Raw genomic sequence first — 56,086 nt, 5'->3', positions numbered from 1 at the left:
GAGGTGATCAGCACTTTACCGTTCTCCTTGGCCACGCCGAGCGCCGGGTCCCATACGTAGGTGGCGTCGATATCACCGCGTTTCCACGCAGCAATGATCGCTGGCGGGGTGAGGTTGAGCACGGTGACTTTCGATGGGTCGATGTTCCAGTGTTTCAGCGCGGCCAGCAGGCTGTAGTGGCCGGTGGAAACGAACGGTACGGCGATTTTCTTGCCGATCAGGTCTTGCGCAGTCTTGATCCCGGAACCGTCGCGAGCGACCAGCGCTTCGGCGGCGCCGATCTGGGTGGCGATGAGGAAGGTTTCTACCGGGACTTTGCGAGTGATTGCCGCCGTCAGGGGGCTGGAACCGAGGTAGCCGATTTGCACATCGCCGGAAGCGATGGCGGCAATGATGTCGGCGCCGTTGTCGAATTTGCGCCAGTCGATGTTGGCTTTGGTGGCTTTTTCGTAGGTGCCGTCGGCTTGGGCGACTTTGGCCGGGTCAACGGTGGTCTGGTAGGCGACGGTCACATCTGCCGCCTGAGCCAAGAAACTGGCCGAAGCCAGAAACGCGGCGGCCAGAAGGCGAAGAGGGGAAGTCAGTTTCATCGGGAAGCTCCTTGTCAGGCGACCGAGAGTCGGCGTAAAAAGGAGACTAAATGATATAAGAATCCGAAAATAAATAACTTTTTCGAATTACCTTATGAGCGGAAAATTCTAAGAGAGCGTAGTTGTATATCGCTTTTGTGGCGAGGGAGCTTGCTCCCGCTGGAGGCCGAAGGACTCCCAAAAACAGCGAAGGTGTGTCTGATTGAACACGGTCGCAGATTTTACGGCTGCTGCGCAGCCGAGCGGGAGCAAGCTCCCTCGCCACAGAGGTTTGCGATCTAATTACTGATCGCCAGAATACTCGCCTGGTACGACCCGACAAACACATCGAAATCGCCGACTTCGTTCTGTTCCAGCTCCACCTGCTGAGCCAGCGACGAGCGCGCCAGTTCTTCAAATTTAGCCTGATCTTCGTCTGAAAGCGGCTCGCTACGGAAAAATTCCGCATGCACCTGACTCTGACGCAAGGAGAACTCAGCAAAGCTTTCCTTGTGCTCGGCCATCGCCGCCAACACCTGCGCCGATGGCGTCAGGGACGAGTCCTGGACCTTGGCCAGTTGTGCGTCCAGTGCCTTGCTGTGGGCATCGCCGCCATGGCTTTGATCCAGTAACGCCGCCAATGGCGCAATCTTTTCCAGCAATTCGCTGGCCCATTCCTTCAGGTCTACCGGCTGCCCGTCGCGTTGCAATTGCAGGCCCGGACGACGACCTTCCTTGACCACGCTGAGGAAGTTCGACGTCGCGTTGCCGCAGCTGGTACTGGTCAGCAGCGGGCTGTCGTTCAGCGCGCAGTACAGCAGGAACGCATCAAGGAACCGCGACTCGGTGAGGTCGATGCCCATCGGCAAGAAGGGGTTGATGTCCAGGCAGCGCGCTTCGACGTATTGAATGCCACGGGCCACCAGCGCCTGGATCGGCCGCTCACCGGTGTAGGTCACGCGTTTCGGACGGATGTTGGAGTAGTACTCGTTTTCGATCTGCAGGATGTTGGTGTTGAGCTGAACCCACTCACCGTCCTGGTGCGTACCGACCTCGACGTACGGCGGGTAAGGCGTGGCCACCGCTTTGCGCAGGCTGTCGGTGTAGCTGGTCAGATCGTTGTAGCACGGCGTCAGACCGGCCTGGGCGTTGCTCTGGTAACCCAGATCGCTCATGCGCAGGCTGGTGGCGTACGGCAGGTACAAGGTGTCCGGGTCCAGCTGTTCCAACTGATGCGAACGACCGCGCAGGAAACCGGCATCCAGCGCAGGCGAAGCACCGAACAGGTACATCAGCAGCCAGCTGTAGCGGCGGAAGTTGCGAATCAGCGCGATGTAGGCCGACGACTGATAATCGCGATCGGTGCCGACAAAGCCTTCGGCCTCTTTAAGCAGCGGCCAGAGCTTTTCCGGCAGGGAAAAGTTGTAGTGGATTCCGGCGATGCACTGCATGGTCTTGCCGTAACGCAGAGCCAGGCCCTTGCGATAGACGTACTTGAGCTGACCGATGTTGGAGGTGCCGTAATAAGCGATCGGGATGTCTTCCTCGGCCGGCAACGGGCACGGCATCGATGGACTCCACAGGTACTCATTGCCGAGCTTGCTGTAGGCAAACCGATGAATTTTGTCCAGGCTCGCCAGCGTATCCGCCGGGTCTGGCAGGGCTGGCGTGATGAATTCCAGCAGCGACTCAGAGTAGTCGGTGGTGATTTGTTCATTGGTCAGCGCGGAACCCAATGCTTCGGGGTGCGGCGTTTGCGCCAGGCGCCCTTCGCCTGTCACGCGCAGGCATTCACGTTCGATGCCGTGAAGGCACTGTTCGAGCAGAGAGAGGTTAGCGCGCTCGCCGAGCAGAGCCAGGCGGCGGTTGAGAAGTTCGCTCAAGTTGGATTCCTTCACGCGTCAGTCGCCCCAATATGGGGGTGGGCAAGACGGTCTACAAGGGTGAAGTTAAAACTGGCGTTTTCGCCTGGTTTTTTAGCCGCGCAGGCCTAATGCTGGTTAGTCAAGAACTGCACAATCCCTGTGGGAGCGAGCCTGCTCGCGATGGGGGCCTGTCAGTCAACATTTAGGTCGTCTGACACACCGCCATCGCGAGCAGGCTCGCTCCCACAGGATTCGCAGTGTCGAAATTAACTCAAATTGATGATTGGGGGCTACAGGACAGCGAACGTGCCTTGTGCTTTTGCGACGAGTTTGTCGTCTTGCATCACGTCGGCTTCGACCACCAGCGTGCGGCGGCCCGGATGGATCACCCGGGCCGTGCACATCACTTCACCGTCGGCGACGGCGCGGATGTAGTTGATCTTGCACTCGATGGTTGCGCTCTGCTGGTCAAAGCCGTGGGTGCTGGAACAGGCCAGCCCCATGGCAATGTCGACCAGACTGAACAAAGCGCCGCCGTGCAATTTGCCGCCGCGATTGCGCAGTTCTGGCTCAAGCGCCAGGGCGACTTGCGCCACCCCGGTTTCCAGACTGTGCAAGCGACACCCCAGCAGCTTGAAAAACGCGCTTTCGGTCAAGCCCGCCGGGATCTCCATCAGCGTTTTTTCAACTGTTTGGCGTTAGCGAACAGCGAGGCCATGGCGTTGTTGGCCGGGGCTGCTGCCGTGGTTTCCTTGCGCGGTGCGGTGTTCTGGGATTGGCGTGGTGCCGAACCCGGACGCGCGCCACGGGCACCGTCGATCTTCTCGCCCGGGGTGTCGCTCATGCGCATCGACAGGCCAACGCGTTTGCGCGGGATGTCGACTTCCATGACCTTCACCTTGACCACATCACCGGCCTTCACCGCTTCGCGCGGATCCTTGATGAACTTCTCCGACAGCGCGGAGATGTGTACCAAACCGTCCTGATGAACGCCGATGTCGACGAAGGCGCCGAAGTTGGTCACGTTCGTTACCACACCTTCGAGGATCATCCCCAGTTGCAGGTCCTTGAGGTCTTCGACGCCTTCCTGGAACTCGGCGGTCTTGAACTCGGGACGTGGGTCGCGACCGGGTTTTTCCAGCTCTTGCAGGATGTCGGTGACCGTCGGCAGACCGAACGTTTCGTCGGTGTACTTCTTCGGATCGAGACGCTTGAGGAAGCTCGCGTCGCCGATCAGCGAGCGAATGTCACGGTCGGTTTCAGCGGCAATGCGCTGTACCAGCGGATAGGCTTCCGGGTGAACCGCGGACGAATCCAATGGGTTATCACCGTTCATGACGCGCAGGAAGCCCGCAGCCTGTTCGAAGGTTTTTTCACCCAGACGCGCGACTTTTTTCAGCGCCGCACGGGTTTTGAAGGCACCGTGCTCGTCACGGTGGCTGACGATGTTCTGTGCCAGGGTCGCGTTGAGGCCGGAGATGCGCGCCAGCAGCGCCACGGAGGCGGTGTTGACGTCGACGCCCACGGCGTTCACGCAGTCCTCGACCACCGCGTCCAGGCCGCGTGCCAGTTTCAGCTGCGACACGTCGTGCTGGTACTGGCCGACGCCGATGGATTTTGGATCGATCTTCACCAACTCAGCCAGCGGATCCTGCAAGCGACGGGCAATCGACACCGCGCCACGGATCGACACGTCGAGGTCCGGGAATTCCTTGGAGGCCAGTTCCGACGCCGAGTACACCGATGCACCGGCCTCGGAAACCATGACTTTAGTCATCTTCATGGCTGGGTATTTTTTGATCAGTTCAGCGGCGAGCTTGTCGGTTTCACGGCTGGCGGTGCCGTTGCCGATGGCGATCAGATCGACGGAATGCTTAGCGCACAGGGCGGCGAGCACAGCGAGGGTCTGGTCCCACTTGTTGTGCGGCACGTGCGGGTAAACCGTGGCGTGATCCAGCAGCTTGCCGGTGGCATCGACCACGGCGACCTTGCAACCGGTGCGCAGACCCGGGTCAAGGCCCAATGTGGCACGCGGACCGGCCGGAGCCGACAGCAGCAAGTCGTGCAGGTTGTGTGCGAACACGTTGATCGCTTCGGTTTCCGCGCCATCGCGCAGTTCGCCCAGCAGGTCGGTTTCCAGGTGGGTGTAGAGCTTGACCTTCCAAGTCCAGCGCACCACTTCGCCCAGCCATTTGTCGGCGGCGCGGTTCTGGTTCTGAATGCCGAATTGCTGACCGATCATGCCTTCGCACGGGTGCATGGTGCCCGGCAGTTCATCGCCGACTTTCAGCGCGGAACTGAGGATGCCTTCGTTGCGGCCACGGAAAATCGCCAGTGCGCGGTGCGATGGCATGCTTTTCAGCGGTTCGTCGTGCTCGAAATAGTCGCGGAACTTGGCGCCTTCCTCTTCCTTGCCAGCGATCACGCGGGCACTGAGGGTGGCTTCCTGCTTGAGGTAGTTGCGCAACTTGTCCAGCAGGCCAGCGTCTTCGGCGAAGCGCTCCATGAGGATGTATTTGGCGCCTTCAAGGGCGGCTTTCACATCGGCCACGCCTTTTTCGGCGTCGATGAAGCGCGCGGCTTCGGCTTCAGGGTTCAGGGTCGGGTCGTTGAACAGGCCGTCGGCCAACTCGCCGAGGCCGGCTTCCAGGGCGATCTGGCCCTTGGTGCGGCGCTTCTGCTTGTACGGCAGGTACAAGTCTTCGAGACGGGTCTTGGTGTCGGCGAGTTTGATGTCGCGTTCGAGTTGCGGGGTCAGTTTGCCCTGCTCTTGAATGCTGGCGAGGATGCTGATCCGCCGTTCGTCGAGTTCTCGCAGGTAGCGCAGACGCTCTTCCAGATGACGCAACTGGATGTCATCGAGGCTGCCGGTCACTTCTTTCCGGTAGCGGGCGATGAAGGGAACGGTAGAGCCTTCATCGAGTAGCGCGACGGCCGCTTCGACCTGTTGTGGGCGTACACCGAGTTCCTCGGCGATGCGGCTGTTGATGCTGTCCATAAAACCACCTGACAAATTGTGAAAGCAGGCTCGCAGGCGCAGAGATAAGGGCTCGGCGAGTCTGGTTGAGCGGCCTGGCGTGCGCCGCTACCTGAGCCAACAGGCTTCCCGTTGACCCGTGAAATCGAACAATTACTGCCAGCGCCATGAAAAAAAGCGGCTGCTTGCAGTAACGATCAGACGTTGCCTGACACAAAAGGCCGCGCATTATAACCAGCGTTCTGTCCATTCGGGGGCATCGCTGGTTGTAGGCACAATGCCCGGTTTTCTGGCGGTGAAGGAAAAATCTGCTAACAATGCACACGGTGCGTATAACGGCAGCTACGCCATAATGCGCGCCGAGATCAAAGGAGCATCCAATGAGCAGCACTGCAAACATTGCTGAAGGCGAAAAAATTCTAATTGTTGACGACGATCCTGGGCTGAGCAGCCTGCTGGAACGCTTTTTCGTCAGCAAGGGCTACCGTGCCCGCGCCGTACCGAACACCGAACAAATGGACCGCCTGCTGGCGCGTGAGGTGTTCAACCTGGTCGTCCTCGACCTGATGCTGCCCGGCGAAGACGGCCTGACCGCTTGCCGCCGCCTGCGCACGGCGAACAATCAGATTCCGATCATCATGCTGACCGCCAAGGGCGATGAGCTTAGCCGCATCAAGGGCCTGGAGCTGGGCGCCGACGATTACCTGGCTAAGCCGTTCAACCCGGACGAGCTGATGGCTCGGGTCAAAGCGGTTCTGCGTCGTCAGGCGGCACCGGTGCCGGGCGCCCCGGGCAGCGAAGACGAAAGCGTGACCTTCGGTGACTACGAACTGTCCCTGGCCACCCGCGAACTCAAGCGCGGCGACGAAGTGCACATGCTCACCACCGGTGAGTTTGCGGTGCTCAAGGCGTTGGTCATGAACGCGCGTCAGCCACTGACCCGCGACAAACTGATGAACCTGGCCCGTGGCCGCGAGTGGGATGCCCTGGAGCGTTCCATCGACGTGCAGATTTCCCGTCTGCGCCGGATGATCGAGCCCGATCCGTCCAAACCACGCTACATCCAGACCGTCTGGGGCGTGGGTTACGTGTTCGTTCCGGATGGCGCCGCCACGAAGTGATCGGTGATTTGTAGGAGCGGGTCTTGCGGATGATTGTCCGCAGACTCGCGATCCGCAATATGCGAGCATCGCTCGCTCCTGCAAGTGTGTAGCGGTTACCCATGAAAACCCCTGTTTGGTTCCCCCAGAGCTTCTTCTCCCGCACCCTGTGGCTGGTGTTGATCGTCGTCCTGTTCTCCAAGGCGCTGACCCTGGTTTATCTGTTGATGAACGAAGATGTGCTGGTGGACCGCCAATACAGTCACGGCGTTGCCCTGACGCTGCGCGCCTATTGGGCCGCTGATGAAGAAAACCGCACGAAAATCGCCGATGCCGCGACCCTGATCCGGGTGGTGGGTGCCGGTGTGCCGGAAGGCGAACAGCACTGGCCCTACAGCGAGATCTACCAGCGACAGATGCAGGCCGAATTGGGTGCCGACACCGAAGTGCGATTACGCATGCATTCGCCGCCAGCGCTGTGGGTCCGGGCGCCAAGCCTGGGCGATGGCTGGCTGAAAGTGCCGCTGTACCCGCACCCATTGCGCGGCCAGAAAATCTGGAACGTGCTTGGCTGGTTCCTCGCCATTGGTCTGCTGTCCACCGCCTCGGCGTGGATCTTCGTCAGCCAGCTCAATCAACCGCTGAAACGTCTGGTCTATGCCGCGAGGCAACTCGGTCAGGGCCGCAGCGTGCGCCTGCCGATCAGCGATACACCGAGCGAGATGACCGAGGTTTATCGCGCCTTCAACCAAATGGCTGAAGACGTTGAACAGGCGGGGCGCGAACGGGAGCTGATGCTGGCCGGGGTCTCTCACGATCTACGCACGCCACTGACCCGTTTGCGACTATCCCTGGAGCTGATGGGCGATCACAGCGACCTGACAGACGACATGATCCGCGACATCGAAGACATGGACGCGATTCTGGATCAGTTCCTGGCGTTCATTCGTGACGGACGTGACGAGTCGGTGGAAGAAGTGGACCTGAGCGATCTGGTTCGCGAAGTCGCCGCGCCGTACAACCAGAACGAAGAGAAAGTGCACTTGCGCCTGGAACCGATCCAGCCGTTCCCGTTGCGTCGGGTGTCGATGAAGCGGTTGCTGAACAACCTGATCGGCAATGCTCTGCATCACGCCGGCAGCGGCGTCGAAGTGGCGGCTTATGTGTCCGGAGATACCAGTGCGCCGTATGTGGTACTGAGCGTCATGGACCGTGGCGCGGGGATCGATCCGTCGGAACTGGAGGCGATCTTCAACCCGTTCACCCGTGGCGATCGGGCTCGGGGCGGGAAGGGGACCGGGTTGGGGTTGGCAATCGTGAAGCGGATCGCTTCGATGCATGGCGGGAATGTCGAGCTGCGCAACCGGTCCGGTGGTGGGCTGGAAGCGCGGGTGCGGTTGCCGCTTGGGTTGATGTTGCCGCGGGATGCTGTCTGATTCGATCGTTCCCATCGATCGTTCCCACGCTCCGCGTGGGAGTGTAGCCCGGGACGCTCCGCGTCCCATCCAGAGCCGAACGCGGAGCGTCCGTAGAGGTATTCCCACGCAGAGCGTGGGAACGATCACCTTGCCAGCCTCAACCTTTCCCTTTGGTCCGAGTCATATTCGGCCCGCCATTCTTCTCCAGATGCTCAATGATGATTCCCGCCACGTTCTTCCCGGTGGTGGTTTCAATCCCTTCAAGCCCTGGCGATGAGTTCACTTCCATCACCAGCGGCCCATGATTGGAGCGCAGGATATCCACCCCCGCCACCGCCAACCCCATGACCTTCGCCGCACGCAACGCAGTCATGCGTTCTTCCGGCGTAATCTTGATCAGGCTCGCACTGCCACCGCGATGCAGGTTGGAGCGAAACTCCCCCGGCTTGGCCTGGCGCTTCATCGCCGCGATGACCTTGTCGCCGACCACGAAACAACGAATGTCCGCACCGCCGGCTTCCTTGATGTATTCCTGAACCATGATGTTCTGCTTCAGGCCCATGAACGCCTCGATCACTGACTCCGCCGCCGTGGCCGTTTCACACAGCACCACGCCGATGCCCTGGGTACCTTCCAGCACCTTGATCACCAGCGGCGCGCCGTTGACCATCTCGATCAAGTCGGGAATGTCATCCGGGGAGTGGGCAAAACCGGTGACCGGCAAACCGATCCCCCGGCGCGACAGCAATTGCAGCGAACGCAGTTTGTCTCGCGAACGGGCGATGGCCACCGATTCGTTGAGCGGAAACACCCCCATCATTTCGAACTGGCGCAGCACCGCGCAGCCATAAAACGTCACTGACGCGCCGATTCGCGGGATCACCGCATCGAAACCCTCCAGCGGTTTGCCGCGATAGTGGATTTGCGGCTTGTGACTGGCAATGTTCATGTAGGCGCGCAAGGTGTCGATCACCACCATTTCATGGCCACGCTCTATACCGGCTTCGACCAGACGACGGGTGGAATACAGACGCGGGTTCCGCGACAGCACAGCGATCTTCATGCAACACCTGTGGAGAAGGTAGATACCGGGAACACCGGCTTGTCTTGTACATATTTAATGCCCGGATTGACCACCAACTGGCCATCGATCAGGGCTTTGGAACCGAGTAGCAGGCGATATCGCATGGATTTGCGGCAGGCGAGGGTGAACTCGACCCGCCAGACCCGATCACCAAGGGCCAGGGTGGTGCTGACCACATAGCGCATCTGCGCGTGGCCGTTGGAGCTTTTAATGGTTTTTCTCGTTACCAGCGGGGCTTCGCAACGCCGGTGTCGCAGTTGAACCACCGTGCCCAGGTGCGCAGTGAAGCGCACCCACTGTTCCCCATCGCGCTCGAACGGCTCGATATCGGTGGCGTGCAGGCTGGAGGTGCTGGCGCCGGTGTCGATTTTTGCGCGAAGGCCCGCGACTCCCAAATCCGGGAGCGCCACCCACTCGCGCAGACCGATAACGGTCAAATGATCAAATGTCTTCAAAAGTGCTCAATCGGTAAAACCGCTCTGGCCGCGTGCGGCCGAATTCGCGGTATTCACGCAGAATAATGGGTAAAAGGCGACAGATATCTACTGCCTGGATTTCCATCCCTCACTGGCGGGGAATGCCTGCATTCTAATCCAGAGTGTGATGATTCATGGCACGACAGAAACGGTAGTACAGTTCATCGATATTTCAGAATGAGGTCATCCGATGGCACAAAAAAGCGAAGAGGACGACAAGGTCCGTCTCGATAAATGGTTGTGGGCCGCACGTTTTTATAAAACACGTGCTTTGGCCAAGGCCGCGATTGAGAGTGGCAAGGTGCATTGCCGGGGCGAGCGCTGCAAGCCGGGCAAGGAGCCGAGGGTTGGCGACGAGTTTCAGATTCGCACCGGCTTCGAGGAGCGTACGGTGGTGGTCCAGGCGCTGTCGATCGTGCGTCGTGGCGCGCCGGAGGCTCAGGCGCTCTATGCTGAAACCGAGACCAGCATCGCCAAACGTGAAGCGGCTGCGGCCATGCGCAAGGCAGGGGCGTTGGGCGTGAGCACCGATGGCAAACCGAGCAAGAAGCAGCGCCGGGATCTGTTCAAGTTTCGCGGAAACAGCAACGACGAGTAGTGATCGCCGTCGGGCGCAGACTTGCAATCGCGCACCTGTGCAGCCATATGGGTGTACTCGACAGCGTCAAAGTGAAAATGCCGTTCGTCGAAAAGCGAGGTTTGACCTCGCTTGGAACAAGCCCGGATTGTTCATAAAATGCCGTTACGGCTGAACCTTGCCCGCCGCAAAAATGCGGAAATGACGCGATTTTTCTTTTTTGTCACCCTTTCAGATACCAGACCTATGACCAATCTATCGGATAACGACTATACCCAACGCTTCATCTTCGATGACAGCGACACCCGCGGCGAGCTGGTTGGGTTGGAGCGTAGCTATGCCGAAGTCCTCGCCAAACACGCCTACCCGGAGCCGGTCGCGCAACTGCTGGGCGAGCTGATGGCGGCGGCAGCGTTGTTGGTTGGCACCTTGAAGTTCGATGGCTTGCTGATTCTTCAGGCCCGTTCCGAAGGCCCGGTGCCGCTGCTCATGATCGAGTGCTCCAGCGAGCGCGAAATCCGTGGGCTGGCTCGTTACGAAGCCGACCAGATCGCCCCGGATGCGACCCTCGCCGACTTGATGCCCAATGGTGTGCTGGCGCTGACCGTCGACCCGACTCAGGGCCAGCGTTACCAAGGCATCGTCGACCTCGACGGCGAAACTCTCTCGGAGTGCTTCACTAACTACTTCGTCATGTCTCAGCAGGTCGGCACGCGCTTCTGGCTCTACGCCGATGGCCGTCGTGCCCGTGGCCTGTTGCTGCAGCAATTGCCTGCCGACCGTCTGAAAGACGAAGAAGAACGCGCCGCCAGCTGGCAGCACATCACCGCCCTGGCCAGCACCCTGACGGCCGATGAATTACTGAGCCTGGACAACGAAACCGTGCTTCATCGCCTCTATCATGAAGAACAGGTGCGCCTGTTTGACGTGCAGAACTTACGTTTCCATTGCAGCTGCTCTCGGGAACGCTCGGGCAATGCGTTGGTCAGTTTGGGTCTGGATGATGCTCAGGCACTGGTCATCGAACACGGTGGTGCCGTGGAGATCGATTGTCAGTTTTGCAACGAACGTTACCTGTTCGACGCGGCCGATATCACCCAATTGTTCGCTGGTGCAGGGGTCGATACGCCGTCAGATACCCGTCACTAAAACGTTTCAGCGCAGGTAAATTCACTGCTCAACGCCGGAATAACGCCGTTCTGACGGGAGGGCCCTACACTTTTTGGGCTTTTCTGGCATAATCCGGCCCACTTTTTTCGCGGTAGTAGTGCACGACTTTCTACTACAAAACGTTTGGAGCACTCGGCCACTGGCCGACGGGGAACCTCATGACGCAAGCCAATAACGCCGTGTACACCGATCTGAGTGTTGATGATCTGGTTAAAGAAGCCCTGAATCGCGGTGAAGGCGAGCTTGCCGATACCGGCGCGCTGGTTGTTCGCACCGGTCACCGTACCGGCCGTTCGCCAGTCGATCGTTTCATCGTTGAAGAGCCGACCACCCAGGACGCTATCGCCTGGGGCCCGATCAACCGCAAGTTCCCGGCCGACAAGTTCGATGCCCTGTGGGCTCGCGTCGAGGCCTTCAACAACGCGCAAGAGCATTTCGTTTCCCACGTGCATGTAGGTGCTGCCGAAGAGCACTACCTGGCCGTGAAAATGACCACCCAGACTGCCTGGCAGAACCTGTTCGGTCGTTGCCTGTTCATCAACCCAGCTCAGTACAACCCGGCTGGCCGTGAAGAGTGGCAAGTCCTCAACGTTGCCAACTTCGAGTGCGTGCCAGAGCGTGACGGTACCAACTCTGATGGCTGCGTGATTCTCAACTTCGCCCAGAAGAAAGTGCTGATCGCCGGCATGCGCTACGCCGGTGAAATGAAGAAAGCCATGTTCTCGGTGCAGAATTTCCTGCTGCCGGCCGCTGACGTGCTGCCGATGCACTGCGCCGCCAACATCGGCGAAGAGGGCGACGTGACCCTGTTCTTCGGTTTGTCCGGTACCGGCAAAACCACCCTGTCCGCCGACGAAAGCCGTTACCTGATCGGTGACGACGAGCACGGCTGGGGCGAGGGTGTGGTGTTCAACATCGAAGGCGGTTGCTATGCCAAGTGCATCGACCTGTCCGAGAAGAACGAGCCGGTCATCTGGAAAGCCATCAAGCACGGCGCCGTTCTGGAAAACGTCGTAATCGACCCCGTCACCAAGAAAGCCGACTACGCCGACGGCAGCCTGACCCAGAACAGCCGCGCAGCGTACCCGCTGGAGCACGTCGAGAAGCGTTCCGAGAAGAACCTCGGTGGCGAGCCAAACGCTGTGATCTTCCTGACCTGCGACCTGACCGGCGTCCTGCCGCCAGTCTCGATCCTCAGCGAAGAACAAGCGGCCTACCACTTCCTGTCCGGCTACACCGCACTGGTGGGCTCGACGGAAATGGGTTCCGGCAGCGGCATCAAATCGACCTTCTCTACCTGCTTCGGCGCACCGTTCTTCCCGCGTCCGGCCGGCGAATACGCTGAACTGCTGATCAAGCGCATCCGCGGCTTCGGCTCCAAGGTCTACCTGGTCAACACCGGCTGGACCGGCGGTGGCTACGGCGTTGGCAAACGCTTCAACATCCCGACCACTCGCGGCGTCATCGCAGCGATCCAGAGCGGTGCGTTGATCGGTGCTGAGACTGAACACCTGGACACCATCAACCTGGACGTGCCGTTGGCTGTGCCGGGCGTTGAGACTGGCCTGTTGAACCCACGTAATACCTGGGCTGACAAGGCTGCTTATGATGAAGCGGCTAAGGCGTTGGCTGGGTTGTTTGTTGAGAACTTCAAGAAGTTTGACGTGAGCGATGCGATCAAGGCTGCCGGGCCTAAGCTGTAAGGCTTGGATTTAGCGAATGAAAAAGCCGCCCTTCGGGGCGGCTTTTTTGTGGGCGAAAGACAAGCAATACAGGGTCACTTGGTAGACAGTCGAAATGCAGTAGACATATTGTCTTGTTCACGCTTCGACAGCCCTGCCGCACTGGCTACTTTTGCCCACTGACCCACGATCTCTTGGAAACTCTCAATCGTCTCTTCCGCATCATCACGGCTAACCCGAAAGTACCCGGCCACTTCGCGAACAAGTTCGAGATCCAAAGCATTGTCGGCATCTGTAATGTTGAGCTTTAACCCATCGGCGTGTGCTACCGGATTCATGTCGTAGGCATCAGAGAGACGCCACCCACGACCGGGATCAAGAAGAAAGCCATGGTTACGCATGTGGTCGTCGGTATTGGAGACCAGGATGTTGAACACGATGCGCGACCACAACTCGCGAAGATCTTCGTCGGGTTCTGAGCCGTGCTCCATGAGTACTTCTGCCAGCTCTAGATAGCTGGCGCCCACCGATGCATCGTCACCATCTACGCGGTCAGTCATGGTCATGGCTGAGGCGAAATGTAGTCGCCCACCCGTTTCGGTACGGTCGAAGCGCTTGACCATGAAGCAGTGGTGGTCGCTCGCATAGCGTTGCGCAATACCCTTCGCCACCCGCAGACCGCATTGATTCGCCAGAACACTCACCACGAATTCCCATCCGCCGACGTCGTAGTCGTCCCGAGTGCTCGGAAACTTGGCGATCCACAAATGACCATTCTTATCAGCAACGCTGGCCTTGGGTCTGGCACCGCCCAATGAGCCACCGGGTGCGATCAGCATTCTCAGCCACTCGCGCCCATCGAGTGACGTGTTGTCTGGATCGTTTTCCAACGCTCGACTTGCCTGCTCCAACGCGCGTAACTCGACGAAGGGAGGCGCCGCCAATCCATCTCGATCATCCAGAAAATTGCCTTCGTCATTGAGCTTGTAACGAATAGCACCGACTCGATAGAGGTCATGAACGCCTAACAGGAAATCCGATTCATAGAGCTTGGTACCCTTAGGGACCAAGCCGTCGCGGATGTCCCGTTCCAATCGGCGTTTCATCAGCAGTTGACCCCAACGATCCGGGCTTGAGTCAGCAAAAACGCCGAAGCGGGTCTGGTGCTGTCCTGGGAACTGTCGCCCTTCGAAGAGCCTGATGCGAGGATCCAGCGTCGTGAAATTCAACTCGGGATCGGCCAAAGCCGCAGTGTCGTACTCAAACTCGAACACGTTAGTGGAGCGAGCCTTTCCGGCATGAAGAAACCCAAGACGCCTTGGTCTTTGCAGGGTTTCCCAATCGGCATACACCGCGATCAGTGTCATTTTTAATCCGTCTCAGGTTTAGATTTTTTCTTGGTAAACAAGTTGGAAAAAGAGTGGGTGTTCAATGGGAAATCAACCTCAAGATCCGAATCGGAGATGGGACTTTCCGGTGCTTGCGTCGTCCGGTCTTGAATGGGTGACGACGCTTTCGTTGGGGCCACGTTGCGCACTCGTTGGCGTTTACTGGTTGCGACGCTCGATCGTGGGGTTAATTGCGCGTCTTGCAGTTGGCGTCCCAACTCATCCGTTGCTGCGAGCTTGCTCAAATCTTTCTCCAGGCCCAAAACCTGCATCACGGACATATAGGCGCCCATCGTCACGCCCGAGCCGCCGGACTCCAATGAGCGCAGCGTTGTCAGCGACATACCTGCTCTCTCAGCCACTTGCTTGGCTGTCAGCTTGCGACGTAGCCGAGCGAGTTTGAGTCGTTCGCCAAACTCGGCGAGCAACCTGGATGCAGCCGGCAGCAGGGGGGCTGTTTTTTAGCCATGTGCCATTATTCCTTCGTTTTTAGGCTTTAACTGCCAGAATAATAGCACTTATGTGGTGATCTGCTGAGCTGCCCCAACGTGTAGCAAGACTCACTCTGCCAGTACGGCCGCTCCAGATATACGTGGGAGGCGGATTATTGAAACTGCCATTATTCCACCTCAAATCGCTAAAAACAGCCAGAATATTGCCACTTAAGTGGTCGGCTAGATCTTTTCCAGTGCTTTTGTATCCCACAGTTGCGCCTTGATCGCTTGGTAAAGCATGCCAATGGTCAGTGGGATTTTGTCGCCGCGTCCTTTCGCCCTGCGTTTGAGGAACACATCAAACCCTTCCGGCTGAAAGTAGCGATAAGCGTCGTAGTCCACGAAGTCGATCCCAAACTGTTCTTCCAGCGCTTCCATCAAATGCCGCGCGTCAGCGCCGTCGCAGCTCAGGTCGAAATTGATCGAGGTGGTGAGGCTGATGGTTTTGCGTTCGGGCAGGCCGAGTTGTTCGTGTAGCAGCTGCATGAGCAGGTGCATGATTTGGTCGTCGGGGAAGTTGGGGGCGAGGTTCATGGTGCATCTACCGTTGGGTGTATATCGATGAGGCTGATGAAGCCTGACTTTGCGGCGAGTCGGTCGTCAATCAGCGCTGTGGCCTGAGTCAGATCGGTAGCCTTACGAATTTCTTGGACTTGCAACGCATCAACATGGAATTCGCGAGAAGGCTCACGCCCACCGCGGATGATTTCGTTCATCTGTTGCACGCTTTCCATTAGCTCATCAAAAAACTTGCACATGATTATCTTCAGTGTTCGATGACGGCTTTCGGCGCTCGGTGTCCCAAGAGCCGAACGCGGAGCGTCCGTAGAGGCATTCCCACGCGGAGCGTGGGAACGATCATCACTCAGCGTCAGGCCGGCGCTTTCCAGTTCATCATGCGTTGCTGGGCGACTTTCAGCAGGTCACAGCCGTCCTGGGTTAACAGGAAGAGCGCGTGGGTGATGTGGGGAATGTCTTCGATGTCGCCGTGTTTGAAGCAAACGCAGTGCAGGGTTTTGAGGAGATCGCTGGAGGCTCGGATGCGCTGGAGGGCGGCTTCGAGGATGTCTTGGGGATTGGCCTCTGTGTCGATGATCAGGGGCGAGGAATCGGTGAGGTTGGTTTGCAACGGAAGGTAACGATCGTTTGTGAGCGGATTCCATGTATTCATTTTATGTATTCCCAATGCATCAGATGAAAGCACCGCCATCGTGACCAAGCGATGGAGGCGGACTGTGTTCGGGTTGGTCAACCGGAGGAATACATAAGACCGGCACGCCTAAGGCGTCCCAAACACAGCCACCATATAGCGTGCAGACACTTGAGGTGCCGGCAGCATACAACGGACGCGTTTATGTATTCCATCGGGTGACCAAGCCCGAGCCGCTGATTTGGCAGCGACAGTCACGACTATAGATTTGAGCTACAAGGCAGCGATAGCCGACAAGGAGCCTTCTGTTGTAGGAACGGGATGAAGATTTGATAGGCCGTTACTACCGATCTGTCGACCGCTTCAACAAGGTTCGTTTTTTCGCCATCAGACGCCTGGCTTCATCGTCCGGAATGCTCGGCCGAGGATCATTAAAGCTGGCCTGTACCTGCTGGATGAACCATGCCTCGTAGGCTGCATCGATTTGCCCCTCAGAGTCGTTGTCGGGCGTTTTATCGGTCATTCAACTTCACCTCTACATCAGTTTTCAGAAAATCCCGCGCCCACCATGGGAGTGCTTTCACCCTGCGCCGCCCACCCGATCAACAAATATGCTGATACGCCGCAACATCCAGCACGCTAGTCGTCAACCCAGTCGCCGGCGTATAAATCGTGCCTTTCACCGCCGAGAAGTTGACCCCTTGGCTGCCCAGAGAAACGTAGCGTTCGCCTTGATCCAGCTCGGTGAAGTAGGTGTAGGAGTAGTTGTGCATCAGTCGGTACTTCGCTTCGTTGTCGACCATGACTTTGCCAAGGTTCTCCAGATCGGCGTGGGTCAGGTTCAATGACTTGTCCAGTTGCACGCCCCAACGCTTGAGGCAAACTTCGGCAAAGTGGCGGACGAACCGGCCTGGCTTGGCCAGGGTTTTCGGGCCGTTGACGCCGTCGGGGGAGGCATTGCCAACCAGGGTGGCGTGACGGCCGGGTATGGGGTAGATGTGGGTTCTGGTGCCGGTGGCGGTTTGCGGAATAACGCAGCTGAAACCTTTCGAGCGTTCGTCTCGGGCATAGAAACCTACATACTCTTTGACGTTGCCGCCGAGTTTGACCTTGTCATCCTGAAAGTTACCAATGCCAGGCACCGGGTCAATCGCAAAGATATTAACCGGGATGTTTTTAAGTTCGCTGTCCTTGAACATGGCGTTGGCCAGCATGTGGCAACTAATGCCGCCGCGGCTCCAGCCCACCAAGTTGACCTGGGTGGGAATAATACCGTCCTTGCGGAAGGTTTTGATGATCTGTTCTTGCAACGCCTGCTGGGTCACGCTGCGATCGCCATAGTTGTATGTGCGCCAGAACCACGAGCCTTCAACTTTCACGTCTTCGATAGGGACGCCGGCCGCCTTCAAGCGGTTGTATTCGGCTTCGGTCAGTTGCTCGCGCTGCCAGTCGCACTGACCTTTGATGATGTTGATCGCGTGCTGGACGTTTTGCTCCCAGCCTTTGCCGAACAGTGTGCCGCTGAGGCCGTACTCCTTGGTCTCGGTAAAGAGATTGTCGGCTTGCAGGTTGCCACTGCCGGGGCCGTCGACCACGATCCATTCGGCAAACTCACGGCCAAGATGGTGGGATGCGAGCGTCGACACCAGTTCTCCGTCCCAATAATTTGCGTTGGTGTCATCGAATTTAGTTGAGCCAGTGCCACAGAAGAAAATAGTTAATGCAGTCATTTGTGTTGCTCTTGGTTTGATTTAAGAGCTGGCACGTTAGTTTGTGTTGTTTGAATGGTGAAGTTAACAGTTGTTGCTGTTCTTGTAAGGTTTTTTTAGTTGCTCGTATTTTGTTTGATTCGCTGTTTTGCGGCTTCAAGAAGTTCGCAGCCATCTTGGGTCAGCAAGTAAAGTGCGTTGACGATATTGGGAATGTCTTTCACGTCAGCCTGTTTGAAGCACAGGCAATAGAGCGTTTCGAGCAGGTCACTGGCGGCGCGGATGCGTTGCTGGGCGGCGTCAAGAATCTCGTGAGGCTTGGCTTCGGTGTCGATGACCAACACGGGGGTATCGCTGTAGCTGGTTTTGAGCGGGCGATAGCGGTCTGTTAACGGATGGAACGTGTTCATTGAGGTCAGTCCTATGGGAAGTCGGGCAGTCTCGCCGGCAGGCCGACACAATGTTTTCAGCCGCGACAAAAACTATAGAGGGCCGCGACGAGGCGTCGCAAGGTGGCGCAAATGGACAGGTTTTGTAGGGGATTTACCGGCGCTATCGGCCTTTACCTACGCACACGCCAACTATTTTTTAAGCTTTTCCCTTAAAGGTCGATATTCCTACGGGCCTGTCAGGCTTAACGCATCAAAGCTCTGTAGGGGGCGCGCCAGAATTTGTAGGGCGTTTCGAAGCGTCTGAGTTGGCTCGTGCCATCCGCTGTATCATCCCGTATCGTTTTTGCCCCCGACCTTTTCTCGACTCGCTGCGTTCGCCGGCTAGGCTTTGGGCTTCGCAGCGGTCAACGGAGTGACAGCTTATGCACAACACCCTGGAACAGGTTTTCGGTTATCCACAATTTCGGCCCGGCCAGGAGGCGGCGGTCAGTGCTGTGTTGGCCGGGCGCTCGGCGGCGGCGATTTTCCCTACCGGTTCGGGCAAGTCTCTTTGTTATCAACTGCCAGCCTTGTTGCTGCCGCACCTGACATTGGTGGTGTCGCCCCTGTTGGCGCTGATGCAGGATCAGTTAGCGTTTTTGCAGCGCCACGGCATTGCGGCGGGCAGTATCGATTCGGCCCAGAGCCGCGATGACGCCAGCGATGTAATGGCCCGGGCAAAGTCCGGTGAATTGAAGATTCTGATGATTTCCGTGGAGCGTCTTAAGAACGAGCGCTTCCGCCATTTTTTGCAGCAGGTGCCGATTTCGCTGCTGGTGGTGGACGAGGCCCACTGCATCTCTGAATGGGGTCACAACTTCCGCCCCGACTACCTCAAGCTGCCGGACTACCAGCGCCAGTTCAATATCCCTCAGGCCCTGCTGCTGACCGCCACCGCGACACCTAAGGTGATCGCTGACATGGAGGCCAAATTCGCCATCGCTCCCGAGGATGTGGTGACCACCGGTTTTTACCGACCCAACCTCAATCTGTTGGTGGAACCGGTACGCGGCCAGGACAAGCGCCGACGCCTTGTCGAGCGGATGAGCCAGCGTCCCGGCCAGCCGAGTATTGTCTATGTGACCCTGCAGAAAACCGCTGAGCACATCGCCGAACATCTGGGGCGAAACGGCATCCAGGCCGAGGCCTATCATGCCGGTTTGCCCCATGAACAACGGGAAGGGATACAGAAGCGGTTCATGGGCGGGCAGTCCAATTGCATCGTCGCCACCATCGCGTTCGGCATGGGCATCGACAAGAGCGACATCCGCAACGTGGTGCATTTCGACCTGCCCAAATCCATCGAAAACTACAGCCAGGAAATCGGCCGCGCCGGGCGTGATGGTCAGCCGTCCGATTGCCTGGTGCTAGCCAACCGCGACAGCCTCAACGTGCTGGAAAACTTCGTCTACGGCGATACGCCAGAACGGGACGGCATTCGTTGCGTGCTTGAGGAGTTGCAAGCCGCCGTACCCGAGGGGCAATGGGAGTTTCTGCTGGGACCTTTGGCCGATCAGAGCAACATTCGCCAGTTACCGCTCAAGACCTTGCTGGTGCAATTGGAGCTGCGCGGAATAATCGCACCGCGTTATGCCTATTACGCTGAATACCGCTTCAAGTATTTGCAGGAGCCCGAGGCGTTGCTGGCTCGTTTTGAAGGTGAGCGCAGGGACTTCGTCTCGGCGATCATCCAGACCTCCAGCCGCGCACGCACCTGGGCCACAGTGAATTTCGACGCGCTGTATGAACAGCATCAGGCCGAGCGCAGTCGGGTGGTCAAGGCGCTGGATTACTTCCAGGAGAAAGGCTGGGTGGAGCTTGAAAGCAAGCAGATGACCGAGGTCTACAGCCTGCAGCAAGCGGACTTTGATTCCCAAACCCTGAGCGCTGAATTGCACGCCTACTTCACCCAGCACGAGCGCACCGAGATCGCACGGATACACGCCATGTTGGATCTGTTCGCTACCGACCACTGCCTGGGTTACCGTCTGGCCGAGTACTTCGGTGACGAGAACGCGCCCCGGCAGTGCGGGCATTGCTCGGTGTGTCACGGTCAGGTGGCGCGATTGCCGGCACCGCCGGAATTGCCGGCGCTTGTGGATAAAAATTTCGAGGCGCTGTGTGGTGATTTTATCCACAGGCACGAGCAGCACACAGGGAATGCTCCATCGGCGGAGCGCGTGACGCGGTTTCTGTGCGGGATCAGCGTGCCGTTGTTTACCAAGCTCAAGGCGCGGTCGATTCCGGGGTTTGCGGCGTTGGAGGATTATCCATATGGCGACGTGCGCGACTGGGCTCAAGCGCACCTGCCAAGTTGAAACACGGCCTCCCACAGAGGCCGTTCAAACGTCTTCAGGAGACTCACCGTAAGCATCGGCCAATAGCGACTGAGCTTGTTGCTCAAGAAAGTTGAAGACCTCTTCCTGAATTGATCCTTGGTATTGTTTGCGACGGCCTTTGGACACGATGCCGTTTTGATCCAGGCATTGCATGACTAGCCTGGACAAAAGATTGCCTCGAACGTCGTAGTTTTCGTTTACAACCTTCACGAGAGCATCGAATCGCTGAAGAAAATCGGTTTCCTCTCTCAGCTCCACCTCGAGGGCTCGTTTGGCCATTTCCATCGTGAACGCTACGCAGTCGGTGGCATCCCAATAGCGATAGATACTGGAATCACCGATGAAGTTGAAAGTCATTGTTTCCGCATCAATCCAGCGAACATCCCAAAACTCACGGGCTGGCTTTGAGAACGACTGTAGTGCTTCCAGATAGTGTTGTTCTTCACGCTTCATAGCGACCGAAACAGGTAGCAAGAGGCCATTTTCGAGAGCGCCGCTTCGGCACAGAGCCAGGTGGATCAGGAAGCGTGAAAGACGGCCATTGCCATCCATGAAGGGGTGCAGAAAGACGAAGCCAAAAGACGCGATGCCTGCGGCGACCAATGGGTCGAGTTGCTCTGGCGCTCTGTTGGCGAAGGTCATCAGCTCTTCCATCAACTCACGGCAGAGTTCGGGGTCTGGCGGCACGTAGGTCACGCCAGCAGCACCGCGAAATGAATTACTCAGGTGGTTTTGTTCGTGTCGGAATGCTGCAGCACGATCAAAGGGGTTGGAGATCGCGCTGTTTTGCAGCGCGACGAGATAATCTTCCGTAAGCGGCTGGCGCTGATGTGCCTGGCGGAGCAGTTGCACAAATCGTTGCGCCTTCTGCTCACTGGGGGCTTCCTTCTCGATTGCAAACGAGTTTTCAGTTTCGCTCAAATACGCCCAATTGATCGCCCGATCCATCATTTCTTTTGGAAGGGAGCCAATAAAGGCTTTTGATCGACCAAGAATGTCATAGTCGAGTAGGGTCTGGATCTCCGCTGTGCGTTCGACTGTTGCGCAATATCGAAGTGTGCCAAGCCCATTGAAGTCGACTCGCCAGCGCGAGTTTCGGACTGATGGCCCGGTGATGTAGTTGTCCGGGTCAAATAGAAAAGTAGCGGTGCCGCGAGGGTTGTCGGGATAGTCCAGGTGCTGGTCGGTGAAAAATTCCCAGAGGAAGCAAATCTTGCGCAGGTAGGCGCTACTGGGAGCCTCGGTTATGGCTTCGACCAATATTTGGCCATCAATGCGGGGGAGTGCCTGAGCCAGAATGGCGAGATTGACGCCCTCATGCTTTAGCGCAAACGTGATGTGTGCGAGGTAGTCTTCTTTCGCTGGCGCAACGCTCAACGGAACGGACAACGCACCGCCGATTTTCTCCAGGCGGGTAACTGGCTGGATGAGCGCAGGCCGTTTCACCTCGATAGCTTTTAGATCCAGCGCATCAATCAAATGGGCGTAGCCCACTCTGTTTCCCATCGCAGTTCCCCTATCTGGGTCAGATTTTTTTTACCGTGCCAAGATTTTTTTAAAATCATCAAATCAGATAAGAAAATCTTAACCCGATTCAAGTCGTTGGCTAGCACTCATTTGGACCTGGTTCACTCCTGTGTGGTTCTTCCTGAGTTCTGGGCCCCCAGAGCAGATAGCAGTTGTGGGAATGGGCTTCCCGCAATGAATGGCACATCCATCCGCTGAATGTCGCCCATCACAGGAATAAATTTCAAAAAAGCCCTGTGCCTGACTATGGTGAGGACTGTCTTTGGATCGCTAACAAGAGAACAACCATGAGCCAGACACCGTTCGATATTCAGCGCGCCGCCGTGATCGGCGCAGGCACCATGGGCCGTGGCATTGTCATGTGCCTGGCCAACGCCGGGGTGCCGGTGCAATGGGTCGACAACAATCCGCAGATGCTTGAGCAAGCGCTGACCAGCGTGGCTGAGACTTACGCCCACAACGTGCGTCAGGGGCGGATTGATCAGGCCGAGGCGGATGCGCGTATTGCACGGGTGACGGCGGCTGCCGATTACGCAGCGATCCGCGATGTCGATCTGGTTATCGAAGCGGTTTACGAAAACCTCGAACTGAAGCAAAAAATCTTCCGCGAACTCGACGGCTTGATGAAACCTGAAGCGATTCTGGCCAGCAATACCTCGGCGCTGGACATCGACGCGATTGCTGCTGCCACCCGCCGTCCGCAACAGGTCCTGGGCCTGCATTTCTTCAGCCCGGCGCACATCATGAAATTGCTGGAGATCGTGCGCGGTGCCCAGACGGAGCCGGCGGTGCTTGATGCCGCCCAGGCGCTGGGTAAGCGCATGGGCAAGGTCAGCGTGGTGTCGGGTAACTGTCACGGTTTCATCGGTAATCGCATGCTTCATCCGTACGTGCTCGAAGCGCGCAAGATGTTGCTTGAGGGCGCGTTGCCTTATCAGGTGGATGCGGCGCTGCAAGGTTTTGGTTTCGCCATGGGGCCGTTCCGCATGTACGACGTGGTCGGCATCGATCTGGAATGGCGTGCTCGGGAACTGGCTGGCAAAGGTCAGGATGCGCCGGAGGTTCAAGTGGACAACCGCTTGTGCGAGCTGGGGCGTTTCGGTCAGAAGAGTGGCGATGGGTATTACCACTACGAACCGGGCAGTCGCCAGGCTGAGCACGATCTGGAAGTCGATGCGCTGGTACTGGAAATCAGCGAGGGGCTGGGGTTCCAGCGTCGCGAGATCGGCCCTGAAGAGGTTCTGGAGCGTTGTTTGCTGGCGCTGGTCAACGAAGGGGCGAAGATTCTTCAGGAAGGTATTGCAACATCGGCGCATGACATCGATCTGGTCTACCTCAATGGTTATGGCTTCCCGGCAGAGAAGGGCGGGCCGATGGCCTGGGCGGATCAGCAAGGGTTGGAAGATATTCATCTGCGGTTGTTGCAGCTTGAGACCAAGCAGGGCGATCACTGGGCGCCGACGCGGTTGATTGGTGAGTTGGCAGCAGAGGGGCGAGGGTTTGCTGACATGTGATTTTATGTGGCGTCTGTGAAGGCCTATTCGCGAGCAGGCTCGCTCCCACACTGGATCTCAGGCGTACACAAACCTGTGATCAATGAAAATCCAAATGTGGGAGCGAGCCTGCTCGCGAAGGGGGGCGACGCGGTTTCACCTTAAACTAACCATTCAACCCCAGGAACCGACGCTGATGTCCAACCCGATACCCCAACGCACCGACTACCCCCACTTCCAGCCCATCACCACCCGATGGCATGACAATGACGCCTACGGTCACGTTAACAACGTCACCTACTACAGTTTTTTCGACACGGCGGTGAACACCTACCTGATCGAAGTCGGCGGCCTGGATATCCATGACGGCGAGGTAGTGGGGTTTGTGGTGAGTTCGGCCTGCGACTACTTTGCCTCCATCGCTTTCCCGGACCGTATCGAGATTGGCCTGCGGGTCGACAAGTTGGGCAACAGTTCCGTGCAATACGAACTGGCGGTGTTCAAGACCGGCGAAGACGAGGCCTGCGCGGCGGGGCGCTTCGTGCATGTGTTCGTGGATCGGACCACGAATCAACCGGTGGCAATTCCTGCTCGATTGCGCGGGGCATTGGAACGGCTAGCGGTTTGAGGGGCAAAAAAAAATCGCAGCCCGAGGGCTGCGATTTTTTTGATCTACCGGTAAACGAGACGATTCAAGCCTCAGTCGCGATAGCGATGGTGATGCTTGCGGTGGCCATAGGCATGGCCACGACCTGGATGGTCGTCACGGTAGTAGCGGCGATCGTCACGATCACGATAGGAACGACGATCATCGTCGCGATCACTCTCTTTGCCCATGTAATTACCCAGCGCGCCACCGGCGCCGCCGCCTGCTGCGGAGCCGATCAGGCTGCCGGTGGTGCCGCCCATGCTGCGGCCGACCACGTTACCGCCTGCTGCGCCCAGCGCACCGCCAATGGCGGCTTCGCCACGGCTGTGTTTGTCTGCGCCAACTGCGCTACCACCCGCGCCGCCCAAGGCTGCGCCAATGGTTGAACCTGTACTGCCGCCTAACGATTGACCGACGACCGAGCCCAGAACCCCGCCCAATGCGCCGCCCACACCTGCTTCGGTAGTGCCGCCTGCAGAAGCGAAGCCACTGACCAGGCCAAGGGACAACAAGAGAATCGAGGAGAACTTCATAGAGGAACCTCAAGGGGATGACGGCGCGATCCTGAGGCTGTGTCATGGTTGTGACAACCGAAATCCGACGAGTAACACGACTTGAGCACAATTCTATAAGTTACTGTTTTTTGGGCGGAACTTAAGTGTTTTTCACCGGTCTTTAGCTACTTCAAAAAGGCCGTTTTTATACAAAAACGGCCTTTTTTGTGGGCGATTGGAAAGTGTTTTCTCAGTGATCGTTCCCACGCTCCGCGTGGGAACGCCTCTAAATGGACGCTCTGCGTCCGCTCTTGGGACGCGGAGCGTCCCGGGCTGCATTCCCACGCAGAGCGTGGGAACAATCTTGACGCCACGTTAAGCCGATTTGGCCATGATTAACCCGGTCTCACTCGCCGCTTCCAACCGGATCGCCACAAACTTCGACGTTGGCGTATGGCTGCCATCCCCGGTGCTTTCCAGCGGCACCAGCGGGTTCACCTCCGGATAGTAAGCGGCCGCTTGCCCGGCAGGAATATCAAACGCCAGCAGCGTAAAGCCCTTCACCCGCCGCTCACGGCCATCATCCCAGATCGAAACGATGTCGGCCCTCTGCCCTGGCTTGAACCCCAGGCGAATGATGTCGGCCTCATTGACGAACAACACATCCCGTTGACCTTTCACCCCGCGATAACGGTCATCAAGACCATAAATCGTGGTGTTGTACTGATCGTGGGAGCGCATCGACTGCATGATCAGATCCGGCAGCATGCCGGTGGCGCGGGTGCGTTCGTGCACCAGGTCTTTGGGCAGCATGTTCGCACGGAAGTTGGCCCGACCCGATGGGGTATTCCAGCGACGTGCACCGGCGCTGTTACCCAAGTGGAAACCGCCCGGGTTCTGGATTCTCTCGTTGAAGTCCCGGAAGCCCGGGATGGTCTCGGCGATCAGATCGCGGATGCGGCTGTAATCGGCCACCAGCCAGTTCCAGTCCACCGGTTTGTTCCCCAGGGTCGCCGCGGCGATTGCGGCGATGATTGCAGGCTCCGAGCGCATCTGGTTCGACAGCGGCTGTAGCTGACCGTTGGAGGCGTGGACCATGCTGAACGAGTCTTCCACGGTCACCGCTTGGGCGCCTTCAGTCTGGATATCGATGTCGGTACGGCCCAGGCACGGCAGGATCAGCGCGTCTTTACCGTGCGCCAGATGGCTGCGATTGAGCTTGGTGCTGATCTGCACGGTCAGGTCGCAGTTACTCAAGGCCTGGAAGGTCCGCGGGCTGTCCGGGGTGGCTTGGGCGAAGTTGCCACCCAGCCCGATGAAGACTTTTGAGCGGCCGTCGGCCATGGCGTGAATCGCCTCGACCACGTTGTGGCCGTTTTCACGCGGCATCTTGAACTGGAAGCGGCGCTCCAGAGCATCGAGGAATGCCACCGGCGGACGTTCGTTGATGCCCATCGTCCGATCGCCCTGCACATTGCTGTGACCACGCACCGGGCACAAACCGGCGCCCGGCCGACCGATGTTGCCGCGCAACAGCATCAGGTTGGCGATTTCCTGGATGGTCGGCACCGAATGACGATGCTGGGTAATGCCCATGGCCCAGCACATGATCACGTTCTTGCCTTTGACGTACATGCGCGCCGCTTGCTCGATCTCCACCAGAGTCAGGCCGGACTGTTCGACGATCTGCTCCCATGGGGTGTCGTCGATGACGCCCATGTATTCCAGCACGTTGACGGCATGTTCATTGAGGAAGTCGTGATCGAACACCGCCGGGGCGCCAGTCTTCTGCGCATCGCGTTCCCATTGCAGCAGGAATTTCGCCATGCCGCGCAGCACCGCCATGTCGCCGCCCAGTGCCGGACGGAAGTACGCGGTATTGGTCGGCTTGAAGCCGTTGGTGAGCATTTCCAGCGGATGTTGCGGGTGCTGGAAGCGTTCCAGACCACGTTCTTTCAGCGGATTGACGCACACCACCTGAGCGCCGCGTTTCACTGCTTCGCGCAGGGGTTCGAGCATCCGCGGGTGGTTGGTGCCAGGGTTTTGGCCCCAGACGAAAATCGCATCGGCGTGTTCGAAATCATCGAAGGTCACGGTGCCTTTGCCAACCCCGATGCTTTGCGCCATGGCCACACCGCTGGCCTCGTGGCACATGTTCGAGCAGTCGGGGAAATTGTTGGTGCCGTAGGCGCGTACGAACAGCTGATAGAGGTACGCCGCTTCGTTGCTGGCGCGGCCCGAGGTGTAGAACTCGGCCTGATCCGGGCTCGACAGGCCTTGCAAATGTTTACCGATCAGCGCGAAGGCGTCTTCCCAGCTGATGGGTTGGTAGCGATCGGTTTCGGCGTCGTAGCTCATCGGCTCGGTCAGTCGGCCTTGATACTCGAGCCAGTAGTCGCTCTGTTCCAGCAGCGAGCTGACGCTGTGTTTGGCAAAGAATGCAGCGTCAACACGGCGTTTGGTCGCTTCCCAGTTCACCGCTTTGGCGCCGTTCTCGCAGAACATCACCATGCCCTTTTCCGGAGAATCGCCCCAAGCGCAACCGGGGCAATCGAAGCCGCCGTTCTGGTTGGTCTTGAGCATTATGCGGAGGTTTTTCAGCGCGTTATCGCTGGTCAACCAGGCTTGGGCGACGCTGATCAGAGCGCCCCAGCCACCGGCTGGGCCTTTGTAGGGCTTGTAGCGGGGGACGGGTTTCTGGTCGGCTTGACGATGTTGACTCACGCTTGATTCTCTCTAGCAGGGCTGTAAACCCGTGGCGCATTTTTCTGCGGCAGGTGGATGAGGTTGAGGTTGTGTCGACGGGCCCATTGCACGGCAAGGCTCGTGGGCGACGACAGGCTGACCAGAGTCTGGATGCCGGCGCGTAAAACTTTCTGGATCAATTCGAGGCTGCAACGGCTGGTGACAATCGCCAGGCCGCCGGTGGTCGGGATCTTCTGGCGGATCAACCCGCCGATCAGCTTGTCGAGGGCGTTGTGCCGACCAATGTCTTCACGGCCCAGCAACAATTCGCCGTTGCCGTTCATGAACACCGCCGCATGCACCGCGCCGCAATGCTGGCCCAGCGGCTGGAATTCGCCGATGCGCTGGCGCAGGCCGTCCAGCCATTCGGCCGGGGGCAGTGGGGCGCCGGGCAGTACTTTGAGGTCGGGCAGTGCTTGCTCCACGGCTTCCACGCCGCAGAGCCCACAACCGCTGGTGCCAGCCAATTGCCGACGCTGCTGTTTAAGGTTCCAGAAGGCGCGGTTGGCGATGGTCACTTGCGCGTATTGCGCCGACCCCGTGCCGCTGAGTTGCAGGTCGTAGATGTCTGAAGCGTCTTCGATGATGCCGCTGCCGAGGGTGAAGCCGACGATGAAATCTTCAAGATCCGTTGGCGTCACCAACATGACCGCCTGGCTGATACCGTTGTAGGCGATCGCCAGCGCGACTTCCTCGGCCAGCGCGGTGCTGGCCGATTCGGTGTATTCAAGGTTGCAGTAGCTGTAGGTCTGGCTTGCGGCGGTCGCGGGCATTTCAACAGCTGGCGCCGCGCGGGCAGGGCGCTTGGCGTTCATTAGGCATCACCAACGGTTTGGTCAGCTTTAAGACTAGGCGTGTCAACTTGTCGCGTCTAATCGCTATTACTGATCTACCGATAGATGACGTCGATCAAGAGCCTGTTGATGATTTCTGATAGATCGCGAAACAGGCTTCGGCGAGCGCCGAACGTGGAGCGCTGCGACGCATGATCAGCCCCAGCCGGGCGAGGGTCTGGGCGCTTTCGATGGGTTGGAGGCGCAAGTGATCGGTGAGGTTTTCCAGACCACCTTCCAATGGCATCACGGCGCAACACAGACCGCCGTGTACTGCTTGTAACAATTGGTGGACTGAATCGGTTTGCAGCAACGGTTGGGGAGCCAAGCCACGACTATGGAAGTTATGGTCTATGGACTGGCGAAAATGCATGCCGCTGGTGAGCATGCCCAGCGGCAGTTCAATCAACGATTTCCAGCTTAAGGGCGCGTCGCCGAAATTGAAGAAACGCTGATCGTAAAGCAAGCCCATGCGTGTTTCGCTAAAAGCCAGGGAGTCGAAACGCTCGCCATCCAGGCGTTCCAGGTAGGAAACGCCGAGGTCGAGGCGATTGTTCGCCAGTTGTTCGAGGATCTGTTCGGAACTCAGTGCCGAGAGTTCGAAGCGCAGGTTCGGGTGTTCGGCGTGCAAGCGTTGCATCAGCGGTACCGGGTCGAAACTCGACAGCGGCACCACGCCCAGACGCAACGTACCCACGAGGTTGCCGCGACAGGCTGCCGCTTCGGCCTGCAAACCGTCGTAGGCCGCCAACACCGTACGCGCCCACGCCAGCACGCGCTCGCCCGGTGCGGTGAAACCTTCGAAACGTTGGCCACGGTTAACCAATGGCAGGTCGAGCTCTTCTTCGAGGCTGCGCAGGCGCATGGACAGGGTCGGCTGGGTGATGTGACAACGCGCGGCGGCTTGGCCGAAGTGCCGGGTTTCGTCGAGAGCGATGAGGAATTTGAGCTGCTTGATGTCCATCTTCGCTCCAGGGCGCGGGCAAGGTTTGCGATTCTACCGCCTGCGCGGGGTTGGGTCATTGGTCGGCTGGGAGCCGGGCTTCGCAAGGCTGGTCTAGTCTTTGGCGTCTGGCCCCTAACCTATGGAGAGAACACGATGAGCCTTTTCAGCTTTTTGAAAGATGCCGGTGAAAAAATCCTTGATGCATTGACACCAGACAAGGCCGAAGCCAATAGCGAAGCGTTGACCAAGCATGTGAAAGACGCACTGTCAGGAATCGATACGTCCAAAATCCAGGTGAAGGTCGAAGGCGAGAAAGTTATCGCCACAGGCGAAGCCGCCACCCAGGAAGAAAAAGAAAAAATTCTTTTGGCCTTGGGCAATGTGGCCGGTATCAGCGCGGTGGATGATCAGATCACCGTGACCGGGCCAGTGGCAACGGCGGCAAAATTTGTCACCGTCGAGAAAGGCGACACTCTCAGCGCCATTTCCAAGCGTGTATATGGCGATGCCAACAAGTATCAAAAGATCTTCGAAGCCAACAAGCCAATGCTCAAGGATCCGAACAAGATCTATCCGGGGCAGTCGTTGCGGATTCCTGAGTAAGACTTGAGACCGTGTGATGGCCATCGCGGGCAAGCCACGCTCCCACAGGTTTTGTGTCGTTCGCGTAGTGTGCAAACGACGCCAAACCTGTGGGAGCGTGGCTTGCCCGCGATGCAAACGACTCGTCTAAAGCCCTGTGATGAGCTCCCGATAATCCCCCACCGCCGCAAACTCGGCCGTGTCCTTCGGCCCTTTGCGGCTGTCCGGCTCGCTCACGGCCAGCAGATGCGCCACGCCAAAATTGCGCGCACTGCGCAGAATCGGCAACGTATCGTCGATAAACAGACTGCGTGTCGGGTCGAAGCCGATGTCGGCCTGCAAGGCATCCCAGAACTGCGGGTTTTCCTTGGGGAAACCGTAATCGTGAGAGCTGATCAAACGCTCGAAATACGGCGCCAGTTCAATTCGTTCCAGCTTCAATGACAGCGAATCGCGGTGGGCGTTGGTGATCAGTACCACGCGTTTTCCGGCCTGTTTGATCGCGGCCAGAAAAGTGTCCGCATCTGGACGCAGGGCGATCAGGTGCGCGGTTTCCAGTTTCAGCTCGCGCACCGATAGCTTCAGCTCGGCGCTCCAGAAGTCCAGGCAGTACCACTGCAACTGACCGGCATTGCGTTCGAACAGCGGCTGCAACTCCAGCTCCGCCATGGCCCGGCTTACCCCATGCAGCTCGGCATAACGCTGGGGCAGGTGCTCCATCCAGAAATGGTTGTCGTAGTGCAGGTCCAGCAGCGTGCCGTCCATATCCAGCAAAACGGTATCGATGTCGCGCCAGGGCAGCAGGGACATAAAAAACTTCTCCAGCGGTAAAAAAGATATCCGAGGTAAACAATCAGGATAGGCCGGGTATAGTAACCCGCTTACGCCAAGGAGCCATTTATGCGCCAGAAACCCACCGTACTCGCTCGCGAGATCGTCGCCACCAGCCGTTTGTTTTGTGTCGAAGAGCTGAAGCTGCGCTTTTCCAATGGCGTGGAGCGCACTTACGAGCGCTTGGTCGGCAAGGGCGCTGGATATGGCGCGGTGATGATCGTGGCGATGCTCGACGCGGACCACGCGGTGCTGGTGGAGGAATACTGCGGCGGCACCGATGCCTATGAACTGTCCCTGCCCAAAGGCTTGATCGAGCCGGGCGAAGACGTACTGGCGGCGGCTGAACGGGAGCTCAAGGAAGAGGCCGGGTATGGCGCGCGGCAGCTGGAACATCTGACCGAGCTGTCGCTGTCACCCGGCTACATGAGCCAGAAGATCCAGGTGGTGCTGGCCACCGATCTGTACGAAGAACGCCTGGAGGGCGACGAGCCCGAGCCGATGGGTGTGGACAAGATTAACTTGCGGGAATTGTCGGCCTTGGCGCAGAACCCGCGATTCACCGAGGGCCGTGCCTTGGCGGCGCTGTATCTGGCCCGTGATCTGCTGACTCAGCGTGGGGTGTTCCTGCCATGACGTTGAATTTCCCCCATCCGTTGATGGCGCCAGTCGTTGAACTGGCTTTGAAGGCGGGCGAAGCGATCCTGCCGTTCTGGCGCGTCAACGTTGCCGTGACTGCAAAGTCCGATGATTCCCCGGTCACCGCCGCCGACATGGCCGCTCATCATCTGATTCTGGCCGGGCTGACGGCGCTGGATCCGAGCATTCCGGTGCTGTCCGAAGAGGACGCCAATATCCCCCAGAGCGTGCGCGCCGGCTGGCAGCGCTGGTGGCTGGTCGATCCGTTGGACGGGACCAAGGAGTTTATTTCCGGCAGCGAAGAGTTCACCGTCAACATTGCGCTGATCGAGCAGGGGCGTGTGGTGTTTGGCGTAGTGTCGATGCCGACCAACGGGCGCTTTTATGTCGGCGGTGCCGGATTGGGTGCCTGGCGTGGCGATAAAGGCGCCGAGCCGTTGCCGATTCAGGTTCGCGACGTTCCGGCGGCGGGCGAGGCTTTTACGGTGGTCGCCAGTCGTCGGCATTCCAGCCCTGAGCAAGAGCGGTTACTCGCGGGGTTGAGCGACAGCCTGGGTGAACTGCAACTGGCGAATATTGGCAGCTCGCTGAAGTTTTGCCTGCTGGCGGAAGGGGCGGCGGATTGTTATCCGCGGTTGGCGCCGACTTCGCAGTGGGATACTGCAGCGGCACAAGGTGTGCTGGAAGGCGCGGGCGGTGAGGTGCTGGATTTGAATGGTGAGCCGTTCTGTTACCCGGCGCGGGAGTCGTTGTTGAATGAATTCTTTTTGGCGCTGCCGGCTAAAGCGGCGTGGCGGGAGAAACTGTTGGCTTTGGCTCGCAACTAAGATCGTTCCCATGCTCCGCGTGGGAATGCCTCTAGGGACGCTCCGCGTCCAGTGACGCAGAGCGTCACGGGCTGCATTCCCACGCAGAGCGTGGGAACGATCAGTCATCGGTGAAGGACGTACTGCCCGGTAAACTTCACCGCATCCTCTTCACTCCCGGTATTCACGATCCGCGAATGCAGCGTCAACCGCGCCCGTCCATACCGCTCATACATGGCCAGAAACTTCTTCCACACGGCGGCACTCGGTGCCCGACAAATCGCCGTCGCGTCCATCGTGACCGGTAGCGGATAGCTGATCTGTCCTTCCTGAATCACGATGTGCCCGTCTTCAATGCCTTCTTCGTGCAAACGCAAATGCAACCAGCCCCAGCCGGCCAGCACCGCGCCGCAATACAGGCTGCCACCGAACATGGTGCTCTTGTGATTGACGTTGGCCTCCAGCGGCAGGTGCAGGCGCAGTTGTTGGTCGTGCCAGTCGAGCACTTTGAGGCCCATGTCCCGCGTGAGGGGAATGTCGGAATGGAGGATCGATTCCAGGTGACGACTGTCGCGGTTCATTCACGGGCCTTTTGTTTGAATAGGATGATTTTACGGTAGCTCAATCGAGGTCGTCAGTGGGGTTGCTGGCGCCGCTGTCGCCGAAGTTCAGGCCATGCTTGCGCAGTTTGTCATGCAAGGTTTTGCGCGGAATGCCGAGCGCTTCGGCGAGGCTGCGTACGGAACTGTGCGAGCGTGCCAGTTCGGCGGCAATCAGGCTCTTCTCGAAGTTCTCCACTTGCTCGCTCAAACCGCCGCTGACCACTTCAACCGTGGTGCCGACGCCGCCATCAGGCGCACTGTTGTCCAGCGCCAGTTCAAGACCCAGGGCAAAACGTTCGGCGGCGTTCTGCAGTTCTCGCACGTTGCCTGGCCAAGTATGGCGCAGCAGCAGGGCCCGGTGCCCCGGCTGCAATTCGTGGGGCGGCAAACCGTGGCGGGCGCTGGCTTCGTCGGCGAAATGCTGGAACAGCATCAGCGCATCTTCGCCCCGCTCACGCAGCGGCGGAATGCGCAGCGGCGCGACGTTCAGGCGGTAATACAAGTCGGCACGGAAGCGGCCCTGATCGGCGGATTGACGGAGGTCTTCCTTGGTCGCGGCAATGATGCGGATGTCCAGCGGGATCAGCTGGTTGCCACCCAAGCGCTCGACGACCCGTTCTTGCAGCAAGCGCAGCAATTTCACCTGCACATCCAGGCTCATGCTTTCGATCTCATCTAGGAACAACGTGCCGCCGTTGGCGAATTCGAACTTGCCGATGCGGCGCTTCTGCGCGCCGGTAAACGCACCGGGCTCGTGACCGAACAGTTCGCTTTCCACCACCGACTCGGCCAGAGCCCCGGCGTTGATTGCCACGAACGGGCCGTTACGCCGGCTCGACAAGTCATGCAGCGCGCGAGCCACCACTTCCTTGCCTGCACCGGTTTCGCCGAGGATCAGCACGTCGGCTTTGGTCGCCGCCAAGGCACCGATCTGTTCGCGCAGGCGCAGCATCGGCGCCGATTGCCCGACCAGTCGAGCACTCAGTTCGTTGCGATCGCTCAGGGCCAGGCGCAGGCTGCGGTTGTCCAGCACCAGCCGGCGCAAGTCCAGGGCACGACGCACGCTGTCGAGCAGGGCATCGCTGGCGAAAGGTTTTTCCAGAAAGTCATAGGCCCCGGCACGCATGGCTTGTACGGCTAGCGGCACATCGCCGTGGCCAGTGATCAGCAGCACCGGCAACTCCGGGTCCTGGGCGTGGAGTTCGGTCAGCAGTTCGAGACCGTCCATGCCCGGCATGCGGATGTCGCTGACCACCACCCCCGGCCAGTCGCGTTCCAGTTGCCCGGCCAGGCCTTTGGCTTCAGCCAGCGGCAGGATTTTCAGGCCGGCCAGGTCCAGGGTCTGGCTCAGGGCCTGGCGCAGGTGGGGATCGTCGTCGATCAACACGACCTGGATGCGGTTGTCGATGGTCATGCACTTCGGTCCTCGGACGGTTGCAGGCTCACGCCCGGTGCGCCTGCGCGCAGTTTCAGGGTAATCAGGGCGCCGCCTTCCTTGTGGTTGGAGAACGACAGTTCACCCCCGAAGGCGCGCATCAGGCTGTCGCAGATTGCCAGCCCCAGCCCGAGCCCCTGAGTGCGGGTCTTGGTGGTGTAAAAGGGCTCGCCGGCACGACCCAGCGCTTCCAGGCAGAACCCGGGGCCGTTGTCGCGAATGTACAGATTGACGCCGGCAGCGGTGGACTCGGCACTCAACCAGAGTTTACGCGGCGGGCCTTTTTCCGTCAGGGCATCGAGGGCGTTGGCCAGCAAATTGCCAAGTACCTGGCGCAGACGGGTTTCACCAGCCTCGACCCACAGAGTGGCGGCCGGCAGGTCACGGATCAGTTCGACTTCCATGCTGCGTCGACGCTTGGCCAGTAATGCCAAGGCATCGTCCAGTGCCGGTTGCAGGGCCACGCTTTCCGGGGCGTGGCGATCACGCCGGGCGAAGGCACGCAGGTGAGCGATGATCGAGGCCATGCGCCCGGTCAATTCGCTGATCAGCTTGAGGTTGCCGCGAGCATCCTCGGTGCGCTGATGATCGAGCAGCACTTCGGCGTTTTCCGCGTAGCTGCGGATCGCCGCCAGCGGTTGATTGAGTTCATGGCTGATGCTTGCCGACATGGTCCCCAACGCCGAGAGCTTGCCGGCCTGCACCAGGTCATCCTGCGCGCGCACCAGTTCCTGCTGAGCGTGTTCGCGTTCCAGCACTTCCTGCTTCAGTCGACGGTTGAGGCCTTCGAGGTCGCTGGTTCGCTCAGCGACCCGGCCTTCCAGTTCCTGGCGGGCCTTGCCTTCGAAGGCAATCCGGTCCAGGTAATGGCGTCGACGTTGCATCATCAGGCCGAGCAGCAACATCAATACCAGCAACGTTGCGCCACCAATCGCCACGACCGTACGCACTGGACGGTCGATCAAGGTACGCGGCGCAAGGATATTGACGCTCCAGCCAGTTTCTTCGATCTGCCGGGTTTGGGTCAGCCAGGCATTGGGGTCGAGGTTCAACGGCTGGGGATCGCGGGTCGGGTAGGGTTGAATCGCGGTGATGGCCTCGCGTTCTGCGTCGCTCAATGGACGGGTTGAACGGAAACGCCATTCGGGCCGCGATGTGAGGATAACCACGCCATTGTGGTCGGTGACCAACAGTTGTTCCGGGGTTTTGCCCCAAAGGCTCTCGGTGTGGTCGAGATCGACCTTGATTACCAGCACGCCGATGATTTTTTCGCGATCACGTATCGCTGCGGCGAAGAAGTAACCGCGTTTGGCCGAGGTGGTGCCCAGGCCGAAGAAGCGCCCCAGACGCCCGGCCATGGCTTCACTGAAATAAGGACGGAAGGCGAAATTGCGGCCGACGAAGCTGTCGTGTTTGTCCCAATTGGAAGCCGCCAGCGTCTTGCCGGTGGTGTCCATCAGGTACATGACTTCGGCGCCAGTCTGGGCACTGATGTTTTTTAGCAGGCGATTGGCATTGCCCTGAATCACGCCCTCGTCGGGCGCGGCCAACGTCGTGCGCAGGGCGGGCAGCTCGCCGAGAATCTGCGGCAACACTTCATACCGATGCAGGGTGCCCAGCAGGTTGGCGACATAGAGGTCGAGGGTCTGACGGTTCTGCCCTGCCAGTTCGCTGCGGTAGTAACGCTCGGCCAAATGCTCCAGCGGCCACAGCAAGGGCGCCAGACATAACGCGAGCAGCGCCAGGCTACGCCAGCGGGGTCTGCGTGGGAGGGTCGGTGTCATGAGCATCAGGCGCCTGTGGGTACAGACGCATTATGCCTAGGCTTGCGGGCGCAGTCTGCGCACCTGGGATCAAGTGCGCGCTGGCGGTGAAGATTCACACAGGAATTCAGGAAAAGACTTCGGCGTCCTTGAGGAACGCGGCGGACTGATCCTTGGCCGACAGTTTTGGTGCTTCGTCCAGCTGCCAGTCAATGCCCAGGTCCGGATCGTCCCAGCGAATGCTGCGCTCGGCCGACGGGGTGTAGTAGTCGGTGGTTTTATAGAGGAACTCGGCGAAATCACTCAGCACCACGAAACCATGGGCAAAACCTTCCGGCACCCAGAGTTGGCGATGGTTTTCGGCGGACAGGCGCACGGCCACCCATTTGCCGAAATGCGGCGAGCTGCGGCGAATATCCACCGCCACGTCCAGCACTTCACCGACGGTGACGCGGACCAGTTTGCCCTGGGTGTTTTCCAGTTGGTAATGCAGACCGCGCAGAACGCCTTTTTGCGAGCGGGAATGGTTGTCCTGAACGAACTGGGTGTTCAGACCAGTCGCTTCTTCGAAAGCCTTGGCGTTGAAGCTCTCATAGAAGAAACCGCGCTCGTCACCAAATACCTTGGGTTCGATGATCAGAACACCGGGCAGGTCGGTGGTGACTACGTTCATAGTGTTTCTCCAGCAATAGGCGTGATGGGCCGACATTCTTACGCAAAGTGGTGGTCGGTGCGAGTGGTGCGGTGGTTCAGGCGATCAAAATCTTGAAGTCGCTCAATCCGAGATTGCTGTAGGAAAGTTCATCTGAGTAGTCGCTGACTGAAAACCATCCCCAATGCCGACCCCCCGACCGGTATAAGAGGGTTGCGTATCGCCCCAAGCAGTGGCGATATAAGCGCCTAATAAAATTTCAGGGGTCGTTGTATGCCGCTCGCCACGTTGATTCATCGCGCCAGTCTGCCCAGCCCGCAGGTGTCTGCGGCGCAAGCGCTTGAGCTGCTGGAAGAACATTACGGGCTGAGCGGGCGGTTGCAGGCGCTTGGGAGCCAGCAGGACCTCAATTTCCGGGTCGACAGCGAGCAGGGGCGTTTTGTCCTGAAAATCTGCCGTGGCGATTACTCGGCACTGGAGCTGCAAGCCCAACACGCAGGGCTCAAGTATTTGGGTGAACATTCCGGCGTGCCAGTGCCCCGAGTGATTCCTGCCAAAAACGGCGCTGACCTGCTCTCCCTTGAAGTTGGGGGCCAGGCAGTGCATGTACGACTGCTCGATTACATCGAAGGCCAGTCCCTGACGCACCTTGATCATCTAGATCATTCAGTGGTTGCCGGTTTCGGTCTACTCTGCGGCGAAATGGATCTGGCGCTGGCCGGTTTCGATCATCCGGGTCTTGAGCGCACCCTTCAATGGGACGCCCGCCACGCCAACGCGTTGATCGCGCATTTGCTGCCGGTGATCAAGGATGATCGGCAGAGAGAATTGATTGCTGAGGCGGCCGAACAAGCCGAGCGCCATTTGCAGCCACTGGTGGATAAGCTGCCGGTGCAGGCGATTCACATGGACATTACCGACGATAACGTGGTCTGGCAGCGGGATTCCCAACGCCAATGGCAGTTGCAGGGCGTGATCGATTTCGGTGATTTGCTCCGAACCTGGAGGATCACCGATCTGTCGGTGACCTGCGCCGCGCTGCTGCACCATGCTGATGGCGATCCGTTCTGCATTTTGCCGGCGGTTCGGGCTTATCACGCGGTCAATCCGTTGCAGTATGAAGAGATGCTGGCGCTCTGGCCGCTGATCGTCGCGCGCTCGGCAGTGCTGGTACTGAGTGGCGAGCAGCAGGTCAGCATCGATCCGGGCAATGAGTACAGTCGCGACAACCTGACCCATGAGTGGGAAATTTTCCGTGTTGCCACATCGGTGCCGTTTGCGTTGATGGAGGCGGCGATTCTTACTGCAGTCGGCCAAAACCTGCCGGCCATCGACAGCGAAGGTTTCGCGCCATTGTTGCCGAGTCTGGTGGGGCGTGAATTTGCGTTGATCGATCTGGGTGTGCTCAGTCCGCATTTCGAGGCGGGTAACTGGGAACAGCAAGGGATCGATCTGCATTTGTTGATGGAAGCCGCAGCGGCTCACGGTCTGGCGGCCAGTCGATATGGGCAGTATCGTCTGTCCCGCACTCGGCCTGACAGCGCCAGCGAACCGGACACTTTCCCGTTGCACGTTGCATTGCGAGTGCCCGACGGCACGACGGTCGAAGCGCCGTTTGCCGGGGTTATCCATGTTGAAGGGGAGAACCTGCTGCAACTGGACGGCCCAGAACTGAGCGTCCGGTTGTGGGGGGTGACTCCGTCGGTGCGCAGTGGCGCGGCGCTGGTCAAAGGCCAGGTGCTGGGTTCGGTCAACGGGCCATTGATCGTGCAGTTGTGTCGAAGCGCTCAGCTCGACGCGCCGTTGTTTTGCACGCCTTCGCGCGCGGCAGCATGGCAGGCGTTGTGTCCTTCACCTGCCGTGTTGCTGGGCCTGGCCTGCGATGCGGAAGAAGAACTCGATCCGCAGACATTGCTGGCCCGCCGTGACGCGAGTTTCGCTCGCTCTCAGAAGCACTATTACGTCGATCCGCCGCGCATCGAGCGTGGCTGGCGCAATCACCTGATCGACATGCAGGGTCGTTCTTACCTCGACATGCTCAACAACGTCGCGGTCCTGGGTCATGGCCATCCGCGCATGGCGGCCGTTGCCAACCGGCAGTGGTCGTTGCTCAACACCAACTCGCGTTTTCACTACGCGGCGATTACCGAGTTTTCCGAGCGCTTGCTGAAACTGGCACCGGACAACATGGATCGCGTATTTCTGGTCAATAGCGGCACCGAGGCCAATGACCTGGCGATTCGCCTGGCTTGGGCCTATAGCGGCGGCCGCGACATGCTCAGCGTGCTGGAGGCTTATCACGGCTGGTCGGTGGCAGCGGACGCTGTTTCGACTTCGATTGCCGATAACCCCAAGGCCTTGAGCAGCCGTCCGGACTGGGTGCATCCAGTGACAGCGCCGAACACCTATCGCGGTGAATTTCGTGGCGTCGACAGCGCACCCGACTACGTGCGCAGCGTCGAACACAACCTGGCGAAAATCGCCGAGCAGAAACGTCAGTTAGCCGGTTTCATCTGCGAACCGGTGTACGGCAATGCCGGCGGTATCTCGCTGCCGCCGGGCTATTTGCAGCAGGTCTATGCGCTGGTCCGCGCTCAGGGCGGGGTGTGCATCGCCGATGAAGTGCAGGTCGGTTATGGCCGAATGGGCAAATTCTTCTGGGGCTTCGAAGAACAGGGTGTGGTGCCAGACATCATCACCATGGCCAAAGGCATGGGTAACGGCCAGCCGTTGGGCGCAGTCATTACCCGCCGGGAAATCGCCGAAGCGCTGGAGGCCGAGGGTTACTTCTTCTCTTCGGCCGGTGGCAGCCCGGTCAGTTGCCAAATCGGCATGGCAGTGCTGGATGTGATGGAAGAAGAAAAACTCTGGGAAAACGCCCAAGTCGTGGGCGGGTATTTCAAGGAGCGTCTTGAAGCATTGATCGACCGGCATCCGTTGGTGGGCGCAGTGCATGGTTCTGGCTTCTATCTGGGCGTGGAGTTGATCCGCAATCGAGAAACCCTGGAGCCTGCGACTGAAGAAACCACGGCGTTGTGTGATCGCCTTCGTGAGTTGGGGATCTTCATGCAGCCGACTGGCGATTATCTGAACATTCTCAAGATCAAGCCGCCGATGGTTACGTCGCGTCAGAGCGTGGATTTCTTTGTCGATATGCTCTCGAAGGTGTTGGACGAAGGGTTGTAAGACTTGATACCGCTTTCGCGGGCAAGCCTCGCTCCTACAAGTCCGTGTCGTGCGCATATTCCGCGAACGATATAAATCCGTAGGAGCGAGGCTTGCCCGCGAAGGCGTCATAAAGATATACCTAAAATTCGATTGTTATCGGGTTTAAGCGAGTGATTTTCGACAGATAGAATATATATCGCTTTAAAAGCCGATTTTTATCGGCTATAAAGTCGCCATTGCCCACGGTGTGGACGAACCATGCCCGGTGCTGTCTCTTTCTGTCATCGGTCGATGCCACCCTCGACCCTCAAGCACTTGCCCAGGAGATGATTCATGAGCCGTATCGTTACCGTCGCCGCTACCCAGATGGCCTGTTCCTGGGACCTTGAAGCCAACATCGAGACCGCTGAGAAGCTGGTCCGTGAGGCTGCGGCGAAAGGCGCGCAAATCATCCTGATTCAGGAGCTGTTCGAGGCGCCGTACTTCTGCCAGAAACCGAACCCTGATTACCTGCAACTGGCTACGACCGTTGAAGACAACGTCGCCATCAAGCACTTCCAGAAAATCGCCAAAGAACTGCAGGTTGTTCTGCCAATCAGCTTCTACGAACTGGCCGGCCGCGCACGTTTCAACAGCATCGCGATCATCGATGCCGACGGCAGCAACCTCGGGATTTATCGTAAAAGCCACATCCCGGACGGCCCTGGCTACCACGAAAAGTACTACTTCAACCCGGGCGATACCGGCTTCAAAGTCTGGAATACCCGTTACGCGAAAATCGGCGTGGGCATCTGCTGGGATCAGTGGTTCCCTGAGTGCGCCCGCAGCATGGCGCTGCAAGGTGCGGAAATCCTGTTCTACCCGACCGCCATCGGCAGCGAGCCACACGACAAGACCATTTCGTCCCGCGACCACTGGCAGCGTGTGCAACAAGGCCATGCCGGTGCCAACCTGATGCCGCTGATCGCCAGCAACCGCATCGGCAACGAAGAGCAGGACGGCTACGACATTACCTTCTACGGCTCGTCGTTTATTGCCAATCAGTTTGGCGAGAAAGTCCAAGAGCTGAATGAAACAGAAGAAGGCATTCTGGTTCACAGTTTCGACCTCGATGAGCTGGAGCACATCCGCAGCGCATGGGGCTCGTTCCGTGACCGTCGCCCGAACCTGTACGGCGCGATCAAAACCCTCGACGGTTCCCTGGAGTCCTGAACCATGACCACTTTGAACAGCACCCTCGCACCGACGGCTTTTATATGCCCGCCGAATGGGCGCCACAGACCCAGACCTGGATGGTCTGGCCCGAGCGCCCGGACAACTGGCGCCTGGGCGGCAAACCGGCGCAAGCGGCGCATGTGGCGGTGGCCAAAGCCATCGCGCGTTTCGAACCGGTGACCGTGGCGGTCTCCGCTGGCCAGTACGAAAATGCTCGTGCCCGTCTCGACGTGCCGAATATTCGTTTGGTGGAGATGTCCAGCGATGACGCCTGGGTTCGGGATACTGGCCCGACATTCGTCATCAACAACCGCGGCGAAGTCCGTGGTGTGGATTGGGACTTCAATGCCTGGGGCGGTTTCGACGGTGGTCTGTATTCGCCGTGGAACCGTGACTCGCAAGTGGCGGGCAAAATCCTCGAAATCGAGCGCAGCTCGCGCTATCGCACTGAAGGTTTTGTGCTCGAAGGCGGCTCGATCCATGTCGATGGCGAAGGCACCCTGATCACCACCGAAGAGTGTCTGCTCAACCGTAATCGCAACCCGCACATGGACCGCGCGCAAATCGAAGCGGTGCTCAGTGCAAATCTGGCTGTGGATAAGATCATTTGGCTGCCGGATGGTTTGTTCAACGACGAAACCGACGGCCATGTGGATAACTTCTGCTGCTACGTGCGCCCGGGCGAAGTACTGCTGGCCTGGACTGACGATCCGCAGGACCCGAACTACCCGCGCTGCCAGGCGGCAATGAACGTGCTGCAAAACAGCACCGATGCCAAGGGTCGCCCGTTCACAGTGCACAAAATGCCGATTCCGGGGCCGCTGTATGCGACCGAAGACGAGTGCGCAGGTGTCGATCCGGTGGATGGCACTCAGGAACGCAATCCGACTGTTCGTCTGGCCGGCTCTTATGTGAACTTCCTGATCGTTAATGGCGGCATCATCGCGCCAAGTTTCGACGACCCGTTGGACGGTCCGGCCAAAGAGATTTTGCAGACTTTGTTTCCGCAGCACGAAGTGATCATGGTACCGGGTCGTGAACTGTTACTGGGGGGCGGTAATATCCACTGCCTTACCCAACAACAGCCCGCCCCGCACAAGGAGTGAGTGAGGACGTAACAGCTTGAGTTGATTGAAGAATTTATTGAGCAACGATTTAGCCTCGTCGTTTCACAGAAAGCCCGCAGCCCATCAGGACTGCGGGCTTTTTTGTATCCACTTGTCGACACTTCGAAAAGATTGGCACAGCTCTTGTATCTTCGATGGTGCAACGTGGGGAGGGAGAGAACTTCGATGTTCTGTCATAAACCTTGGATAAGTTAGCCGCTCACAAACCAGGAGAGAGCGCTGAGATGAACGCCGAAATGAACGTCGTGAGCGAGCGGGCACTGCATCCCCTGGCAGTTAACAGCGAATCGCTCCAGGTCTTGGCGCAGTGGTTGAAGTCCAATGGAACGCGTCAGATCAGGGAACCTGATCCGCGCCGGATGATGATCGAGCGCTACCCCGCTGGTTTATTCAGCGAGGCGGAACTGGAAGCACTGTGGGATGTGATGGAAGGATAAGAAGAAAAACAACGGATTGATAAAAGCGCTGCCGGGAAGGCGGCGCTTTTTTATGGGCGAAGGATTTTATGATCACTGGAGATCAAATGTGGGAGCGGGCTTGCTCGCGAAAGCGGTATGCCAGTTAACGAAGATGTTGAACATGATGGCCCCTTCGCGAGCAAGCCCGCTCCCACAAGGTTTTGCATGGTTTAGAAGATGTAGGTTCCGGTCATGTCAGCCATAACCTGGTGGAAACAGAAAGCATTCGACCGATTCATGAAACAGACTGAAAGCCATTCCAGCGTTTTTCCGAAACTGTCTGGGGATTAACCTGCCGGCATCGAGTTTTCTTACTTTGTTGCCGGAGTCTTCCCATGATCCTTCACTACATTTACGACCCTTTGTGCGGCTGGTGTTACGGCGCCAAACCACTGGTCCAGGCTGCCAAAGCCGTGTTGCCTGTCATCGCCCACGGTGGCGGCATGATGACCGGCGCCAACCGCCAGACTGTTTCGCCACAACTGCGCAATTACGTCATGCCCCACGACCGACGCATTGCCGAGTACACCAGCCAGCCGTTTGGTGAGGCGTATTTTGAGGGTTTGCTGCGCGATGAGACGGCGGTGTTCGATTCCGCGCCGCCGATTGGCGCCGTGCTGGCAGCCGAGGAGATCGCTGGACGCGGTCTTGAATTACTGGGGCGTTTGCAGACAGCTCATTACGTGGACGGTCGACGCATCGCTGACGAAGCCGTTCTGCTGGAACTCGCCACACAGACCGGCCTTGAACCTGAGGCGTTCCAACAGGCATTTAATGAAGCTGACATCGAGCGCCATATCAAGGACAGCCGCGCACTTTTGGCCAAGGTCGGTGGACAGGGTTTCCCGACTTTTGCGCTGGAACAGGATGGCCAGTTCACCCTGGTCGACATAGGCCCGTGGCTCGGCAAGCCGCAAGCTTTCGCCCAATGGCTGGATCAGTCGTTTGCGGCGAAAGAGTCTTCATCCGCCTTTCAAACCTGTGGCCTCGACGGCTGCGCCCATTGAATTCAACTGGAGCCACCATGGATAACCTGAGCCTGATCAAAAGCACCTATGAAGGCGCCAACTCCCAGGAGAATGCGCGCAATACCGCCGCGGCGCTGGCCGATGACGCCCGCTGGACCGAAGCGGCGGGCTTCCCCTACGCCGGGACCTATGTCGGTTTCGACGCTATCGTCGAAAACGTCTTCAAGCGTCTGGCCAGCGAATGGGAAGATTTTCAGTTCAAGGTCGAGAACTACGTCGCACAGGGCGACAAGGTATTTGCCTACGGTAATTACAGCGGTGTCTACAAAGCCACCGGTCGCCCGATGAATGCTCGGGTCGCTCACTTGTGGACCCTGGCTGACGGCAAAGTTACGCATTTCGAACAATTCGTCGACAGCCACACCGTGCAGCTGACCATCGCTGACACGTGATTTCTTAGAATATTTTCACCTATTTACAAACGATTCATGAAATTGACACTTTATTCAGGGCGCGGATAGGATGCGCCCAACGCCTGTGGCTAACCGCCATGACTCACAAAACAATAAAAGGCCCGCCGCGAATTTTCGTGGGCGGGCCTTTTTGTTTTGGGGTGAAAAAAAGAGCGCGATAGCGCCGTTTCAGTGGTTCGACACAGCGCGTATCAACCCGTAATAAGGAAAATAACATGTTGAACAAGCGAATCAGCCTGATCGCACTGGGGATGTTGAGCGCCACTCAGGCCATGGCTAACGACCAGGCCGAGTCCAAGGGTTTTGTTGAAGACAGCAGCCTCAAAGTGCTGCTGCGCAACGCCTACATCAATCGTGACTATAAAGATGGCAACCCGGACAAAGCCGAATGGGGCCAAGCGGCCATCGGTACTTTCTCGTCCGGTTTCACCCAAGGCACTGTTGGTGTCGGTGTGGACGCCTTCGGTCTGTACGCACTGCGTCTGGATGGCGGCAAGGGCCGCAGCGGCGCCGGTGGTATCGACTTCTTCAAACAGGGCGATAGCGGCAACGCGGCTGATGACCTGTCGAAGGGAGGCGCGGCAGTCAAGTTCCGCCTCTCCAGCACCACGCTGACCTATGGCGACCAGATGCCGGCCCTGCCGGTGCTGAACTACGACAATTCGCGCCTGCTGCCGGAAAGCTACACCGGCACCCTGATCACCTCCAGGGAGATCAAGGGTCTGGAGTTGAACGCAGGGCGCTTCACCGCCGAATCGCGCAAAAGCGCTGAAGGCCGTGACAGCGGTGGCTTGAAGTCGATCAACGTACTGGGCGGTAGCTACCAGTTCACCGAACAGTTCAAGGCTGCGCTGTACGCATCCGACGTCGAAGACGTGCTGAAGAAGCAGTACGTGAACGTCAACTACGTGTTCCCGATCGACAAGGATCAGTCCCTGACCCTGGACTTCAACGGCTACCGCACCAAGCTGGACGATTCCTACGTTCGCGAAAGCGGCGCCACCGGCGACGACAACAAGATCTGGAGCCTGGCAGCGACCTTCGCCACCGGCCCGCACTCGTTCACCCTCGCTCACCAACGCAGCACCGGCGACAGCAACTTGGGCTACGCCTACGGCGGCTACCAGAAGGATCAAGGTCGCGTCGGCGATGGCGGCAACACCATCTACCTGGCGAACTCCTACTGGTCCGACTTCAACGCCGAAGACGAACGCAGCTGGCAGCTGGGCTACGGTCTGGACTTCGGCGCTTTCGGCGTTCCTGGCCTGAGCTACAACGTTGCCTACGTGCGCGGTGACAACATCACCACCTCCACCAGCGAAGGCGGCACCGAGCGCGAGATCTTCAACCAGTTCAAGTACGTCGTACAAAGTGGCCCGGCCAAAGACCTGAGCGTGAAGGTGCGCAGTTCGATCCTGCGTGTGTCGCAGAAGTCCAGCGAGTACAACGTCAGCGGCAACGAACTGCGCGTATTCGTGGATTACCCGATCAACATCTTCTGATGATCGGCTGAGTTGTTCGCAATACTGTTCACTTAAGTGCGGTTCTTCAGTCATGTCCTACTTTTGTGGCGAGCGAGCTTGCTCGCGTTGGGCTGCGTAGTGGCCCCAAAAATCTGACAACCATTGCCGTTTTTTGTGAGTGCTAAGCACTCAAGCGGGAGCAAGCTCCCTCGCCACAGGTTTTTCCGACTCAAGACTCTCTTCAATGAAGGGTAATGCGACTGGTTCGGGTTTTTTTTCGCCTCGTGACCGTAAGAAAATACAAAAAACTGCTGTTTTCGATCGTAAAAAGTCGAATTAAAGCAACTTCATACCGCGCTTCAAGCAACGCTTGATATGCCTGAAATTCTTTCTCATGGGCCGCAAATCCTGCAGCTACTAGATTAAGCCGCTAAATGTAGCGGAGACCTAGTAATGATCGTTTTAAACAGAGAAGTTGGCGAATCGCTACGGCGCGACAAATATGTCAACGTCCAGGGAGCTGACTTCAATCTGTTCGGTCATTTTTCCGACTTCGTCAGATTGACCAAAAGTTGGGAAAGCATGGAGCCGGACAGTTATTACGGCCAAGCCGATGCGGGCATGCGTTTCCGTCGGTACAGCGATTTCGAATACAACCCGCTCACCCGCGACTTGAAGCAACTGGAACACCGCGCCTACGTGCAATCGAAGGCCAACAACAGCTACGTCGGCGGACTGGAGCGGCACTTCCAGGACTTCTCCAATGAAGTCATTAATTCGCCGGTGATGCGCAGCCTCATCGATGCGGATTTCGAGGTGTACAAGAACGTATTGCCGCCGGAGTTGCACGAAGAAATCTGGCAATGCCAGATCCATCAGATCCGCATCGAGATCAAGCCAGGCAAGCAACTGGAAATTACCCCTGAAGGTATTCATTGCGACGGTTATCCGTTCAGCGGTGTGCATTTCTGGGGCCGCAACAATGTGGATGGGGCGGAGAGCCGTTTGTATTCGGCCCAAGAGGAACAATTGGCGGCGACGACCTATCTGGAAATCCTCGACACCACCTATTTCCTCGATCGCGACATGCGTCACTACGTGACGCCGGCACGCAACACCCACGCTCACGAAATGGCCTATCGGCAGATTCTGGCTATTTCCTTCTCGCGGCCCGGGACCGCTTTCGACATTGTTCGCTGAACAGCTAGACCCCATGATGCACATTGCCGAGTGCCCTGCACCGGTGATGCTGCAGCGCGCGACGGCCAAGGATGCCCAACGTCTGGAACGCTTCTTTCGGCAATTCGAAGAAGTGTCGTTCTGTGAATGGCAGGACGCCAAATGCCTGCGCGGTGTGTTGGTGCAAAAAACCACCGCTGCGTTCCTCGCGCTCGATGTCTGCGGCGAAGTGGTCGGCGCGGTGTTGGGCGGCATGCTCGGCAGCCGTGGCACCATCAATCACCTGGCGGTGAGTCCGGAGTATCGCAGCCAGGGCGTTGGTCAGCGCCTGGTGGAAGCGGCATCTGCGGACATGAAACGGGTGGGTGTGCTGCGGATGTTCCTGTTCGTCGACGATGCTAATCTTGCCGGCAAACGTTTTTGGAGTGCCCAGGGCTTTTGTGAGCCGCGCGGCGAAACGACCTTTGAGAGGGACTTATGAATGAGACGTCCAGCAGTCAGCCGCTGATGGTCGAGCCGCAGCCCTCGCGCACGTTCGCTGAAGCCAGCCCGGTGATTGCGGGCTACTTCACGGTGTCGTTTGTGTTCGGTTTAATGGCCGTCAATGCCGGATTGCCCGTGTGGCTGCCGGTCGCAATGTGCCTGTTCGTCTATGCCGGTGCCTCGCAGTTCGCCGCCCTGGCGCTGATCTCAAGCGGCGCGTCGCTGACCACCATCATCCTCACCACGTTTCTGATCAATGCGCGGCATATGCTGATGTCGGTCTACATGGCCAAGGCCTTGCAAGCGATGGGGCTCAGTCGTCTCGAGCGCTGGTGTTATGCCGGTGGGCTGACCGATGAGTCGTTTGCCTTCCACAGCGTCAAATTGGGCAAGGGCACGCCGGTCAATGTGCGTTACCTGATCGGCTTCAATCTGTATTGCCACACATCGTGGGTGCTGGGCGGTTTGCTGGGAGCAATCTGCGCGCAGTACGCGGCGCACCTGATCAAATATCAGCTCGACTATGCGCTGACCGCGATGATGCTCTATGTGCTGGTATCGCTGTGCAACACCCGCAACAAACTGATCGCCGCACTGGCCGCGGTCGCCTGCATGGGTGCCCTGAGCCTGATCGGCAGCTCACCCTTCAACGTGTTCATCGCCACATTCGTGGGCTGCGGGGTGGGTGTATGCCTGACCAAACGTTCCTGATCCTGGTCGTCGCGCTGATGATGGCCGTCACGTTCCTGCCGCGCGCGTTGCCGCTGCAGGTGAGCACCGATCATTGGCCACCCCTGGTCGCCCGCGCGCTGGAATACCTGCCGGTGGCGATCGTTGCTGCAATCAGCCTTACCCCTCTGTTGATCAAGGATCAGCAGGTGCAGCTCGATCGCCCGGAATTTTATGCAGCCATTCCGACGTTGTTATGTGCGTATTTCAGCAAAAACCTCTTTCTCAGCGTAGCGCTGGGAACGGCTGCGTACATCGCGCTCGGATCGTTCATGTAGCGGCAGAGTGACCACGTCGTTCAGGGCCTGACCCGACAACTCGGGGTTATTGACCGCCAGCCGCACTTCAAGGGAATCCTCGAAACCCGGGAAAATGGTCAAGCCGTTACGCAGGGCCGCCTCACGGGAAACCATGCCGAGGCCGTCCATTTGCGTGATTAACGACAGGGTCAGGGCCTCGCTGCAGGAATAGATCATCCGCTTGTCTGACTCGTAATTCCCAAGGCCGGCGTCGAGAAAACGCAAGAAGCTGTGGGAATACGGACAATCGTCGGCAGGACGAACCTGAAACTTATTGCCGAGCAGCATCAGCGGATCATTTTCCTGACCGCAATGAGCACCGACCACCTGCACCTGTACATGGGGCAGGGCAATGCTGGGTAACCCCGGCTGCTGCGGCCCGATCAACACGGCGAGGTCGAAGTCCTCATTCTTCAACTTGCTGAGGTTTTCCATCGACTCGGCGTAGCTGAATTCCAACTGAAAATCAGGAAACACTTCAATGAGGCGCCCGATCATGCGCCGGTTGAAGTCGGCCGAAAACGTCGTGTTAAGTGCAACTTTGAGCGTGCGCTGCCCCGGCACCTTGAGCGCGGCGACTTTCTCCTCCAATTGCCGCGTGGCGACCAATACCTTGTCCATGTAGGGCGTGAGCTCCGTGCCCTGTGTTGTCAGTGTCAGCCCCTTGTTGGAGCGACGAAACAACCGAAAACCGAACTGCTCTTCGACCTTGTTCAACTGCGCGGCCAATGCCTGCACGCTCAAACAGGAATGCTCTGCCGCCGCCGACAATGAGCCGGTCTGCACAATGCGCATGAGGTTACGTAAGGTTCTGCTATCCATTTGGGTAATGCCCTCTAAAGTGGGCTGGCTATTGTTGTGTACCTGACCGCCCCGGTGGGCGTCGGTCGCGTGCTGGCTATGATCCTGCACCTGAGCATGCTTGTCCCGAGTTTAGTAGCGAAATGATTCTGCGTCCGATGGTTGGAGGCTTACACAGGATCGGGGTTTTTGGTGGGGGGGAGGTGATCGGGGTCAAAAATTGGCCCGGATGGGCGAGGTGTGGGCGTTTTCTGGATATCAGCGAAACCTTTTTTCAAGGCAAAAAAAAGCAGCCTGAGCAGGCTGCTTTCATGAAAAGGTGCTTGATATTGTGCTCCCTCAAGCAGGGGAGGAGAGGTTTACCCGAGCGCTGATTTTCAGGTCATCAACGGGGCTCCTACTTCGACTATCGCCACCTGAAGGCAGTCGGTTTCGCGCTCTCGATTAAATTGTCTGCCCGTGTGATGAGGGTGTCAACGGGTGTGTTTGACCGTGTGTCGGCGTCTTTTTTGGGCGGTATTTGAAGTCAGCGAAGTGTGAGCCAGAAATGAAAGAATCCCGAATCAATGGGCTCTTTCATGCATGCGGCTCAGGTATGGTGACGACGTTATTGGCTACGATTGTTACCCGGTGCGTCGAGTACCTTCACCACATCATCGATAATCGCCTTACTCATTTCCTGCAAATAATGCGACGCCCAGGCGTGCCGGTCGGTGTTGCGAACCATGGCGGCGTCTGATGCGAGCAGTTTGGCGATGTGGAGCAGATCGGAGGCGTGGGAGAGGGTTTCGACAACCGGAAACGCCGGCGTTGATGCGGACTGGAACAGTTCCAGCAGGACTTGCTGGAGTCCGTGCGTCAAATGAAAGCCGGCGAAGCTGTTCGCGTGACAGAGGTGCCGCTGTCTGCGGCTGCTGAAGCGCGAGCCAAAGTGGGCGTTTTCTCAGAGCGCGTTCGCCAAGCTGATTGGAGTTAGTTTGCGAACATTGCAGGACTGAGCAAGGGCGTCGGCAACCGATGGCAGCGCAGACGCTGCTACATGGTGCGAGCCAGCATCCTGAGGCATTGCGCGATCTACAGGCGGTTTAGGATAAAACGGGGTACCCATTAGCTGGTTTCAAGCCAAGGCTAATGGGTGTCCTTTATTTGGATTTCGATGATTTCTCTCCTGCGCTAACTAGCATCAATTACCGCTCAAGCTTGACCCATACTTCCAAACTGCTCGGCCGATTCCCCTAGGCGTTGAAAAGCTTCAATCCTGAGTGCGCTCATTTCAGTGTTCTTCTGAGATTTTTCGGGCCGAGAGATTTCAATGCAGACCTCAACTCATTACACCAAGTATTTAATGATGTTCCCGCCCCCACCTTTATCCCCCTGACCCAACCTCATACAGTGTAGTGGTCAACTAATCCCGGACACGACGTTAAGTTTTTTCTCGGCCTGAGCTGGGGCCAGTCCGTTATTGAATTGGTGCGGTCTAATCCAGTTGTACCGATGCATCAGGTAATGACTGATGTCGCGGTGCGCTTCTTGAGCTGTCATGTAGCCCACGGTCGGTATCCATTCAGTTTTCAAGCTGCGAAACACACGCTCCATCGGCGCATTATCCCAACAGTTTCCACGACGGCTCATGCTTTGGCGCATGCGGTAACGCCAGAGCCGTTGGCGAAACTGGCGACTGCCATATTGCGAGCCCTGATCCGAGTGAAACAGCAGCCCTTGAGGCCTGCCACGCTGTTCGTAAGCCATGTCCAACGCCTTGATGACCAGATCCGCATCCGGCTTGTTTGACAGCGCCCAACCCACAATTCGGCGTGCGTAGAGATCCAGAACGACAGCCAAGTAATGCCATTTCCCTTGAGCCCAGATGTAGGTGATGTCGCCACACCAGACTTGATTCGGCGCCGGCACATCAAACTCTCGATTCAAGATGTTCGGAATGTCAGGCCGCTCAACCGTCGTTTGTTTGTAGGCATGTGATCCAGGTTGTTTGCTAACCAACTCCAGCTCCCGCATCAGGCCACGCACCTTGAACCGCCCGATTTGCTCACCGTCTTCCTGCATCATCGACACGATGCTGCGGCTACCGGCGGCACTTCGACTTTGCGTAAACAGTTCGTTGACCCGACTGCGCAACCGAAGCCGCTCAACGTCCGGAGTTCGGCGCCTGAGGCGGTGGGCGTAGTAACACGAACGAGTGACATCAAAGACTGCGCAAAGCCAATCAACCGGCTCTTGGGGGCTCAGTTGATCAATCAGCGCGTGCGCTCGTGCTCTTCCGACATCAAGAGCGCGGTAGCCTTTTTTAAAATGGATTTCTCCCGCTCAAGGCGAGCGATTCGAGCTTCCAATTCCTGGATTTTCTGTTGCTCTGGCGTCAGCGCCTTGCTCTGCGGAGTCAAGCCGTTGCGCTCCTGCTGGAGTTGGTTAACCCAGCGACGCAACGCGGACTCGACCACCCCAAGCGAGCGGCTGGCTTCGATATGGCTATAGCCTTGATCGAGCACGAGGCCTGCGGCCTCGCGTTTGAATTCAGCGGAAAAGGAACGACGTTGTTTGGTCATCAGACACCTCTATCTGGCGAGCATTCTCGCCTAAATGGGTGTCCGGTTTCATTAGACCACTACAACAGTCCTCTCCAACGCCTCCTCATCATTTCGATAAGAAGGTCACTGGAGATTGCCCCATGCCTTTCGTAAGCGTACGCATCACCCGCGATGGCGTTACCTCAGAGCAGAAAGCCCAGGTGATCGCTGAAATCACTGAAACCCTGGAACGCGTCCTCAACAAGGATCCGCACTTGACCCACATCGTTATCGAAGAAGTCGACACCGATAACTGGGGTTATGCCGGGATCACCACCACCCAGTACCGCAAGCAACTGACTGAGGCGGAAGGGCAGTCATGACTGCGTCCGTCACCATCGATTTCGTCTCCGATGTGGTGTGCCCATGGTGCGCCTTGGGCGCGACGGCGCTGGAGCAAGCGATCGAGAACGTGGCCGGTGAAGTCTCCGTCGAGCTGACTTTCAAGCCCTTTGAGCTGAACCCGGACATGCCAGTGGAAGGTGAGAACGCGGTCGAACACTTGATGCGCAAATACGTGCGCAGCGCCGAGGAGGTCGCCGCCGGCAAAGCGACGCAGATCGCTCGCGGTGAGGCCATCGGGTTCAAGTTTGATCTGGAGAAGCGCAGCCATTTCTGAGGCAAATGGCGCAGGTCCCCGCCGAAGACTGATTGATCACTTTTCAAACCATCATTTATTGGTAGAGGTTCATCATGAGCAATTCGAAAAAAGTCATCGTTATTACTGGCGCCTCCCAAGGTCTCGGCGCAGGCATGGTCAAGGCCTTCCGTGATCTCGATTATCGGGTTGTCGCCACTTCGCGTTCGATCCAGCCATCCACCGACCCAGACATCCACACCGTTGCCGGTGACATCGGCGACCCGGCGATCGCCCAGCGAGTCATCCGTGAAGCGATCGAACGTTTCGGCCGTATCGACACCTTGGTCAACAACGCCGGGATCTTCGTCGCCAAACCGTTCACCGCCTACACCCAAGAAGACTACGCCGCGGTGCTGTCGGTGAACTTGAATGGTTTCTTCTACATCACCCAACTCGCGATCACCGAGATGGAAAAACAGGGCCGCGGCCACGTCGTCAACATCACCACCAGCCTGGTGGACCACGCGATTGACGGTGTGCCGTCGGTACTGGCGTCGTTGACCAAAGGTGGTTTGAACGCGGCGACTAAATCGCTGGCCATTGAGTATGCCAAGCGTGGAATTCGGGTGAACGCGGTTTCCCCCGGCATCATCAAGACGCCGATGCATGGTGAGGAAACTCACGAAGCGCTGGGGAATTTACACCCGGTGGGGCATATGGGTGAGATCAGCGATATTGCGCAGGCTGTTGTTTATCTGGACAGCGCCAACTTTGTCACCGGCGAGATCTTGCATGTCGATGGTGGGCAGAGTGCGGGGCACTGAGACCTGGTTTTCCAAAGCCCAGAAACAACGAAGCCCTCGTATTTCTACGAGGGCTTTGTTTTGTATGGTGCGGGCACCAGGAGTCGATGGCTCCCGATGGAATCGGGAACACAACATTCGGGATCAGCTAGGCGCTTTGAATGTGGGGTTCATGAAGCAGTTACAATGTATGTAAAAGCCATAAATCACTACATGGATGTTTACCAATATGCTCAAGTTCAATGCTCATCTCGGTTTCCAATTCAATGAGTTGCCTTTTCTGCAGCGCATCGAAGCTGCCGCAGCAGCTGGTTTTCACGCGGTAGAGTTCCCGTCGCCCTATGAATTCGACGCGAGTCTTCTGGCCGACCACCTGGCTCAATACAGTCTGCCGCTGATTCAATTCGCTGCACCGGCTGGCGTTACCAAAGGCATCGCTGCCTTGCAGGGCAAGGAAGAGGAATTTCGCAGCGGGTTGCTCCAGGCCGCCAGCTATGCAAAGGCGCTGGCGTGTTCGGATGTCCACATCATGTCTGGTGTTACGACGCAGGATGATGCTGGGCGCATCTTCGAGGGCAACCTGGAATATGCAGTCAAGTACTTCGAAGACCAGGGTTTGCGGCCGCTTATCGAAGTGATCAGTTCGCAGGCGATGCCGGACTACTACATGTCTGACTTCAGCAAGGCGCAACAGGTGCTGGAGACCTTCCCGAGTGTTGGGCTGATTCTCGATCTTTACCATGCCCAGACTCTGACTGGAGACGCAGCAGATGTTCTGGCCCGGTTTTATGACAGAACAGTCCATGTGCAAATTGCCGACTGCCCGGGTCGTCACGAACCGGGAACGGGGAGCATCGACTTTGCTGCCTTGTTCGCGGCGCTGGAGCAGCGTGGCTATCCAGGATGGATCGGCTGTGAATACCGTCCTTCCGGTTCGACCGTTGCGAGCCTTGACTGGATAAAGCAGCTAAGTGTTTAGTGCTTGCGACGCGTGAAATGGGATTCGGATTTCACGTACGCCAGAAACAACAAAGCCCTCGCATTTCTGCGAGGGCTTTGTTTTGTATGGTGCGGCACCAGACGAACGGTAGCTTTTGGCGAGGCCAGGTTTCCTGCGGGTTTAGAAGTCGGTGGAAAATTTGGCGTACCCCGACCAGTAACTATAAATAAATCAGCTAGTTATGGCCTTCAGTGGAATCGAATCGGGATTGCTCCTATAGGATAATTAACATCCTTAATGCCCGGATAACGCTTCCTAAAATAATGTAATTTCAGCCTTCCAGATTCGCGCTGGAAGCGTTGTCTTATTTCTGCTCGAGATTTCTAGGCTGGCACAAGGCCATTTGGTATGATCGTGCCCTTGCGACTAACAAGGAAGTATGCAGATGGATTTCACGAATGTTTATCTTGGGAAAAGCGCACAGTTCTATAAAATTAAGAAAAAAATAACCAAAAAGAAAATATCTGAAGTATTTAAAGATATCTCTTCTGAGAAAATCGGTGGGTTCTTAATAAGAATTATCAAGGAAGAACTGGTTGTTAATCAAGAAGTTATTTTGTGTTCTGCAGTCGCCTATAAAATTGTTAGTGAACCCTCATTTTTGGATCAAACCGATATTCGTGAGGAGAAGTACGCGTTTGCCTTAATCGTAGAGTACGATTCAGCTGTAGCTATAATAAAGAAGCATGTTTCCTCGCTGGAGAAGAAGTTTTCCGAGTTCTTAGATGAGTTCGAGTATGAGAAATTTACAAATTTCCAAGGGCGAAACGACCCGGAGTATGAAAAAGTTACAATGAGTAACATGGCGATTTCGGATGCTGTCATTAGAAGCCGAGCGTATGAAGCCCGACGGCTAAATGGAATACTTTCGTCAAACTCATCAAGCCGTTCTATACCACAAAGTTTTAGAATAAAGGTGCAAGGGGATACGATTACTTTGACACCTAACGCGTCTAGAGTAACCCTGAGAGATAAACGATCTAATTTAAATGAAGTCGTAAGGTGGGTAATGGCCACGGTGCAGGAAATTAAAAATCTTGCAAACAAAAGCGAGTTCATTAATGGCTTTGCCTCACCTATTACGCTTGAGGAAATTGTCCAAAAAGGTTTCGAGCCTATCGCATTATTTATTAATCTTGACGAATTAGATGAGCTAATCAGGTCCGGAAACTCCGCATCGGAAATAAAGGTTTTACGCGGTGGAGGTGAGGAGGCGATGTCCCCGCTTCAAATGAAGCGTCTATTCGATTGTTTCAAAACGCCGGCTAAGGTTGTGGCGGGAGGGACGATGGTTTTTAAAGGGAAAGAAGTTTCAGGCGCTGTAACTTTGCAAAAGCGGGTGGCTTCATTCAAATCAAAAATCACAGATAATATTTTGCTGTATATTGAAAATGAACAGTGCATGTCATTGACGAAATATATCAATACCCACAAGCCGTTTTCGATCATGTTTAATACTCCGAAGTATGCCTACTTCGGAAGAGACTGTTTCGAAGACAGGAAATTATTAAATAATTTGCCGGCGGTCTTATCTATTTTTAATCCTAACTACGATTTTTCTGGAGTTCGTAGTGAAAAGGAAAAGAATGAGGATAGAAGGTATCCACCAGGTATCGATAAATTTCCTGAGTTATCGTTGTTTCGGAAGGTTGAAGATTTAGTATGCCTGCCTGATGGGGTCACTGTATGCGACGATATGAATGACGAATGGGCTGACCATATTTTCTTTGAACCCAATGCTAATCCTCCGGCGATATCGTTCATACATTCAAAATTTGTTAAAGGTGAAAGTTACGGTGCAAGTAGCTTTCATGAAGTGGTTGCTCAAGGCCTAAAAAATATTGGACGCACATTCGCTGATACCATTGAATTTAGAGAAAAACATGATCGTGATTGGACAGGTTTCTACGAAAACACTCAAATCACTAGAGTCAGAGGCGGAAAAAATTGGACAGATATTGAAAACGCATTAAACGCGATTACATCCAATCAAAACTCAGTGAGAAAAATAGTGTTGGCAACACCATTTTTAAAAAAGAGTGTATTGGAAACTCAATTTAATGAGTTGGCGCAAACAGGGACGTGTCGGCCGCATTATATTCAGTTGATCTGGCTGATCAATACTTTCATTGGTGCTTGTAAGGAATATGGTGTTCAACCTCATATTCTATGTAATCCATGAAATAAAAATATCTGAGAGGGATGCAGGTATGAAATATCAGTATAGTGAATTATCCCCGACGCAATTTGAGACTCTGGTAATTCACGTTTGTTATCGGCTGTTAGGTTTGGGCACTGAAACATTTTCTGATGGGCCAGATGGTGGGCG

General features: G+C 57.4%; 54 protein-coding genes and 3 pseudogenes (2 of these 57 only partly in view). 30 read left to right on the top strand and 27 right to left on the bottom strand.

Features of this window, described 5'->3' with window-relative positions; all coding sequences use genetic code 11:
* The 4 genes from tauA to AB4O41_RS15515 form a co-directional block, all read right to left on the bottom strand.
* Positions 1-590: the 5' portion of a taurine ABC transporter substrate-binding protein gene (gene tauA / locus AB4O41_RS15530; protein ID WP_460143794.1), read on the bottom strand. The gene continues 388 nt to the left of window position 1, outside the view; the window shows 590 of its 978 coding nt (coding positions 1-590); its start codon is at positions 588-590; the stop codon falls past the left edge of the window.
* A gap of 278 nt (positions 591-868) precedes the next feature.
* Complete coding sequence (gshA, locus tag AB4O41_RS15525; protein ID WP_460143792.1) at positions 869-2,452, bottom strand: glutamate--cysteine ligase; 1,584 nt, start codon at positions 2,450-2,452, stop codon at positions 869-871.
* A gap of 272 nt (positions 2,453-2,724) precedes the next feature.
* Positions 2,725-3,108, bottom strand: a complete 384-nt coding sequence (locus AB4O41_RS15520; RefSeq protein ID WP_460143791.1) for a PaaI family thioesterase — start codon at positions 3,106-3,108, stop codon at positions 2,725-2,727.
* Complete coding sequence (locus AB4O41_RS15515; protein ID WP_008076563.1) at positions 3,108-5,432, bottom strand: Tex family protein; 2,325 nt, start codon at positions 5,430-5,432, stop codon at positions 3,108-3,110. Before AB4O41_RS15515 ends, AB4O41_RS15520 begins: the two co-directional genes overlap by 1 nt.
* Positions 5,433-5,550: 118 nt before the next feature.
* Here AB4O41_RS15515 and AB4O41_RS15510 point away from each other — a divergent pair, with 118 nt between their 5' ends.
* From AB4O41_RS15510 to AB4O41_RS15500, 3 genes are all read left to right on the top strand, one after another.
* Positions 5,551-5,817, top strand: coding sequence for a hypothetical protein (locus tag AB4O41_RS15510; RefSeq protein ID WP_460143790.1), 267 nt, complete (start codon positions 5,551-5,553; stop codon positions 5,815-5,817).
* Positions 5,792-6,532, top strand: coding sequence for an osmolarity response regulator transcription factor OmpR (ompR, locus tag AB4O41_RS15505; protein WP_007903084.1), 741 nt, complete (start codon positions 5,792-5,794; stop codon positions 6,530-6,532). The genes AB4O41_RS15510 and ompR overlap by 26 nt, the downstream gene beginning before the upstream one ends.
* A 101-nt stretch (positions 6,533-6,633) precedes the next feature.
* Entirely contained in the window at positions 6,634-7,947 is a 1,314-nt protein-coding gene (locus AB4O41_RS15500) for an ATP-binding protein (RefSeq protein ID WP_038978493.1), read from the top strand.
* A 139-nt stretch (positions 7,948-8,086) separates the two neighbouring features.
* Here AB4O41_RS15500 and rimK read toward each other — a convergent pair whose 3' ends face one another.
* Both rimK and rimB read right to left on the bottom strand, forming a co-directional pair.
* Entirely contained in the window at positions 8,087-8,992 is a 906-nt protein-coding gene (gene rimK, locus AB4O41_RS15495; protein ID WP_007903081.1) for a 30S ribosomal protein S6--L-glutamate ligase, read from the bottom strand.
* Entirely contained in the window at positions 8,989-9,468 is a 480-nt protein-coding gene (gene rimB / locus AB4O41_RS15490) for a retropepsin-like aspartic endopeptidase RimB (RefSeq protein ID WP_007903080.1), read from the bottom strand. Before rimB ends, rimK begins: the two co-directional genes overlap by 4 nt.
* A 211-nt stretch (positions 9,469-9,679) precedes the next feature.
* Here rimB and AB4O41_RS15485 point away from each other — a divergent pair, with 211 nt between their 5' ends.
* The 3 genes from AB4O41_RS15485 to AB4O41_RS15475 all read left to right on the top strand — a co-directional run bounded on the left by AB4O41_RS15485 (position 9,680) and on the right by AB4O41_RS15475 (position 12,939).
* Complete coding sequence (locus AB4O41_RS15485; protein WP_460143789.1) at positions 9,680-10,087, top strand: RNA-binding S4 domain-containing protein; 408 nt, start codon at positions 9,680-9,682, stop codon at positions 10,085-10,087.
* A 225-nt stretch (positions 10,088-10,312) separates the two neighbouring features.
* The gene (gene hslO, locus AB4O41_RS15480; RefSeq protein ID WP_038978495.1) at positions 10,313-11,215 is read left to right on the top strand and encodes an Hsp33 family molecular chaperone HslO; all 903 of its coding nucleotides are present in this window, start codon (positions 10,313-10,315) and stop codon (positions 11,213-11,215) included.
* A 179-nt stretch (positions 11,216-11,394) separates the two neighbouring features.
* On the top strand, positions 11,395-12,939 hold the full coding sequence (locus AB4O41_RS15475; protein WP_237887111.1) for a phosphoenolpyruvate carboxykinase: 1,545 nt from the start codon (positions 11,395-11,397) through the stop codon (positions 12,937-12,939).
* Between the two features lie 74 nt (positions 12,940-13,013).
* On the opposite strand, the gene AB4O41_RS15470 is transcribed toward AB4O41_RS15475, so the two are convergent.
* From AB4O41_RS15470 to AB4O41_RS15435, 8 genes are all read right to left on the bottom strand, one after another.
* Positions 13,014-14,285 carry a type II toxin-antitoxin system HipA family toxin gene (locus AB4O41_RS15470; protein ID WP_460143787.1) on the bottom strand — a complete coding sequence of 424 codons (1,272 nt, stop codon included), beginning with the start codon at positions 14,283-14,285 and terminating at the stop codon, positions 13,014-13,016.
* Positions 14,286-14,287: 2 nt separating this feature from the next.
* Positions 14,288-14,755, bottom strand: coding sequence for a helix-turn-helix domain-containing protein (locus tag AB4O41_RS15465; RefSeq protein ID WP_460148350.1), 468 nt, complete (start codon positions 14,753-14,755; stop codon positions 14,288-14,290).
* 225 nt (positions 14,756-14,980) lie between these two features.
* Positions 14,981-15,334: a DUF1493 family protein gene (locus AB4O41_RS15460; protein WP_460143786.1), complete on the bottom strand. Its 354-nt coding sequence runs from the start codon at positions 15,332-15,334 to the stop codon at positions 14,981-14,983.
* Positions 15,331-15,558, bottom strand: a complete 228-nt coding sequence (locus AB4O41_RS15455) for a hypothetical protein (protein ID WP_460143785.1) — start codon at positions 15,556-15,558, stop codon at positions 15,331-15,333. The genes AB4O41_RS15460 and AB4O41_RS15455 overlap by 4 nt, the downstream gene beginning before the upstream one ends.
* A 113-nt stretch (positions 15,559-15,671) precedes the next feature.
* A complete protein-coding gene (locus tag AB4O41_RS15450; protein ID WP_460143784.1) occupies positions 15,672-15,971 on the bottom strand; it encodes a hypothetical protein in 300 nt (99 codons plus the stop codon).
* Positions 15,972-16,293: 322 nt separating this feature from the next.
* Positions 16,294-16,473 (bottom strand): antitoxin PaaA2 family protein, encoded by a 180-nt coding sequence (locus tag AB4O41_RS15445; protein ID WP_460143783.1) that lies wholly within the window; start codon positions 16,471-16,473, stop codon positions 16,294-16,296.
* 79 nt (positions 16,474-16,552) lie between these two features.
* On the bottom strand, positions 16,553-17,680 hold the full coding sequence (locus tag AB4O41_RS15440) for a hypothetical protein (protein WP_460143782.1): 1,128 nt from the start codon (positions 17,678-17,680) through the stop codon (positions 16,553-16,555).
* A gap of 95 nt (positions 17,681-17,775) precedes the next feature.
* Positions 17,776-18,069: a hypothetical protein gene (locus AB4O41_RS15435; protein WP_460143781.1), complete on the bottom strand. Its 294-nt coding sequence runs from the start codon at positions 18,067-18,069 to the stop codon at positions 17,776-17,778.
* A 404-nt stretch (positions 18,070-18,473) separates the two neighbouring features.
* Between AB4O41_RS15435 and AB4O41_RS15430 the strand changes: the two genes are divergently transcribed.
* Positions 18,474-20,408 carry a RecQ family ATP-dependent DNA helicase gene (locus tag AB4O41_RS15430; RefSeq protein ID WP_460143780.1) on the top strand — a complete coding sequence of 645 codons (1,935 nt, stop codon included), beginning with the start codon at positions 18,474-18,476 and terminating at the stop codon, positions 20,406-20,408.
* A gap of 24 nt (positions 20,409-20,432) precedes the next feature.
* Here the strand turns inward: AB4O41_RS15430 and AB4O41_RS15425 are convergent, their stop codons facing one another.
* The gene (locus AB4O41_RS15425; RefSeq protein WP_460143779.1) at positions 20,433-21,935 is read right to left on the bottom strand and encodes a Fic family protein; all 1,503 of its coding nucleotides are present in this window, start codon (positions 21,933-21,935) and stop codon (positions 20,433-20,435) included.
* Between the two features lie 308 nt (positions 21,936-22,243).
* On the opposite strand from AB4O41_RS15425, the gene AB4O41_RS15420 reads away from it, so the two are divergent.
* Both AB4O41_RS15420 and AB4O41_RS15415 read left to right on the top strand, forming a co-directional pair.
* Positions 22,244-23,470: a 3-hydroxyacyl-CoA dehydrogenase gene (locus AB4O41_RS15420; protein WP_460143778.1), complete on the top strand. Its 1,227-nt coding sequence runs from the start codon at positions 22,244-22,246 to the stop codon at positions 23,468-23,470.
* 175 nt (positions 23,471-23,645) lie between these two features.
* Complete coding sequence (locus tag AB4O41_RS15415) at positions 23,646-24,077, top strand: acyl-CoA thioesterase (protein ID WP_460143777.1); 432 nt, start codon at positions 23,646-23,648, stop codon at positions 24,075-24,077.
* A 71-nt stretch (positions 24,078-24,148) separates the two neighbouring features.
* Here the strand turns inward: AB4O41_RS15415 and AB4O41_RS15410 are convergent, their stop codons facing one another.
* From AB4O41_RS15410 to AB4O41_RS15395, 4 genes are all read right to left on the bottom strand, one after another.
* On the bottom strand, positions 24,149-24,631 hold the full coding sequence (locus tag AB4O41_RS15410; RefSeq protein ID WP_460143776.1) for a glycine zipper domain-containing protein: 483 nt from the start codon (positions 24,629-24,631) through the stop codon (positions 24,149-24,151).
* A gap of 336 nt (positions 24,632-24,967) precedes the next feature.
* Positions 24,968-27,316, bottom strand: a complete 2,349-nt coding sequence (locus AB4O41_RS15405) for an FdhF/YdeP family oxidoreductase (protein WP_460143775.1) — start codon at positions 27,314-27,316, stop codon at positions 24,968-24,970.
* On the bottom strand, positions 27,313-28,152 hold the full coding sequence (fdhD, locus tag AB4O41_RS15400; RefSeq protein WP_460143774.1) for a formate dehydrogenase accessory sulfurtransferase FdhD: 840 nt from the start codon (positions 28,150-28,152) through the stop codon (positions 27,313-27,315). Before fdhD ends, AB4O41_RS15405 begins: the two co-directional genes overlap by 4 nt.
* Positions 28,153-28,246: 94 nt before the next feature.
* Complete coding sequence (locus tag AB4O41_RS15395) at positions 28,247-29,134, bottom strand: LysR family transcriptional regulator (RefSeq protein ID WP_460143773.1); 888 nt, start codon at positions 29,132-29,134, stop codon at positions 28,247-28,249.
* Between the two features lie 135 nt (positions 29,135-29,269).
* On the opposite strand from AB4O41_RS15395, the gene lysM reads away from it, so the two are divergent.
* Positions 29,270-29,719 carry a peptidoglycan-binding protein LysM gene (lysM, locus tag AB4O41_RS15390; protein ID WP_460148349.1) on the top strand — a complete coding sequence of 150 codons (450 nt, stop codon included), beginning with the start codon at positions 29,270-29,272 and terminating at the stop codon, positions 29,717-29,719.
* 126 nt (positions 29,720-29,845) lie between these two features.
* Here the strand turns inward: lysM and yrfG are convergent, their stop codons facing one another.
* Positions 29,846-30,508: a GMP/IMP nucleotidase gene (gene yrfG, locus AB4O41_RS15385; protein ID WP_460143772.1), complete on the bottom strand. Its 663-nt coding sequence runs from the start codon at positions 30,506-30,508 to the stop codon at positions 29,846-29,848.
* 90 nt (positions 30,509-30,598) lie between these two features.
* Between yrfG and nudE the strand changes: the two genes are divergently transcribed.
* Both nudE and cysQ read left to right on the top strand, forming a co-directional pair.
* A complete protein-coding gene (gene nudE, locus AB4O41_RS15380; protein ID WP_223486444.1) occupies positions 30,599-31,165 on the top strand; it encodes an ADP compounds hydrolase NudE in 567 nt (188 codons plus the stop codon).
* Positions 31,162-31,995, top strand: a complete 834-nt coding sequence (gene cysQ / locus AB4O41_RS15375; RefSeq protein WP_460143771.1) for a 3'(2'),5'-bisphosphate nucleotidase CysQ — start codon at positions 31,162-31,164, stop codon at positions 31,993-31,995. Before nudE ends, cysQ begins: the two co-directional genes overlap by 4 nt.
* 104 nt (positions 31,996-32,099) lie before the next feature.
* On the opposite strand, the gene AB4O41_RS15370 is transcribed toward cysQ, so the two are convergent.
* From AB4O41_RS15370 to rfbC, 4 genes are all read right to left on the bottom strand, one after another.
* Complete coding sequence (locus tag AB4O41_RS15370) at positions 32,100-32,555, bottom strand: thioesterase domain-containing protein (RefSeq protein ID WP_460143770.1); 456 nt, start codon at positions 32,553-32,555, stop codon at positions 32,100-32,102.
* Positions 32,556-32,595: 40 nt separating this feature from the next.
* Positions 32,596-33,990, bottom strand: coding sequence for a sigma-54-dependent transcriptional regulator (locus AB4O41_RS15365; protein WP_460143769.1), 1,395 nt, complete (start codon positions 33,988-33,990; stop codon positions 32,596-32,598).
* The gene (locus AB4O41_RS15360; protein ID WP_460143768.1) at positions 33,987-35,795 is read right to left on the bottom strand and encodes a sensor histidine kinase; all 1,809 of its coding nucleotides are present in this window, start codon (positions 35,793-35,795) and stop codon (positions 33,987-33,989) included. The genes AB4O41_RS15365 and AB4O41_RS15360 overlap by 4 nt, the downstream gene beginning before the upstream one ends.
* Before the next feature lie 106 nt (positions 35,796-35,901).
* Complete coding sequence (gene rfbC, locus AB4O41_RS15355; protein ID WP_367373768.1) at positions 35,902-36,447, bottom strand: dTDP-4-dehydrorhamnose 3,5-epimerase; 546 nt, start codon at positions 36,445-36,447, stop codon at positions 35,902-35,904.
* Between the two features lie 252 nt (positions 36,448-36,699).
* Here rfbC and AB4O41_RS15350 point away from each other — a divergent pair, with 252 nt between their 5' ends.
* From AB4O41_RS15350 to AB4O41_RS15300, 11 genes are all read left to right on the top strand, one after another.
* A complete protein-coding gene (locus AB4O41_RS15350) occupies positions 36,700-39,612 on the top strand; it encodes an aminotransferase (RefSeq protein ID WP_460143767.1) in 2,913 nt (970 codons plus the stop codon).
* Between the two features lie 315 nt (positions 39,613-39,927).
* Positions 39,928-40,806 carry an N-carbamoylputrescine amidase gene (aguB, locus tag AB4O41_RS15345; RefSeq protein WP_460143766.1) on the top strand — a complete coding sequence of 293 codons (879 nt, stop codon included), beginning with the start codon at positions 39,928-39,930 and terminating at the stop codon, positions 40,804-40,806.
* 44 nt (positions 40,807-40,850) lie between these two features.
* A complete protein-coding gene (gene aguA / locus AB4O41_RS15340) occupies positions 40,851-41,915 on the top strand; it encodes an agmatine deiminase (RefSeq protein ID WP_460143765.1) in 1,065 nt (354 codons plus the stop codon).
* Positions 41,916-42,160: 245 nt separating this feature from the next.
* Positions 42,161-42,373, top strand: coding sequence for a hypothetical protein (locus tag AB4O41_RS15335; protein ID WP_030129326.1), 213 nt, complete (start codon positions 42,161-42,163; stop codon positions 42,371-42,373).
* A gap of 356 nt (positions 42,374-42,729) precedes the next feature.
* Positions 42,730-43,401: a DsbA family protein gene (locus AB4O41_RS15330; protein ID WP_460143764.1), complete on the top strand. Its 672-nt coding sequence runs from the start codon at positions 42,730-42,732 to the stop codon at positions 43,399-43,401.
* Between the two features lie 17 nt (positions 43,402-43,418).
* Positions 43,419-43,814, top strand: a complete 396-nt coding sequence (locus AB4O41_RS15325) for a nuclear transport factor 2 family protein (RefSeq protein WP_460143763.1) — start codon at positions 43,419-43,421, stop codon at positions 43,812-43,814.
* Between the two features lie 236 nt (positions 43,815-44,050).
* Positions 44,051-45,337, top strand: a complete 1,287-nt coding sequence (locus AB4O41_RS15320; protein WP_460143762.1) for an OprD family porin — start codon at positions 44,051-44,053, stop codon at positions 45,335-45,337.
* 414 nt (positions 45,338-45,751) lie between these two features.
* Positions 45,752-46,498: a 2OG-Fe dioxygenase family protein gene (locus AB4O41_RS15315; protein WP_460143761.1), complete on the top strand. Its 747-nt coding sequence runs from the start codon at positions 45,752-45,754 to the stop codon at positions 46,496-46,498.
* Positions 46,499-46,544: 46 nt separating this feature from the next.
* On the top strand, positions 46,545-46,958 hold the full coding sequence (locus tag AB4O41_RS15310) for a GNAT family N-acetyltransferase (RefSeq protein WP_460148348.1): 414 nt from the start codon (positions 46,545-46,547) through the stop codon (positions 46,956-46,958).
* Positions 46,955-47,671, top strand: coding sequence for an AzlC family ABC transporter permease (locus tag AB4O41_RS15305; protein ID WP_123721679.1), 717 nt, complete (start codon positions 46,955-46,957; stop codon positions 47,669-47,671). Before AB4O41_RS15310 ends, AB4O41_RS15305 begins: the two co-directional genes overlap by 4 nt.
* The gene (locus AB4O41_RS15300) at positions 47,650-47,967 is read left to right on the top strand and encodes an AzlD domain-containing protein (RefSeq protein WP_460143760.1); all 318 of its coding nucleotides are present in this window, start codon (positions 47,650-47,652) and stop codon (positions 47,965-47,967) included. Before AB4O41_RS15305 ends, AB4O41_RS15300 begins: the two co-directional genes overlap by 22 nt.
* On the opposite strand, the gene AB4O41_RS15295 is transcribed toward AB4O41_RS15300, so the two are convergent.
* Positions 47,884-48,810 carry a LysR family transcriptional regulator gene (locus tag AB4O41_RS15295; RefSeq protein WP_460143759.1) on the bottom strand — a complete coding sequence of 309 codons (927 nt, stop codon included), beginning with the start codon at positions 48,808-48,810 and terminating at the stop codon, positions 47,884-47,886. The genes AB4O41_RS15300 and AB4O41_RS15295 overlap by 84 nt on opposite strands.
* Before the next feature lie 586 nt (positions 48,811-49,396).
* A pseudogene (locus AB4O41_RS15290) lies at positions 49,397-49,607 on the bottom strand (DUF3077 domain-containing protein); the annotation flags it as partial.
* A 44-nt stretch (positions 49,608-49,651) separates the two neighbouring features.
* Between AB4O41_RS15290 and AB4O41_RS15285 the strand changes: the two are divergent.
* A pseudogene (locus AB4O41_RS15285) lies at positions 49,652-49,878 on the top strand (helix-turn-helix domain-containing protein).
* A 312-nt stretch (positions 49,879-50,190) separates the two neighbouring features.
* Here the strand turns inward: AB4O41_RS15285 and AB4O41_RS15280 are convergent.
* A protein-coding gene (locus AB4O41_RS15280; RefSeq protein WP_415265108.1) for an IS3 family transposase occupies positions 50,191-51,353 on the bottom strand; the annotation gives its coding sequence in 2 pieces (ribosomal slippage) (positions 50,191-51,098 and positions 51,098-51,353; 1,164 coding nt in all).
* A 122-nt stretch (positions 51,354-51,475) separates the two neighbouring features.
* On the opposite strand from AB4O41_RS15280, the gene AB4O41_RS15275 reads away from it, so the two are divergent.
* The 6 genes and pseudogenes from AB4O41_RS15275 to AB4O41_RS15250 form a co-directional block, all read left to right on the top strand.
* Positions 51,476-51,697, top strand: coding sequence for a tautomerase family protein (locus AB4O41_RS15275; RefSeq protein ID WP_460143758.1), 222 nt, complete (start codon positions 51,476-51,478; stop codon positions 51,695-51,697).
* Positions 51,694-51,990 (top strand): annotated as a pseudogene (locus AB4O41_RS15270) (DsbA family protein); the annotation flags it as partial. The gene AB4O41_RS15275 and the pseudogene AB4O41_RS15270, both read left to right, overlap by 4 nt.
* A 77-nt stretch (positions 51,991-52,067) precedes the next feature.
* The gene (locus AB4O41_RS15265) at positions 52,068-52,778 is read left to right on the top strand and encodes an SDR family NAD(P)-dependent oxidoreductase (RefSeq protein WP_460143757.1); all 711 of its coding nucleotides are present in this window, start codon (positions 52,068-52,070) and stop codon (positions 52,776-52,778) included.
* A gap of 208 nt (positions 52,779-52,986) precedes the next feature.
* Positions 52,987-53,736, top strand: a complete 750-nt coding sequence (locus tag AB4O41_RS15260) for a hydroxypyruvate isomerase family protein (RefSeq protein WP_460143756.1) — start codon at positions 52,987-52,989, stop codon at positions 53,734-53,736.
* A gap of 406 nt (positions 53,737-54,142) precedes the next feature.
* Positions 54,143-55,939 carry a hypothetical protein gene (locus AB4O41_RS15255; protein WP_460143755.1) on the top strand — a complete coding sequence of 599 codons (1,797 nt, stop codon included), beginning with the start codon at positions 54,143-54,145 and terminating at the stop codon, positions 55,937-55,939.
* A gap of 28 nt (positions 55,940-55,967) precedes the next feature.
* Positions 55,968-56,086 carry the 5' end (the start) of an ABC-three component system protein gene (locus AB4O41_RS15250; protein WP_024645031.1) on the top strand. 829 nt of this gene lie beyond the right edge of the window, so only the first 119 of its 948 coding nucleotides appear in the window; it begins with the start codon at positions 55,968-55,970; its stop codon lies beyond the right edge, outside the window.

The sequence above is a fragment of the Pseudomonas sp. S2_A02 genome (genome assembly GCF_054668495.1).
The sequence above is the reverse complement of the archived record's forward strand: the minus strand, read 5'-3'. Positions and strand labels throughout refer to the sequence as shown.

What these genes read in the sequence shown, in the direction of transcription:
- AB4O41_RS15515 (WP_008076563.1), bottom strand. Translation starts at nt 5,432, where the DNA reads ATGGACAGCATCAACAGCCGCATCGCCGAGGAACTCGGTGTACGCCCA.
- AB4O41_RS15425 (WP_460143779.1), bottom strand. Translation starts at nt 21,935, where the DNA reads ATGGGAAACAGAGTGGGCTACGCCCATTTGATTGATGCGCTGGATCTA.
- AB4O41_RS15310 (WP_460148348.1), top strand. Translation starts at nt 46,545, where the DNA reads ATGCTGCAGCGCGCGACGGCCAAGGATGCCCAACGTCTGGAACGCTTC.
- AB4O41_RS15370 (WP_460143770.1), bottom strand. Translation starts at nt 32,555, where the DNA reads ATGAACCGCGACAGTCGTCACCTGGAATCGATCCTCCATTCCGACATT.
- AB4O41_RS15260 (WP_460143756.1), top strand. Translation starts at nt 52,987, where the DNA reads ATGCTCAAGTTCAATGCTCATCTCGGTTTCCAATTCAATGAGTTGCCT.
- rimK (WP_007903081.1), bottom strand. Translation starts at nt 8,992, where the DNA reads ATGAAGATCGCTGTGCTGTCGCGGAACCCGCGTCTGTATTCCACCCGT.
- AB4O41_RS15410 (WP_460143776.1), bottom strand. Translation starts at nt 24,631, where the DNA reads ATGAAGTTCTCCTCGATTCTCTTGTTGTCCCTTGGCCTGGTCAGTGGC.
- ompR (WP_007903084.1), top strand. Translation starts at nt 5,792, where the DNA reads ATGAGCAGCACTGCAAACATTGCTGAAGGCGAAAAAATTCTAATTGTT.
- AB4O41_RS15395 (WP_460143773.1), bottom strand. Translation starts at nt 29,134, where the DNA reads ATGGACATCAAGCAGCTCAAATTCCTCATCGCTCTCGACGAAACCCGG.
- AB4O41_RS15360 (WP_460143768.1), bottom strand. Translation starts at nt 35,795, where the DNA reads ATGACACCGACCCTCCCACGCAGACCCCGCTGGCGTAGCCTGGCGCTG.
- AB4O41_RS15350 (WP_460143767.1), top strand. Translation starts at nt 36,700, where the DNA reads ATGCCGCTCGCCACGTTGATTCATCGCGCCAGTCTGCCCAGCCCGCAG.
- AB4O41_RS15440 (WP_460143782.1), bottom strand. Translation starts at nt 17,680, where the DNA reads ATGACTGCATTAACTATTTTCTTCTGTGGCACTGGCTCAACTAAATTC.
- AB4O41_RS15315 (WP_460143761.1), top strand. Translation starts at nt 45,752, where the DNA reads ATGATCGTTTTAAACAGAGAAGTTGGCGAATCGCTACGGCGCGACAAA.
- AB4O41_RS15470 (WP_460143787.1), bottom strand. Translation starts at nt 14,285, where the DNA reads ATGACACTGATCGCGGTGTATGCCGATTGGGAAACCCTGCAAAGACCA.
- yrfG (WP_460143772.1), bottom strand. Translation starts at nt 30,508, where the DNA reads ATGTCCCTGCTGCCCTGGCGCGACATCGATACCGTTTTGCTGGATATG.
- hslO (WP_038978495.1), top strand. Translation starts at nt 10,313, where the DNA reads ATGACCAATCTATCGGATAACGACTATACCCAACGCTTCATCTTCGAT.
- AB4O41_RS15265 (WP_460143757.1), top strand. Translation starts at nt 52,068, where the DNA reads ATGAGCAATTCGAAAAAAGTCATCGTTATTACTGGCGCCTCCCAAGGT.
- nudE (WP_223486444.1), top strand. Translation starts at nt 30,599, where the DNA reads ATGCGCCAGAAACCCACCGTACTCGCTCGCGAGATCGTCGCCACCAGC.
- lysM (WP_460148349.1), top strand. Translation starts at nt 29,270, where the DNA reads ATGAGCCTTTTCAGCTTTTTGAAAGATGCCGGTGAAAAAATCCTTGAT.
- AB4O41_RS15430 (WP_460143780.1), top strand. Translation starts at nt 18,474, where the DNA reads ATGCACAACACCCTGGAACAGGTTTTCGGTTATCCACAATTTCGGCCC.
- AB4O41_RS15415 (WP_460143777.1), top strand. Translation starts at nt 23,646, where the DNA reads ATGTCCAACCCGATACCCCAACGCACCGACTACCCCCACTTCCAGCCC.
- AB4O41_RS15255 (WP_460143755.1), top strand. Translation starts at nt 54,143, where the DNA reads ATGGATTTCACGAATGTTTATCTTGGGAAAAGCGCACAGTTCTATAAA.
- AB4O41_RS15320 (WP_460143762.1), top strand. Translation starts at nt 44,051, where the DNA reads ATGTTGAACAAGCGAATCAGCCTGATCGCACTGGGGATGTTGAGCGCC.
- AB4O41_RS15335 (WP_030129326.1), top strand. Translation starts at nt 42,161, where the DNA reads ATGAACGCCGAAATGAACGTCGTGAGCGAGCGGGCACTGCATCCCCTG.
- AB4O41_RS15365 (WP_460143769.1), bottom strand. Translation starts at nt 33,990, where the DNA reads ATGACCATCGACAACCGCATCCAGGTCGTGTTGATCGACGACGATCCC.
- fdhD (WP_460143774.1), bottom strand. Translation starts at nt 28,152, where the DNA reads ATGAACGCCAAGCGCCCTGCCCGCGCGGCGCCAGCTGTTGAAATGCCC.
- AB4O41_RS15330 (WP_460143764.1), top strand. Translation starts at nt 42,730, where the DNA reads ATGATCCTTCACTACATTTACGACCCTTTGTGCGGCTGGTGTTACGGC.
- AB4O41_RS15420 (WP_460143778.1), top strand. Translation starts at nt 22,244, where the DNA reads ATGAGCCAGACACCGTTCGATATTCAGCGCGCCGCCGTGATCGGCGCA.
- AB4O41_RS15520 (WP_460143791.1), bottom strand. Translation starts at nt 3,108, where the DNA reads ATGGAGATCCCGGCGGGCTTGACCGAAAGCGCGTTTTTCAAGCTGCTG.
- aguA (WP_460143765.1), top strand. Translation starts at nt 40,851, where the DNA reads ATGCCCGCCGAATGGGCGCCACAGACCCAGACCTGGATGGTCTGGCCC.
- AB4O41_RS15295 (WP_460143759.1), bottom strand. Translation starts at nt 48,810, where the DNA reads ATGGATAGCAGAACCTTACGTAACCTCATGCGCATTGTGCAGACCGGC.
- AB4O41_RS15455 (WP_460143785.1), bottom strand. Translation starts at nt 15,558, where the DNA reads ATGTGCAAGTTTTTTGATGAGCTAATGGAAAGCGTGCAACAGATGAAC.
- AB4O41_RS15325 (WP_460143763.1), top strand. Translation starts at nt 43,419, where the DNA reads ATGGATAACCTGAGCCTGATCAAAAGCACCTATGAAGGCGCCAACTCC.
- AB4O41_RS15305 (WP_123721679.1), top strand. Translation starts at nt 46,955, where the DNA reads ATGAATGAGACGTCCAGCAGTCAGCCGCTGATGGTCGAGCCGCAGCCC.
- AB4O41_RS15435 (WP_460143781.1), bottom strand. Translation starts at nt 18,069, where the DNA reads ATGAACACGTTCCATCCGTTAACAGACCGCTATCGCCCGCTCAAAACC.
- AB4O41_RS15300 (WP_460143760.1), top strand. Translation starts at nt 47,650, where the DNA reads ATGCCTGACCAAACGTTCCTGATCCTGGTCGTCGCGCTGATGATGGCC.
- cysQ (WP_460143771.1), top strand. Translation starts at nt 31,162, where the DNA reads ATGACGTTGAATTTCCCCCATCCGTTGATGGCGCCAGTCGTTGAACTG.
- AB4O41_RS15475 (WP_237887111.1), top strand. Translation starts at nt 11,395, where the DNA reads ATGACGCAAGCCAATAACGCCGTGTACACCGATCTGAGTGTTGATGAT.
- aguB (WP_460143766.1), top strand. Translation starts at nt 39,928, where the DNA reads ATGAGCCGTATCGTTACCGTCGCCGCTACCCAGATGGCCTGTTCCTGG.
- AB4O41_RS15485 (WP_460143789.1), top strand. Translation starts at nt 9,680, where the DNA reads ATGGCACAAAAAAGCGAAGAGGACGACAAGGTCCGTCTCGATAAATGG.
- AB4O41_RS15445 (WP_460143783.1), bottom strand. Translation starts at nt 16,473, where the DNA reads ATGACCGATAAAACGCCCGACAACGACTCTGAGGGGCAAATCGATGCA.
- rfbC (WP_367373768.1), bottom strand. Translation starts at nt 36,447, where the DNA reads ATGAACGTAGTCACCACCGACCTGCCCGGTGTTCTGATCATCGAACCC.
- AB4O41_RS15450 (WP_460143784.1), bottom strand. Translation starts at nt 15,971, where the DNA reads ATGAATACATGGAATCCGCTCACAAACGATCGTTACCTTCCGTTGCAA.
- AB4O41_RS15275 (WP_460143758.1), top strand. Translation starts at nt 51,476, where the DNA reads ATGCCTTTCGTAAGCGTACGCATCACCCGCGATGGCGTTACCTCAGAG.
- AB4O41_RS15500 (WP_038978493.1), top strand. Translation starts at nt 6,634, where the DNA reads ATGAAAACCCCTGTTTGGTTCCCCCAGAGCTTCTTCTCCCGCACCCTG.
- AB4O41_RS15460 (WP_460143786.1), bottom strand. Translation starts at nt 15,334, where the DNA reads ATGAACCTCGCCCCCAACTTCCCCGACGACCAAATCATGCACCTGCTC.